At 60.5% G+C, this 57,284-nt stretch carries 53 protein-coding genes (2 of these 53 running past the window's edge); 35 read left to right on the top strand and 18 right to left on the bottom strand.

Features of this window, described 5'->3' with window-relative positions; translation table 11 throughout:
* Together CKA81_RS06320 and CKA81_RS06315 are read right to left on the bottom strand one after the other, a co-directional pair.
* Positions 1-307, bottom strand: the 5' portion of a protein-coding gene (locus CKA81_RS06320; RefSeq protein WP_128354540.1) for a TRAP transporter small permease. Its footprint begins 200 nt before the window's first position; only the first 307 of its 507 coding nucleotides appear in the window; the start codon lies at positions 305-307; the stop codon falls past the left edge of the window.
* A gap of 2 nt (positions 308-309) precedes the next feature.
* Entirely contained in the window at positions 310-1,287 is a 978-nt protein-coding gene (locus tag CKA81_RS06315) for a TRAP transporter substrate-binding protein (protein WP_128354539.1), read from the bottom strand.
* A 291-nt stretch (positions 1,288-1,578) separates the two neighbouring features.
* Between CKA81_RS06315 and CKA81_RS06310 the strand changes: the two genes are divergently transcribed.
* The 3 genes from CKA81_RS06310 to CKA81_RS06300 are packed head-to-tail and all read left to right on the top strand — an operon-like array spanning position 1,579 to position 3,386.
* Positions 1,579-2,349, top strand: coding sequence for a peptidoglycan DD-metalloendopeptidase family protein (locus tag CKA81_RS06310; protein ID WP_128356627.1), 771 nt, complete (start codon positions 1,579-1,581; stop codon positions 2,347-2,349).
* A 9-nt stretch (positions 2,350-2,358) separates the two neighbouring features.
* The gene (locus CKA81_RS06305) at positions 2,359-3,036 is read left to right on the top strand and encodes an AzlC family ABC transporter permease (RefSeq protein WP_128354538.1); all 678 of its coding nucleotides are present in this window, start codon (positions 2,359-2,361) and stop codon (positions 3,034-3,036) included.
* A complete protein-coding gene (locus CKA81_RS06300) occupies positions 3,033-3,386 on the top strand; it encodes an AzlD domain-containing protein (RefSeq protein ID WP_164878357.1) in 354 nt (117 codons plus the stop codon). The genes CKA81_RS06305 and CKA81_RS06300 overlap by 4 nt, the downstream gene beginning before the upstream one ends.
* Here CKA81_RS06300 and CKA81_RS06295 read toward each other — a convergent pair.
* The 6 genes from CKA81_RS06295 to xth all read right to left on the bottom strand — a co-directional run bounded on the left by CKA81_RS06295 (position 3,376) and on the right by xth (position 8,398).
* Positions 3,376-5,652, bottom strand: a complete 2,277-nt coding sequence (locus tag CKA81_RS06295) for a RelA/SpoT family protein (protein ID WP_128354536.1) — start codon at positions 5,650-5,652, stop codon at positions 3,376-3,378. The two genes, CKA81_RS06300 and CKA81_RS06295, sit on opposite strands and share 11 nt — an antisense overlap.
* Positions 5,653-5,666: 14 nt before the next feature.
* Positions 5,667-5,870, bottom strand: a complete 204-nt coding sequence (gene rpoZ / locus CKA81_RS06290; RefSeq protein ID WP_128354535.1) for a DNA-directed RNA polymerase subunit omega — start codon at positions 5,868-5,870, stop codon at positions 5,667-5,669.
* Positions 5,871-5,900: 30 nt separating this feature from the next.
* The gene (gmk, locus tag CKA81_RS06285; RefSeq protein ID WP_128354534.1) at positions 5,901-6,539 is read right to left on the bottom strand and encodes a guanylate kinase; all 639 of its coding nucleotides are present in this window, start codon (positions 6,537-6,539) and stop codon (positions 5,901-5,903) included.
* A gap of 18 nt (positions 6,540-6,557) precedes the next feature.
* Positions 6,558-6,899: a hypothetical protein gene (locus tag CKA81_RS06280; protein WP_228255809.1), complete on the bottom strand. Its 342-nt coding sequence runs from the start codon at positions 6,897-6,899 to the stop codon at positions 6,558-6,560.
* The gene (locus CKA81_RS06275; protein WP_394342548.1) at positions 6,880-7,527 is read right to left on the bottom strand and encodes a class I SAM-dependent methyltransferase; all 648 of its coding nucleotides are present in this window, start codon (positions 7,525-7,527) and stop codon (positions 6,880-6,882) included. Before CKA81_RS06275 ends, CKA81_RS06280 begins: the two co-directional genes overlap by 20 nt.
* Before the next feature lie 79 nt (positions 7,528-7,606).
* Positions 7,607-8,398, bottom strand: coding sequence for an exodeoxyribonuclease III (gene xth, locus CKA81_RS06270; protein ID WP_128354532.1), 792 nt, complete (start codon positions 8,396-8,398; stop codon positions 7,607-7,609).
* Positions 8,399-8,520: 122 nt separating this feature from the next.
* On the opposite strand from xth, the gene CKA81_RS17050 reads away from it, so the two are divergent.
* The 11 genes from CKA81_RS17050 to CKA81_RS06220 all read left to right on the top strand — a co-directional run bounded on the left by CKA81_RS17050 (position 8,521) and on the right by CKA81_RS06220 (position 17,637).
* On the top strand, positions 8,521-8,664 hold the full coding sequence (locus CKA81_RS17050; protein WP_164878356.1) for a hypothetical protein: 144 nt from the start codon (positions 8,521-8,523) through the stop codon (positions 8,662-8,664).
* A gap of 113 nt (positions 8,665-8,777) precedes the next feature.
* Positions 8,778-9,959 carry an acetyl-CoA C-acyltransferase family protein gene (locus CKA81_RS06265; RefSeq protein ID WP_128354531.1) on the top strand — a complete coding sequence of 394 codons (1,182 nt, stop codon included), beginning with the start codon at positions 8,778-8,780 and terminating at the stop codon, positions 9,957-9,959.
* A complete protein-coding gene (locus CKA81_RS06260) occupies positions 9,952-10,722 on the top strand; it encodes a spermine/spermidine synthase domain-containing protein (protein WP_228255808.1) in 771 nt (256 codons plus the stop codon). The genes CKA81_RS06265 and CKA81_RS06260 overlap by 8 nt, the downstream gene beginning before the upstream one ends.
* A gap of 125 nt (positions 10,723-10,847) precedes the next feature.
* Positions 10,848-11,816, top strand: coding sequence for an ABC transporter substrate-binding protein (locus tag CKA81_RS06255; protein ID WP_128354530.1), 969 nt, complete (start codon positions 10,848-10,850; stop codon positions 11,814-11,816).
* A gap of 92 nt (positions 11,817-11,908) precedes the next feature.
* A complete protein-coding gene (locus CKA81_RS06250) occupies positions 11,909-12,799 on the top strand; it encodes an ABC transporter permease (protein WP_128354529.1) in 891 nt (296 codons plus the stop codon).
* 1 nt (position 12,800) lies between these two features.
* Entirely contained in the window at positions 12,801-13,595 is a 795-nt protein-coding gene (locus tag CKA81_RS06245; RefSeq protein ID WP_128354528.1) for an ABC transporter ATP-binding protein, read from the top strand.
* A 63-nt stretch (positions 13,596-13,658) separates the two neighbouring features.
* Positions 13,659-14,420: an endonuclease/exonuclease/phosphatase family protein gene (locus tag CKA81_RS06240; protein ID WP_128354527.1), complete on the top strand. Its 762-nt coding sequence runs from the start codon at positions 13,659-13,661 to the stop codon at positions 14,418-14,420.
* The gene (gene clsB, locus CKA81_RS06235) at positions 14,417-15,628 is read left to right on the top strand and encodes a cardiolipin synthase ClsB (protein WP_128354526.1); all 1,212 of its coding nucleotides are present in this window, start codon (positions 14,417-14,419) and stop codon (positions 15,626-15,628) included. Before CKA81_RS06240 ends, clsB begins: the two co-directional genes overlap by 4 nt.
* On the top strand, positions 15,625-16,626 hold the full coding sequence (locus tag CKA81_RS06230) for a lysylphosphatidylglycerol synthase domain-containing protein (RefSeq protein ID WP_164878355.1): 1,002 nt from the start codon (positions 15,625-15,627) through the stop codon (positions 16,624-16,626). Before clsB ends, CKA81_RS06230 begins: the two co-directional genes overlap by 4 nt.
* A gap of 82 nt (positions 16,627-16,708) precedes the next feature.
* The gene (locus tag CKA81_RS06225; protein ID WP_128354524.1) at positions 16,709-17,044 is read left to right on the top strand and encodes a DUF883 family protein; all 336 of its coding nucleotides are present in this window, start codon (positions 16,709-16,711) and stop codon (positions 17,042-17,044) included.
* A 14-nt stretch (positions 17,045-17,058) separates the two neighbouring features.
* Complete coding sequence (locus tag CKA81_RS06220) at positions 17,059-17,637, top strand: hypothetical protein (RefSeq protein WP_128354523.1); 579 nt, start codon at positions 17,059-17,061, stop codon at positions 17,635-17,637.
* A 78-nt stretch (positions 17,638-17,715) separates the two neighbouring features.
* Here the strand turns inward: CKA81_RS06220 and CKA81_RS06215 are convergent, their stop codons facing one another.
* On the bottom strand, positions 17,716-18,033 hold the full coding sequence (locus CKA81_RS06215; protein WP_128354522.1) for a BON domain-containing protein: 318 nt from the start codon (positions 18,031-18,033) through the stop codon (positions 17,716-17,718).
* A 183-nt stretch (positions 18,034-18,216) separates the two neighbouring features.
* On the opposite strand from CKA81_RS06215, the gene CKA81_RS06210 reads away from it, so the two are divergent.
* The 6 genes from CKA81_RS06210 (at position 18,217) to CKA81_RS06185 (ending at position 27,031) form a co-directional block, all read left to right on the top strand.
* Positions 18,217-19,437, top strand: a complete 1,221-nt coding sequence (locus CKA81_RS06210) for an efflux RND transporter periplasmic adaptor subunit (RefSeq protein WP_128354521.1) — start codon at positions 18,217-18,219, stop codon at positions 19,435-19,437.
* 65 nt (positions 19,438-19,502) lie between these two features.
* Entirely contained in the window at positions 19,503-22,700 is a 3,198-nt protein-coding gene (locus tag CKA81_RS06205) for an efflux RND transporter permease subunit (protein ID WP_128354520.1), read from the top strand.
* Positions 22,697-24,229, top strand: a complete 1,533-nt coding sequence (locus tag CKA81_RS06200) for an efflux transporter outer membrane subunit (protein ID WP_128354519.1) — start codon at positions 22,697-22,699, stop codon at positions 24,227-24,229. Before CKA81_RS06205 ends, CKA81_RS06200 begins: the two co-directional genes overlap by 4 nt.
* A 51-nt stretch (positions 24,230-24,280) precedes the next feature.
* Entirely contained in the window at positions 24,281-25,000 is a 720-nt protein-coding gene (gene pdxJ, locus CKA81_RS06195) for a pyridoxine 5'-phosphate synthase (protein WP_128354518.1), read from the top strand.
* A 3-nt stretch (positions 25,001-25,003) separates the two neighbouring features.
* Positions 25,004-25,579, top strand: coding sequence for a nitroreductase family protein (locus CKA81_RS06190; protein WP_128354517.1), 576 nt, complete (start codon positions 25,004-25,006; stop codon positions 25,577-25,579).
* Between the two features lie 12 nt (positions 25,580-25,591).
* Positions 25,592-27,031 (top strand): dihydrolipoyl dehydrogenase, encoded by a 1,440-nt coding sequence (locus CKA81_RS06185; RefSeq protein WP_128354516.1) that lies wholly within the window; start codon positions 25,592-25,594, stop codon positions 27,029-27,031.
* A gap of 18 nt (positions 27,032-27,049) precedes the next feature.
* On the opposite strand, the gene CKA81_RS06180 is transcribed toward CKA81_RS06185, so the two are convergent.
* From CKA81_RS06180 to CKA81_RS06155, 6 genes are all read right to left on the bottom strand, one after another.
* Positions 27,050-28,918: a tripartite tricarboxylate transporter substrate-binding protein gene (locus CKA81_RS06180; protein ID WP_164878354.1), complete on the bottom strand. Its 1,869-nt coding sequence runs from the start codon at positions 28,916-28,918 to the stop codon at positions 27,050-27,052.
* Positions 28,919-29,419: 501 nt separating this feature from the next.
* Positions 29,420-30,016, bottom strand: coding sequence for an SCO family protein (locus CKA81_RS06175; protein ID WP_128354514.1), 597 nt, complete (start codon positions 30,014-30,016; stop codon positions 29,420-29,422).
* Positions 30,017-30,103: 87 nt separating this feature from the next.
* On the bottom strand, positions 30,104-32,173 hold the full coding sequence (locus tag CKA81_RS06170) for a M3 family metallopeptidase (RefSeq protein WP_128354513.1): 2,070 nt from the start codon (positions 32,171-32,173) through the stop codon (positions 30,104-30,106).
* Between the two features lie 8 nt (positions 32,174-32,181).
* Entirely contained in the window at positions 32,182-33,060 is an 879-nt protein-coding gene (gene folD / locus CKA81_RS06165; protein ID WP_128354512.1) for a bifunctional methylenetetrahydrofolate dehydrogenase/methenyltetrahydrofolate cyclohydrolase FolD, read from the bottom strand.
* Positions 33,057-33,683 carry a response regulator transcription factor gene (locus tag CKA81_RS06160; protein ID WP_128354511.1) on the bottom strand — a complete coding sequence of 209 codons (627 nt, stop codon included), beginning with the start codon at positions 33,681-33,683 and terminating at the stop codon, positions 33,057-33,059. The genes folD and CKA81_RS06160 overlap by 4 nt, the downstream gene beginning before the upstream one ends.
* A complete protein-coding gene (locus tag CKA81_RS06155) occupies positions 33,680-35,437 on the bottom strand; it encodes a PAS domain-containing sensor histidine kinase (RefSeq protein WP_128354510.1) in 1,758 nt (585 codons plus the stop codon). The genes CKA81_RS06160 and CKA81_RS06155 overlap by 4 nt, the downstream gene beginning before the upstream one ends.
* 253 nt (positions 35,438-35,690) lie before the next feature.
* On the opposite strand from CKA81_RS06155, the gene aceE reads away from it, so the two are divergent.
* The 7 genes from aceE to purF all read left to right on the top strand — a co-directional run bounded on the left by aceE (position 35,691) and on the right by purF (position 46,404).
* Positions 35,691-38,402, top strand: coding sequence for a pyruvate dehydrogenase (acetyl-transferring), homodimeric type (gene aceE, locus CKA81_RS06150; RefSeq protein ID WP_128354509.1), 2,712 nt, complete (start codon positions 35,691-35,693; stop codon positions 38,400-38,402).
* Between the two features lie 14 nt (positions 38,403-38,416).
* Positions 38,417-40,141 carry a dihydrolipoyllysine-residue acetyltransferase gene (gene aceF, locus CKA81_RS06145; protein WP_128354508.1) on the top strand — a complete coding sequence of 575 codons (1,725 nt, stop codon included), beginning with the start codon at positions 38,417-38,419 and terminating at the stop codon, positions 40,139-40,141.
* 9 nt (positions 40,142-40,150) lie between these two features.
* Positions 40,151-41,995: a dihydrolipoyl dehydrogenase gene (gene lpdA / locus CKA81_RS06140; RefSeq protein ID WP_128354507.1), complete on the top strand. Its 1,845-nt coding sequence runs from the start codon at positions 40,151-40,153 to the stop codon at positions 41,993-41,995.
* Positions 41,996-42,084: 89 nt separating this feature from the next.
* Entirely contained in the window at positions 42,085-43,497 is a 1,413-nt protein-coding gene (gene folC / locus CKA81_RS06135; protein ID WP_128354506.1) for a bifunctional tetrahydrofolate synthase/dihydrofolate synthase, read from the top strand.
* 49 nt (positions 43,498-43,546) lie between these two features.
* Entirely contained in the window at positions 43,547-44,398 is an 852-nt protein-coding gene (locus CKA81_RS06130; RefSeq protein WP_128354505.1) for an SPOR domain-containing protein, read from the top strand.
* Positions 44,395-44,883, top strand: coding sequence for a CvpA family protein (locus tag CKA81_RS06125; protein WP_128354504.1), 489 nt, complete (start codon positions 44,395-44,397; stop codon positions 44,881-44,883). The genes CKA81_RS06130 and CKA81_RS06125 overlap by 4 nt, the downstream gene beginning before the upstream one ends.
* 21 nt (positions 44,884-44,904) lie before the next feature.
* Positions 44,905-46,404, top strand: coding sequence for an amidophosphoribosyltransferase (purF, locus tag CKA81_RS06120; protein ID WP_128354503.1), 1,500 nt, complete (start codon positions 44,905-44,907; stop codon positions 46,402-46,404).
* A 31-nt stretch (positions 46,405-46,435) separates the two neighbouring features.
* On the opposite strand, the gene CKA81_RS06115 is transcribed toward purF, so the two are convergent.
* Genes CKA81_RS06115 through map form a run of 3 tightly spaced genes read right to left on the bottom strand, consistent with a single transcriptional unit; the run spans position 46,436 to position 50,317 of the window.
* Complete coding sequence (locus CKA81_RS06115) at positions 46,436-46,918, bottom strand: disulfide bond formation protein B (RefSeq protein ID WP_128354502.1); 483 nt, start codon at positions 46,916-46,918, stop codon at positions 46,436-46,438.
* Positions 46,915-49,491 (bottom strand): [protein-PII] uridylyltransferase, encoded by a 2,577-nt coding sequence (locus CKA81_RS06110; protein WP_128354501.1) that lies wholly within the window; start codon positions 49,489-49,491, stop codon positions 46,915-46,917. Before CKA81_RS06110 ends, CKA81_RS06115 begins: the two co-directional genes overlap by 4 nt.
* Before the next feature lie 19 nt (positions 49,492-49,510).
* Positions 49,511-50,317, bottom strand: a complete 807-nt coding sequence (map, locus tag CKA81_RS06105; protein WP_128354500.1) for a type I methionyl aminopeptidase — start codon at positions 50,315-50,317, stop codon at positions 49,511-49,513.
* Between the two features lie 209 nt (positions 50,318-50,526).
* On the opposite strand from map, the gene rpsB reads away from it, so the two are divergent.
* The 8 genes from rpsB to rseP form a co-directional block, all read left to right on the top strand.
* Complete coding sequence (gene rpsB / locus CKA81_RS06100; protein ID WP_128356620.1) at positions 50,527-51,273, top strand: 30S ribosomal protein S2; 747 nt, start codon at positions 50,527-50,529, stop codon at positions 51,271-51,273.
* A 118-nt stretch (positions 51,274-51,391) separates the two neighbouring features.
* Complete coding sequence (tsf, locus tag CKA81_RS06095) at positions 51,392-52,270, top strand: translation elongation factor Ts (RefSeq protein WP_128354499.1); 879 nt, start codon at positions 51,392-51,394, stop codon at positions 52,268-52,270.
* 93 nt (positions 52,271-52,363) lie between these two features.
* On the top strand, positions 52,364-53,080 hold the full coding sequence (pyrH, locus tag CKA81_RS06090; protein WP_128354498.1) for a UMP kinase: 717 nt from the start codon (positions 52,364-52,366) through the stop codon (positions 53,078-53,080).
* 13 nt (positions 53,081-53,093) lie between these two features.
* Positions 53,094-53,654 carry a ribosome recycling factor gene (frr, locus tag CKA81_RS06085; RefSeq protein ID WP_128354497.1) on the top strand — a complete coding sequence of 187 codons (561 nt, stop codon included), beginning with the start codon at positions 53,094-53,096 and terminating at the stop codon, positions 53,652-53,654.
* A gap of 27 nt (positions 53,655-53,681) precedes the next feature.
* Positions 53,682-54,440 carry a polyprenyl diphosphate synthase gene (gene uppS, locus CKA81_RS06080; RefSeq protein ID WP_128354496.1) on the top strand — a complete coding sequence of 253 codons (759 nt, stop codon included), beginning with the start codon at positions 53,682-53,684 and terminating at the stop codon, positions 54,438-54,440.
* Between the two features lie 14 nt (positions 54,441-54,454).
* Positions 54,455-55,315, top strand: coding sequence for a phosphatidate cytidylyltransferase (locus tag CKA81_RS06075; protein ID WP_128354495.1), 861 nt, complete (start codon positions 54,455-54,457; stop codon positions 55,313-55,315).
* Positions 55,316-55,320: 5 nt separating this feature from the next.
* Positions 55,321-56,526, top strand: a complete 1,206-nt coding sequence (gene dxr / locus CKA81_RS06070) for a 1-deoxy-D-xylulose-5-phosphate reductoisomerase (RefSeq protein WP_164878450.1) — start codon at positions 55,321-55,323, stop codon at positions 56,524-56,526.
* Positions 56,527-56,549: 23 nt separating this feature from the next.
* On the top strand, positions 56,550-57,284 hold the 5' portion of the coding sequence (gene rseP / locus CKA81_RS06065) for an RIP metalloprotease RseP (RefSeq protein ID WP_128354493.1). It continues 600 nt past the right edge of the window; the window shows 735 of its 1,335 coding nt (coding positions 1-735); it begins with the start codon at positions 56,550-56,552; its stop codon lies off the right edge, out of view.

Here is a 57,284-nt window from a genome sequence, read left to right as displayed (position 1 = left end):
AGCACAACGTAGCCGTGATCAGGCAGCCCACCAGCAAGGCGAAGATGTCCAGCCGCATGCGGCCCTTGTCGGGCAGGGCGGCAAGCACCAGGCTGACGCGTATGTGTTCGCTGCTCTTGAAGGTGTGCGCCAGCGCCAGGAAGCCGGCCGCAGCCATGGAGTAACCCGCATAGGCGTCCAGACCGCCGATATGCACGCCCAACTGACGCGTGACGATAGACATCGTTACCGCTATCAGCACACCTACAGTGAAAACGGCGGCCAGGCCGCCGGATACCAAATACAGCTTATCAAGAAATCGCCGCATGCTTACTTGGCGGCTCGGTAAGCGTCAATGACTTGCTTACCGTCGGATCCCGAACGCTCTATCCATTCGGTCAGCATGGTGTCGCCCACCTTGTCCAGACCGCTCATGAGCTCGGCGCTGGGCTTGACGATTTCCATACCGTTCTTGGCCAGGTTGTCCAGATACCACTGAGTCTTTTCTTCGGACAGCGCCCAGCCGCGTTTCTCAGCATCCGCGCCGGCCTGCAACACCGCTTTCTTGCTTTTCTCGTCCAGGCTGTCAAAAGCCTTCTTGTTCATGATGACGGCGTTCTTGGGCAGCCAGGCCTGCGTATCGTAGAACTTCTTGATGTACTCGTAGGTCTTGGTGTCCCAACCCGTGGAGCCCGAGGTCATGAAAGCATCGACGACGCCGGTGGCCATGGCTTGTGCCAGTTCGGATTGCTGGATGGTAACGGGCTGTGCGCCGACCAGTTCAGCGATGCGGGCGGTAACCGGGCTATAGGCGCGCCATTTGACGCCCTTGAGGTCGTCGACTGTCTTGATGTCCTTGTTGGCAAAAATACCTTGAGGCGGCCAGGCAACGGTATACAGCAGCGTCATGCCTTGCGCTTCGAGTTTCTTGTTCAGCAGCTCTTTCTGGGCTTGATAAAGCTTCCAGGAGGCCTCGTAGCCGGTTGCCAGGAAGGGCAGGCCATCCAGCGCATAGATCGGGTCTTCATTGGCATAGTTGGTCAACAGGATTTCGCCGATTTGCGCCTGATTACCCTGGACGGCGCGTTTGATCTCGGGCGCCTTGTACAGCGAGGCATTGCTGTGCAGGGTAATGTCGAGCTCGCCACCCGACAGCGTCTTGACGTCCTTGACGAACTGTTCAAGCGTTTGGGTGTGCAGGTTGGAGGCCGGATAGGCGCTGGGAAGATCCCACTTGGTAACGGCGTGTGCGTTCACGGCAAAGGCTGCGGCGCTTATCGCGGCAAGCAAGGCTGGCGTCTTTTTCATCGGAGACATCCCTTTTAATCGATGGGGCCAGGTCTTGCCAGACCCCATCCTTGGTAGGTGGGTGGTGTTGAGCGGCTAGATTGTAGTGTGCGAATGCTGGAGCGCCGCTGGCCTGTCGGCAATTTAGGGGTTATTCCTAGTGTTGGCCGCCGCGGGTTTGCGCCCAGCTGACAATCTGCGCTTTAATCCTTCCCTTAGACATCAAGGATAGTAAGTGTGACGATCTTGCGCGCCATAGTGACTCTGGCAGTTTTCTTACCTTCTCTGGCCATCGCCGCAGCCCAGGGCTACATGGCGCGGGCCTTGCACAAGCCCGTTCCGGGCGGGGTCGCAGTGATCGCACTGGGCAACGCCGCCGTGCCGCCGCAGGCCTATTTCGGGGCCGACAGGGCCATGGTCGTGAAAGATAGCGATGGCCAATGGGTGGCTGTCGTGGGCATAGATCTGAAGACCCCTGCAGGAACCCAACACCTGCGCGTACAAGGCCCAGACGGCCCAGCGAAGCTGGCTTTCCAGGTCGGCACCAAAAATTACGAATCGCAGCACATCAAGCTGAAGAACCAGCGCCATGTAGACCCGGATCCCAAACAACTGCAGCGATTTGAGCGCGAATACAAGGCGCAGATCGCTGCATATAGCCGCTTCCGCGAAGAGGGGCCGACGACCGTTGTGCTGGACAAGCCGGTGGAAGGCCGTTTGTCCAGTCGCTTTGGTCTGCGGCGCTTCTTCAACGGCGAAGAACGCAACCCGCATTCGGGCCTGGACTTCGCCGTGCCGGCCGGCACACCGATCAAGGCGCCCTCCGATGGCATCGTGACCATCGTGGCCGACTATTTCTTCAATGGCAAGACGATATTCATAGATCATGGGCAGGGCCTGGTCACCATGTACTGCCATCTGTCCGAGTTCAATGTGCAAGAGGGCCAGCAAGTCAGTCGTGGCCAGGTGATCGGCAAAGTGGGCGCCACCGGGCGTGCCACCGGGCCGCATTTGCACTGGAACGTCAGCCTGAACAACGCACGCGTCGACCCGGCGATTTTCATCCACGCCTTCGAGCCATAGCGGGCCGCCATGCGTACTCCTGTGGCACGGGGCCTGGCCGACAGCCTGTCGATCGCGGTGGGTTATGTGCCGGTGGCCATCTCTTTTGGGCTGGCCGCCGTCCATGCCGACTTCACGCCGCTGATGGCGGTCATGGCATCAGTCTTCATTTACGCCGGGGCCAGCCAATTCATACTGGTGACGCTGGTCGCGGCGGGCACCTCGCCCATAGGCGTGGTTGGCATATTGTTGCTGATGAATTTACGCCACCTTTTTTACGGTCCCGCACTACTGGCCCGGATGGGCCAGCGCACCCGCCGCATGCCGGCCTTTGTATTGGCAGCCGGATTGACCGACGAAGTGTTCGCCACCTCCATCAGCAAACTGGAACAACAGCCGGAGAATGAGCGCGAACGCTGGTATGTGGGGCTGCAACTGGGCGCTTACAGCTCCTGGGTAGGCGGCACGGCGATAGGGGCCTGGTTCGGGCAGGGCTGGATACAAGAGTCCGAGGTGCTTGCCCAAACCTTGGGCTTTGTTCTTCCCGCCTTGTTCTTCGCCTTGTTGCTCGAGATTCGTCACCTGGTGTCGCGCGGCGTGCTGGCTGCCGCGGCGATAGCCGCGCTGCTTACACTGCTGCTCCTTCCAGCGTACGCCGCCATCATCACGGGGATGTTGGCGGGTGCCTTATGGGCGGTGCGCAAATGAGCACCACCACGCTAGTGTGGATAATTGCGCTCAGCGCGGCCGGGACGTTCCTGATTCGCTACCTGCCCATGCTCTGGCAAGACAGGGCGGCACATAAGGCCCGAGGCCACGGTACCCTGCGCAGGGCGCTGGATGCGGTCGGGCCTGCGGCCATCGTCGCCTTGCTGGTGGCCTCGTTCTGGAGCATGGTCGCACCGGATCCGTCGCCGCACAGCATCGTGCCGCTGCTTGTCGGCTTGCTGGGTGTGGCGGCAGGGAAGCGCGTGCTGGGTTCGATCGCGTGGGCCACCTTGGCCGGCGTGCTGGCTTATGGCGCAGCGGTGTGGGTGCTGATGGCTGTCAGCCCTTGACGCGGACGATTTTCTGTACCTGAGGTACATGCCGCATGGCGCGTATGACCTGCGCCAGATGCTTGCGGCTGTCGACCTGCACCGTAATGTGCAGTACGCCGGTTGCAGCCGCATCGTCTTGCATGGTCAGGTGCATGATGTTGGAGTCGGCTTCTGTGACTTCGGCCGCCAGCCTGCCCAGCACGCCGCGTTCGTTAACGACCGTGACGTCCAGACGGGTGGACAGGTGGCGCGCGGTGTTGGTGTCCCACATGACCGGTATCCAGCGCTCGGGCTCGCGTGCCCGCTGGCGTTGGGCCACGGCGCATTCGTCCATGTGCACCACCAGGCCGTGGCCCAGGCGAATGCCGCCGATGATGGCGTCGCCGGGCAAGGGACCGCAGCAGGGTGCCAGTTGCACCGCCTGTCCTTCGTTGCCGTGTATCAGTATGGGAGCGTTGACGCTGGAAGTGAATTCGTCGACCGCGGCGGCGGTAGTGGCCAACAGGGCGTTTTCCGGGGCAAAGCGGCGCGCGACGACAGCCGCCAGACGTTTGCCCAGTCCGATGTCGGCCAGGATTTCTTCGCGCGAGGCCGCGCCGGAGCTCTTGGCGAGTTTTTCCCATTCGGGGTCGTCTTCGGCGGGATGCGGCAGGTGCAGTTGGTCGAAGGCCTGGTTCAGCAGGCGCTGCCCGAAGGCGACGGACTCTTCGTATTTGACAGTGCGCAGGTAATGGCGAATCTCGGAGCGTGCCCGACCGGTACGCACGTAATTGAGCCATTGCGCGCTGGGCCGCGAAGCCGGAGAGGTAATGATCTCGATAGAGTCGCCGCTTTTCAGCTCGGTGCGCAACGGGGCGAACTCGCCGTTGATTTTGGACGCCACCGCCTGGTTGCCGATGTCGGTGTGGATGGTATAGGCGAAGTCCACCGGCGTTGCACCGCGCGGCAAGGAAATGATTTTGCCTTGGGGCGTAAACACATAGACCGCATCGGGAAAGAGGTCTACCTTGACGTGCTCGAGGAACTCGCCCGAATCGCCCGTTTGGCTTTGGATGTCCAGCAAGGATTGCAGCCACTGGTGGGTGCGCTTCTGCAGGTCGTTCAGCGTGACGTTGTCTTCTTTGTACAGCCAGTGCGAGGCCACGCCTTCTTCGGCGATGTGATCCATGTCGCGCGTGCGGAACTGAAATTCGACCGGCGTCCCGTAAGGCCCGACCAGTGTGGTGTGCAGCGACTGATAGCCGTTCAGCTTGGGAATGGCGATGTAATCTTTGAACTTGCCCGGCACGGGCCGGTATAACTGATGCAAGGTGCCCAGGGCCAAATAGCATTCGGGCAGCGTATGCACAATGACGCGAAAGCCGTAGATGTCCAGGACGTCCGAGAACGATTTCTTTTGCTCGGCCATCTTGGTATAGATGCTGTATAGCGATTTTTCGCGTCCGCTGACCTCAGCTTCGATGCCGGCTGCCGGCAAGGCCACCTGGACGGCATCGGTGATCTTGCTGAGCACTTCACGTCGGTTGCCCCGGGCTGCCATCATCGCTTTATGCAACACTTGATAGCGATTTGGATGGATAGCCTGAAAGCACAGGTCTTGCAGCTCGCGGAACAAGGCGTTCAGGCCCAGGCGATGCGCAATCGGGGTATAGATCTCAAGCGTTTCCCGGGCGATGCGACGGCGTTTTTCGGGGGTTACGGCATCAAGCGTGCGCATATTGTGCAGCCTGTCGGCCAGCTTGATAAGTATGACCCGCACGTCGCGCGCCATGGCAAGCAGCATTTTGCGAAAGCTCTCGGCTTGTTGCTCTGCCTTGGTGGCGAATTCCAGCCGGTCCAACTTGGACAAGCCATCAACGATCTCTGCGACGTCGGGGCCGAATTTTTCGGCGAGCTCTTGCTTGGTGACGCCCTGGTCTTCGATGACATCGTGCAGCAGGGCGGCCATTAGCGAGTCGGCGTCCAGCTTCCAGCCGGCGCAGATCTCGGTAACGGTGATGGGATGCGATATATAAGGCTCGCCGCTTGCCCGGAACTGGCCCAGATGGGCCTGGTCGGAAAAGCGGTAGGCTTCCTTGACCCGTTCTACATCTTTCGGGCTAAGGTAGTGACTGATGATCTTGGTAAGCGGCGCCAACGACGCGATGGTGTTGGGGCCGCTGTTTTCGGGCGTACCTGGGCGCGGCGCGGCAGGCTTTGCGTTTTTGTTGCGACGCAGGCGCGGGCCTTTTTTCAGGACGGCCAGCAGCCCCGATGACGCACCACGCAAGCCAGAGAACGCCATGACCGCCCCTTAGATCAGGTCGGTACTTTGCGCAGCATTTCCAGACCGGTGACACCTGCGGCGATTTCGCGCAGCGCTGTGACGGTGGGCTTGTTTTTGCTTTCCAGCCGCGGCTCGTGGCCCTGGGCCAATTCGCGCGCACGATACGTGGCGGCCAGGGTAAGGTTAAAGCGATTTGGAATCTTGTCGAGGCAGTCTTCTACGGTGATGCGGGCCATTGTTAACCTATATAGCGGGTGAAAGAGGTGTCAGGCGACAGTTTTGCTGATGCCCAATTGCGAAAAAAGTTCGGCGTGCCGCACAGCCTGCACGCCATAGCGCAAGCGCGCGGCCGCAATAATTTGGCCTAGCTGCAACAGAGCGGTGCTAAATTCTTGATTAATAATAACATATTGACATTCTGAGGCATGCGACATTTCGCTCCCTGCGGCCAATAAACGACGCGATATGACCGGTGGCGCATCTTGCCCGCGTTGCGTCAGTCGTGATTCGAGCGCTTCGATGGACGGCGGCAAAATGAAAATGCCTATGGCTTGCGGAAAGTGTTCGCGAACCTGGCGGGCGCCTTGCCAATCGATTTCCAGCAAGACGTCCAGTCCCTTTTCCAGAGCTTCGTCGATGCGATCACGAGGCGTGCCGTAGAAGTTGCCATGGACTTCCGCCCATTCCAGCAGCGCGTTCTGCGTGCGCAGATCCCCAAATTGCTCTGGCGTCACGAAACGGTAGTGCTTGTTGGCCTCTTCGCCGGGGCGTGGGGGACGGGTGGTGCAGGAGATCGACAGAACCATCGATGGGTCTTCGGCCAGCAAGGCATTCACCAGGCTGGATTTACCGGCCCCGCTAGGGGCTACGACCATGAATATATTGCCGGAGGAAGACGACGTCATTGTGAAATAGTAACAAACTTAATTAAGCCGGTCCGCCCGGATGTCGTCCTGACCCAGTTCGCCCAGGACTCGACGGTAAGTGGCAGGATCGGCGCATAAAAAGACCGCGGCGTCGCCCGGATTCATATTGAAGGCCATGTCTTCGATCTGCTGGCGCGCCTCGCCGGGCTGGCTTACGGCGGTGACGTGCAGATCGCCTCCCTGCTCAAACCGTTCGGCTGGCACCAGGTCGGCCACGAGGTTGATGTCGGGTTCGCTGACGGCAATGTAAGCAGTGAACTCCAGATCTTCGATGGTAACGGCCAGGACCAGGCCGGTCGCTAGACTGGCAATGACTTCACTATGGGGTTGCATGCTCATGTAGGGGTGCGGCTAATTTTTCTGTCTTGAATGAATACGTGCCAACGCTGGCCGGCGGCAGATTGGCCCAGACGATGCGCGAGGCTGTCTGCCGTGCTGCAGTGAAGTTCCGCCATTTGGGTCGACGCAAATTGTACGTGAACTGCACAGCAATGCCATGATCGTGCAGCAGGTGCTGCCATTGTTGCAGTATGGCCTGCGCCAGGGGCTCGGGCAGCGAACACAGGGGCAGGCTAGAGACGATGGCGTCCACGCGCTGGCCTTGTGGAACAAACTGACCAAGGTCGGCGGCATTGCCGTGCACGATATTCAGTTGCGGATAGCGCTTGCGCAAACGGGCGACAAAAGCGGGGCAATGCTCGACCACCAGGAGGCGCTGCGGTGCGATGCCGCGCCGAAGCAGCGCCTGCGTAATGGCCCCCGTGCCGGCCCCCAACTCGATGACCAGGCCATCGGCGCCCGGATCGATTTGGCGTGCCATCTGGCGAGCAAGAAACGGCGAGCTGGGGCAGATGGCGCCTATGGCGCCAGGGCGGCTGCAGAGTTCTTGAAGGAAAACGCCTGGTACGATTTTTCTTAGATAGTCTGATACCTGCCTGGTGCGTCCAAGCCTCAGAACCCTGTGCATCATGCTTTACTGTCCCGGTGAAGTTTGCGTTACGTTAACAGCAGAACCAGCACGGTGAATGTCCAATTGTAAGCCCGCTTCAAGACGCCTGGGGCAGTACCAGGGTCGCAACGACGGGCGTGTGATCAGACGGTTGTTCGTTGGCGCGAGGCGTCTTGTCGATCACGCAGGAAACACAATAGTCGCGCAAGGCGTCGGACAGCAGGACATGATCGATGCGCAGGCCCGCGTTGCGCCGGAAGGCCATGCGGCGGTAATCCCACCACGAGAAGGACTTCTCGGGTTGTTCGAATTGCCGGAAGGCGTCGGTCAAGCCGAGATCCAGCACCGCATTGAAGGCAGCCCGCTCGGGTTCCGACACCAGCACATCGCCAACCCACTTCGCTGGGTCGTGCACGTCTTCGTCCTTGGGCGCGACGTTGTAGTCGCCCAGTATCGCCAGCCGTGGATAGCGCTGCAGCTCGCCCTGCAACCAGTCGCGTAGCGCCGCGTACCAGCGCAATTTGTACTCGTATTTGTCGCTACCGACGGCCTGGCCGTTGGGGCAGTACGCACTGATGATGCGTATGTCGCCAATGGGCGAGGCCAGGGTGCTGGCAATGATACGTTGCTGATGGTCGTCGAAGTCAGGAATGTTGCGCTGCACTTCCAGGCATTCCTGACGGGCCACGATGGCGACGCCGTTGTAGGTCTTCTGGCCAGCCCACTGCGCCGTGTAGCCGATCTCGGTGAACGCTTCCAATGGGAATTTGTCGTCGGGAAGCTTGAGCTCTTGCAAGCACAGGGCATCCACGGGGTGCGCCTGGAGCCAGTCCAGCACTTGCGGCAGTCGTACTTTTAGAGAATTGATGTTCCAGGTGGCTAGCTTCACGCTTAGTTCATCCTATGTAAGTTATTGAGCTAATTGGCTTTATTTAGCCTGATAGGGTACCCTAGAAGAGTACAGGGGCGCACGGTGCGCCCCTTGTAATGCATCATCAAGGAGATCCAAGCATGGCAACCAAACCAACGACACGCAAGCAGCCTTTTGTTATCGAGCCGCTGAACTGGGTGGCTCCCGCTGCGAAGCATGACGCTAACGAAGACGGCAGCGACGAGTCCAAGCAGACGACTCCGGCGGAAGAAGGCACCAAGTAACTTCTTCTCGTTCGCATGGCAGGGCAGGGCATCGCCCTGCCTTTTTTTTTGCACTGCAATAAGGCCGCGTTATTATTCAATATTGCCTGTGGCCATTCTACCGGGAGATCATAATGGAAGATGTTGTTGTCGTTGGTGCGTGCCGCACTGCCATCGGAGACTTTGGCGGGGCGCTCAAAGATGTGGCGCCTTGCGACTTGGGTGCAACGGTATTGCGGGCCTTGCTCGAGCGCAGCAAGGTGGCGGCGCCCGATGTCGGCCATGTGGTGTTCGGCCATGTCATCAATACCGAGCCGCGCGATATGTATTTGTCGCGGGTGGCGTCGGTTAACGCCGGGATTGGCCACAACACGCCAGCATTCAACGTAAACCGTTTATGCGGGTCGGGACTGCAGGCGATTATTTCCGCCGCCCAGGCGTTGAAGCTGGGCGACGCCGAAGTGGCCATCGGCGCGGGTGCCGAGAGCATGAGCCGCGCACCCTATATCGCGCCTGCGCATCGCTGGGGTGCCCGCATGGGCGACAGCGCCATGCTGGACATGATGACCGGCGCCTTGTCCGATCCTTTCGACAAGGTGCACATGGGCATCACAGCCGAGAACGTTGCCAGCCAGTACGCCATCACCCGTGAAGAACAAGATGCGCTTGCGCTGTCATCGCATCAGCGTGCAGAGGCGGCCATCACGAAAGGCTATTTCAAGGACCAGATCGTGCCGGTGGTCCAGAAGACCCGCAAGGGCGAGGTCGTGTTCGACACGGACGAGCACGTGCGCCTGGGCGCCACCGCAGAAAACTTCGACAAGCTGCGTCCCGTGTTCCTCAAGGAAAACGGTACGGTCACTGCCGGCAACGCATCGGGTTTGAACGACGGCGCCGGCGCGGTGATGTTGATGACTGCTTCGGCTGCCAAGGCACGTGGGCTGCAGCCCATGGCGCGCCTGGTCTCATACGGGCATGCGGGTGTCGACCCCAAGATCATGGGCATCGGCCCGGTACCGGCGACGCGCATTGCGCTGGAGCGTGCCGGCATCACCGTGGACCAGTTGGATGTCATCGAAGCCAACGAAGCCTTTGCCGCCCAAGCTTGTGCCGTGTCAAAAGAATTGGGCTTTGACCCCGCCAAGACCAATCCCAACGGCAGCGGCATCAGCTTGGGCCATCCCATCGGCGCAACGGGGGCCATCATCACCGTCAAGGCATTGCACGAACTCGTCCGCATACAGGGCCGCTACGCGCTGGTCACAATGTGCATCGGTGGAGGGCAGGGCATTGCCGCCGTATTCGAACGTGTCTGAACGCGGGCCGTCGCTGGACGACGATCCGACCTTGTCCGAGTATGACGGCATTCGTTACCTGCATTTTGGTACGGAATGGGTACAAGGCGCCATGCGGGTGGCCGAACCGTCCGAGCTGGTGCTGGCGTACACGCAACAGATGATGGGCTGGCTGCTGTTTCTGGAGCCACGCCGTAAAGACAAGGTTGCCATCCTGGGGCTGGGCGCGGGTTCGCTGCTGCGTTTTGTGTTGAAGCACACGCGCGCTTCCACGCAAACCGTGGAGTGGAATCCGGCCGTCACTGCCATTTGCCGCATGTACTTCCGCCTGCCCGAGTCGTCGCGCTCCGAGATATGGCATGGGGATGCCGACCGATGGGCGCAGGACAACGAGAATATTGGTCGCTACACGGCCTTGATGGTTGATTTGTACGATGCCCACGCACAAGGCCCGGTCTGCGACTCGCTGGCTTTTTATCAGGGCTGTTATCGCGCCCTGGCCGACACGGGCATCATGACGGTCAATCTTTTTGGAAGCCACGAAAGCTTTGCCCCCAATCTGGACAATATCCGCCAGGCATTTGGCGGACGGATGCTGGAGCTGCCCGAGATCGATGCGGGCAATCGGGTTGTGCTGGCATTCAAGGGGCCGGTGCTTGATGTCTCGGCCGGACGCTTCATGGAGCGCGCCGAAGAGGTGGAATCGCAGTACGGGCTACCAGCCAGGCGTTGGGCCAGGGCCATCCTTTCGGGTAAGCGCCGTCGCGACACGCTGGTGGTGTAGATCGCTGGCCAGCGCCCGGTTTGCAGGGATATCCCTTGCGGCAAACCGGCATTTAACGGGTTAGACTTACGGCCATCCGCGGCGAGGCTTTCCACGCCGCTTTTCCCTATGTGAAGGAGCTTCATATGAAGTTTAGCAAGTCCGCCAAACTGGCGTTCGCAGCCGCAGCTGTTGTTGGCGCATTGGCGCATACCCCGGTTGTCGCCCAGTCGGTGGCAGTAACGTCCATCGTCGAGCACCCTGCATTGGATTCAATCAAGGATGGCGTCAAAGAGGCGCTTACCGCCGCCGGCTACACCGAAGACAAAGGCCTGAAGTGGGCGTTCCAGACGGCGCAGGGCAACACGGCCATAGCCGCCCAGATCGCACGCAAGTTCGTGGGCGACAATCCCGACATCATCGTGGCTATTGCCACGCCTTCGGCGCAGGCAGTTGTGGCGGCCACCAAATCCATACCCGTCGTGTATTCGGCCGTGACCGATCCGGTCGCTGCGCAGTTGGTTGCATCCCTGGACCCCAGCGGCACCAACGTCACCGGCGTGTCCGATGCGCTGGTGCTCGAGAAGCAACTGGAACTGATCAAGAAAGTCGTGCCGCAAGCCAAGCGGGTAGGCATGGTGTACAACCCGGGTGAAGCCAACTCGGTCGTGGTCGTCAAGCAAATGCGCGAGCTGCTCCGCGCGGCCGACATGACACTGGTCGAAGCAACGGCCGCGCGTACCGTGGACGTTGGCGCGGCGGCCCGCAGCCTTGTGGGCAAGGTTGACGTCATCTATACCAATACCGATAACAACGTGGTCTCGGCCTACGAGGCATTGGTCAAGGTTGGCACTGACGCCAAGATCCCTCTTATTGCTTCGGATACCGACAGCGTCAAGCGTGGAGCCATCGCCGCCTTGGGCGTAAACTACCACGACCTGGGCTTGCAGACCGGCAAAATGGTCATCCGCATCCTGAAGGGCGAGAAGCCGGGCGACATTGCTTCCGAAACCAGCGACAAGCTCGAGCTCTTCGTCAACACTGGCGCGGCACAGAAGCAGGGCGTCAAACTTGACGAAGCTTTCGTCAAGTCGGCCACGCAAGTCATCGAGTAAGCGCAAGGCCCCGTTCTTGACGTCTCAACAGAGCAGGTGGGTTGTTTGTCGACAGCCCGCCTGTTTGTTTTTTGGTTTCACCGGCTAAAACCATGTCTATTTACTCGTTGTGGGGTGCGCTCGAAATCGGCCTGATTTTCGGCCTGGTTGCGTTGGGCGTGCTGATTTCTTTTCGCATCTTGCGGTTTCCCGACCTGACCGTCGATGGCAGCTTCCCGTTGGGCGGCGCGGTTGCCGCCACCTTGATCAGTGCGGGCATGGACCCGTTCAGCTCGACGCTGATTGCCACTTTTGCCGGCGCCATTGCCGGCATGATTACCGGCTGGCTGAATGTGAAGCTGAAGATCATGGATCTGCTTGCCAGCATCCTGATGATGATCGCGCTGTATTCCATCAACTTGCGCATCATGGGGCGCCCTAACGTTCCGCTGATTTCCGAGCCGACGGTATTTACCATACTGCAGCCCGAAGGCATCACCGATTACGTGGGCCGGCCACTTATCCTGCTTGCCCTGGTCATCGTCATCAAATTCGCGCTCGATTGGTATTTTTCCACCAAGGCCGGCCTGGCCATGCGTGCGACGGGGTCCAATCCCCGCATGGCGCGCTCGCAAGGGGTTGCCACCGGCGGCCGCATACTGGCCGGCATGGCCATCTCCAATGCGCTGTGCGCCCTGGGCGGCGCGCTGTTTGCGCAGTCGCAAGGCGGTGCCGATATTTCCATGGGTATAGGCACGATCGTTATCGGCCTGGCGGCGGTGATTGTCGGCGAAAGCATCATGCCGTCGAGGCGCATGGCCATCATCACGCTGGCCGTTATCGTGGGCGCCGTGCTCTACCGCTTCTTTATTGCCCTGGCGCTGAACGCCGACTTTGTCGGACTGAAGGCTCAAGATCTGAACCTTGTCACGGCTGTGCTGGTAACTGTGGCACTGGTCATACCGCTGTTGAAACAGCGCTTGCGCGGCAAAGGAGGGCGTTGACATGTTAAGCGCGAAGAATCTCAGTGTGACCTTCAACCCGGGTACCCCGATAGAAACACGGGCGCTGCGGGGCTTGTCGCTGGAAATACCGGCGGGCCAGTTCGTTACCGTCATTGGTTCCAATGGTGCCGGGAAGTCCACCTTGCTTAATGCAGTGTCGGGCGACCAGTCGGTCGACAGCGGCACCATACACATCGACGAGCAGGACGTCACGCGCCAGGCCGTGTGGGATCGCGCCAGCCGTGTGGCGCGGGTGTTCCAGGATCCCATGGCAGGCACCTGCGAAGACCTTACCATCGAAGAGAACCTTGCCTTGGCCTACAGCCGTGGAGAACGGCGCGGCTTCGGCAGGGCCGTAAAGACCACCATGCGTGACGAGTTCCGCGAGCGCCTGGCCATGTTGGGCCTGGGGCTGGAGAACCGGCTTAGTGATCGCATCGGCCTGCTCTCCGGCGGCCAACGACAGGCCGTCAGCCTCTTGATGGCGGCCTTGCGTCCATCCCGCATTTTGCTGCTGGACGAACACACTGCCGCACTGGATCCGCGCACGGCGCAGTTCGTACTGGACCTGACCGAGCGCATCGTGCTGGAAAGCAAGCTTACGACCATGATGGTTACGCACAGCATGCGTCAGGCACTGGATGTGGGCGAACGCACGGTCATGCTGCACCAGGGCAACGTGGTGTTGGATGTCTCGGGCAGCGAGCGTGAAGGACTGGATGTTCCCGACCTGCTGCACATGTTCGAGCGGGTGCGGGGCGAAACGTTGGCGGACGACGGGCTGTTGCTAAGCTAAAAAGCCTCTTGGGCATGGCGCTTGCTGTAACCGCGGAGGTGTGACAATCGCGGCCAGCCAACCATGAACCAAGAGGACGCCATAATTCTAAAAATTCTCACCGTAAATACTCACAAGGGCTTCACGGCATTCAACCGCCGATTCATCTTGCATGAGCTTCGCGATGCGATCAGGGCGACGCACGCGGATATTGTTTTCCTTCAAGAGGTGCTGGGCGCCCATGATCGCCATGCTTCGAAGCTTGCGCGGTGGCCGGCCACCAGCCAGTATGAATTTTTGGCTGATTCCATATGGGGTGACTACGCTTATGGCCGCAACGCCGTGTATCCGTCTGGGCACCATGGCAATGCACTATTGTCCAAGTTTCCCATCAAGCGTTATAACAACCTGGACGTTTCGATAGGCAAGCACGAGAAGCGGGGCATGCTGCATTGCGTACTGCATCATCCGACGCTTAATCGCAATATCCACGCGATCTGCGTTCACCTGGGTCTGCAGGAGAAGCACCGCAGCAGCCAACTGGGCTATTTGTGCCGCCTGATTGACGAAGAAATTCCGCCCGACGCGCCTTTGGTCGTGGCCGGCGACTTCAATGACTGGCGGCAGCGGGGCCAGCGTACGCTGATGCGCTCCAGCGGCCTGAAAGAAGTATTCAACGAGACCCATGGCAGTGTCTCAAGGACTTTTCCCGCACGCTTTCCGCTGCTGAAGCTGGATCGTATTTATGTTAGAAACGTGTCGCACTTTGTGCCGGTTGCACTGGCTTCGAGGCCTTGGCGGCACTTGTCTGATCATGCACCGCTGGCTGTGGAGCTGACGCTATGACCGTAAGGTGGACATCGGGCAATGCGCTGCAACTGCTGGAGAACGGCGAGGAATTCTTTCCCGCCGTCTTCGAGGCCATCAGCCAAGCCGAACGCAGCGTCATTCTGGAAACCTTCATTATTTTCGAGGACGAAGTCGGCAAGGAGTTGCAGCGCGTCGTCATCGAGGCGGCTACGCGCGGCGTGCGAGTTGACATTACGGTGGATGGCTACGGCTCGGCCGACCTGACGGAGGACTACATTACGGCCATGACCGCCGTAGGGGTGGGCTTTCATGTTTTTGATCCGCAGCCGCGGCGTCTGGGGGTGCGCACCAATCTGTTCCGCCGTATGCATCGCAAGGTCGTGGTGGTGGACGGGGCACTGGCTTTTATCGGCGGTATTAATTACAGTGCGGACCACCTCATCAAGTTTGGCCCGACTGCCAAGCAGGACTACGCCATATCGATACGCGGCCCTCTGGTCGACGAGATCGCAAAATTCGAGGCACAGGTCCTGGCGCCGGTGCGACCCAAGTTCTCCTGGCGCCGCCTGGGCCGCCGTCAGGCCCAGCAGGGTGGGGCGCATGGGGATAGTTCGGCCGCCCTGGTTGTGCGTGACAACGACAGGCATCGCAACGACATAGAGCTGCATTATCGGATCGGGATCCGGGCGGCCAAGCACAGTATCACTTTGGCCAACGCCTATTTTTTTCCGGGCTATCGCTTTCTGCGAGACCTTCGCCATGCCGCCAAGCGCGGCGTCAAGGTCAGGTTGATCCTTCAAGGCGAGCCTGACATGCCCATCGCGCGCTTTGTTGCCACCATGCTGTATGACTATTTGCTGTCCGCCGGTGTGGAGATCTACGAATACTGCGAGCGGCCTCTGCATGGCAAGGTGGCGACCATGGACGATACCTGGGCCACGGTGGGCTCGAGCAACCTTGATCCCCTAAGCCTGGCCCTGAACCTCGAAGCCAATGTCATGATCCACGACAGGGCCTTCAGCACGCATTTGCGCGAGCGGCTGGACGTGCTGGTAAAGGATCATTGCAGGCTCATGGAGCGCCAGACCCGTCCGCGCCGCAAGATTCAGCGCGTATTCGTGGGTGTCTTCGTCTTTCACTTTCTGCGCCGCTTTCCGTCCTGGGCGGGATGGCTGCCGGCACGCAAGCCGCAGTTGATGTCCATCCCTGCGCCCGCCGACAAAACCTACGAGGGCAAGTCATGATCGACCATTGGTGGAGTGGGGCCATGGCGTGGGTGAGAGCACACTGGGCCATCATCAGCCGCGTGGCGAGCATCGTGTTTATCGGCTTGGTGATTACGCTGCTGATCTACGCCGCGACCCAGGTGGAGTGGGCGGAGGTCGTCAAGGCCATACGCGCCTTGCCGGCCGGGCCGCTATGGATTGCAGGCCTGATCGTATTGGCAAGTTATCTGCTCTACAGCACTTTTGATCTCTTGGGTAAGTGGTATACCGAACATCCGGTGGCATGGTGGCGCGTCATGATGGTGGGCTTCATCAGCTATGCGTTCACCATGAACATGGGCGCACCCATAGGCGGACTGGGACTGCGGATGCGGCTGTACTCCAAGTTTGGGTTGGCGCAAGGCGTGATCATGCGCGTGATGGCCTTGAGTGTGACTACGAACTGGATGGGCTATACGTTTCTGGCCGGGGTTATCTTCGCCCTGGGCGGCGTGCAGCTTCCCTCTAATTGGGAACTGGGTAACGGTCCGTTCCGCCTTATTGGCGTGGCGCTGATCGCCGCCGGAGTGGCCTACCTGCTGCTGTGCGCGTTTTCGCGTACCCGTTCTTGGGACATACGCGGCCACACGATCGAGCTTCCCACGCTCAAATTAGCCCTGGTGCAGATCAGTATTGCGGCCCTGAACTGGGCCCTGATGGGTGGCGTGATCTACGTGCTGATGCTGCAACAAGTGCCCTATCACCTTGTCCTTGGCACCCTGCTGGTCAGCGCAATCATTGGGGCATTGATGCACGTACCGGGTGGTCTGGGCGTGCTGGAATCAGTATTCATTGCCTTGCTGGCGTCCGAAGCCTTGCCGCGCTCTCAAGTGCTGGGCGCCATCCTGGTGTATCGCGCCATGTATTACATCGTGCCTTTCTTCATCGCCGGTGTCTGGTATTTGGCGGCCGAAGCGCGCCTGCCCGCCAGCGAGGGCGCAGCCCAGGGTCCGTCGACGGATTACTCTCCCAGGTAGCCCGCAGGCACGCGGGTTGCTGAAAGTACTAGGGATGGCACTACCTGCCATCCATGTTTCACTGCGATTGCAAGGAGTCGGTATGAATGCAGAACAAGACCGTGCGGAAATGGACAGACAAAAGGAACGGGTTGCCTTTGACATGAGTGAACTGGTTGCCGGTACTGAAGCGCTGTTACGCGCGACCGCGTCTTATACCGGGGCGGAGATCGAAGTGGCGCGCGAGCGCTTGCGGGCTCAGTTGGATTCCGCGAAAGAGCAGGCACAGCGCTGGAACGGCCTGGCCCGTGAGAAGGTGCAGCACGCCACCTATGCAGTTGACGAGTACGCGCATGAGCACCCCTGGCGCATGTTGGCGGTAGCGGGGGCAGTCGGCGTCGTCGTCGGTCACTGCCTCTTGGGGAATAAACGTCGCTGACCGAGGAGAACGCCATGTCCCTGATCGTTGCAGCACGCTTCACCACTTTCGATGCCGCTCAGACAGCGGCGCAGGCGCTGATGGACATCGGCGTCGGCGCTGATGCGCTGCACACGTTTTTCGTCAACCCGGCGGGCGGGCATGATCGCTATCCACTGGGCGGGGACCGGGCAGCCGATCCAAACTCGAAGGGTGCTCCGTTGGGCGCGGTCGCCGTGGCCGCCGTTGCGGGCCTGGTTGGGGCGATTGTGGGCGGCATTATCGGCTACAGCGTCGCGGACAGCTTGCTGCCTGTCATAGGCGGCGCTGGCGTCGGCGCCTATATCGGTTCGCTGGCGGGCGGCGTTTCTGGGCTGGGACGCGAGCGTCCGCGACGCAGCGCGAGGGAAGCCCAGCACGCCAAGGCCAACGAGGGTCGTCAATCGGGGGTGATGCTGGCAGTACACACCTCGCCCGAGCAAGAGAAGGATATTGCACGTATCTTGCGCAACGCCGGCGGCGAAGAGGTCGAGCGGGCGCAAGGGCGCTGGCGTAATGGCAAATGGGAAGACTTCGATCCCTTGGTCAGCCCGACCCTGGAAAAGAACTTTTAGGCTTGCGACGGCACTGCAAGCCACACAACGGCCCGGTGACCAACCGGGCCGTTGTGTGTATTGGCGAGCGCGCGGCGGCTAGCGCTGCGCCAACTGCAGATCGAAATTGACCTTCTTGACTCCAGCCACCTGCCGCGCGGCCTGGATGGCGTTTTGCGCTGCCAGCTTGTTGTCCACCGTCCCGCGTAAGGTAACGACACCTTCGTAGGTGGTGACCTGGATATTGTTGGCATGAACCCCGGGCACACCCACCACTGCAGCCTGCACGTTGGTATTGATACTGGCATCTTCGGTGTATTGCGCTGTGTCCCGCGGCGTTGGGTCACCGGCACAAGCGCCAAGCGCCAGCACGGCAGCACCCATGACGACGGCACGCGATAGTTTGTTTCTGATCATGAAGCACTCCTGTGTGATCTGAAGAAGCCCCGCTATAACGGGTCGGGAAAGTGCGAAGCAATTGATATGCCGCCGCGAAATCTATGGCTTGCAACAATTTCCCTTTATACTCACGCTTTACTAAAAATCAGAATGGATGCGGCGTGGCCCCATGAGGGCGTTGTGCTGCACGGGAGCTTATTGATGTCGATCCTTCGTCTGCCGGCCCGGCAGCAAGTCCGAGTTCTACTTCTATCTTCGCTAGTCATGCTTGCCGCCTGCGGCGAAAAGCCGCAACAGGCTGGCGGCGAAATGAAGGTTCCCGTCAGCGTAGTGACTGTCGAACCCACGCCTACTGAAGTATTTGTGGAACTCCCCGGCCGGGTCGAGGCCATCAAGGAAGCCGAGATCCGTGCGCGCGTGAATGGCATCGTCCAGGAGATCAATTTTGAACAGGGCAGCGACGTCAAGAGCGGCCAACTACTGTTCACCATCGATCCGGCACCTTATATCGCTCAACGCGACCAGGCTGCGGCGCAACTGAAAAATGCCGAAGCCGACATACGCAGCGCCCGCTTGTTTGCAGATCGGTATGCCAAGCTGATCAAGGCCAATGCCGTCAGTCGCCAAGAGTATGACAACGCCGTCGCTCAGGCGGGCCAGGCCGAGGCGGCAGTGGCAGCGGCCAAGGCAGCGTTGCAATCGGCCAACATCAATCTCGGATACACCAGGGTAGAGTCTCCCATAGACGGACGCATTGGAAGGTCCATGGTCACCGAGGGCGCATTGGTCAGCGCCGCTTCGGCGACGCAGATGGCGACCGTCCAGCAGTTGGACCGCGTGTATGTCGATATCCCCAGGTCAGTCAATCAGTTGGCGCAGTTGCGCCGTGCGATGGCCGAGGGTGTACTGACGCGCTCGGCAGAAGGCGACGCCTTGGCGTACGTGCTGCTGGAAGACGGTGCCGAGTACGAGCATCCCGGGAAACTGCTGTTCTCGGGTGTCAGCGTTGACCCCGGCACCGGCCAGGTCTCCTTGCGTGCCGAGTTCGAGAATCCGGATCAAATCCTGCTCCCGGGCATGTATGTCCGCGTGCGCTTGCAGCAGGGCATGGACGAAAAAGCTTTGCTGGTGCCGCAGCAGGCCATCCAGCGCACTTCCGATGGACTCAATAGCGTCTATGTCGTCCGGGAGGGCAAAGTGCAACCCGTGGCGGTGTCAGTCGGCCCGCAGATCAAAGGCAGCTTCCTGGTCTACAAGGGCTTGAATCCTGGCGACGTCGTTGTTGTCGAGGGCTTCCAGAAGATCAGGCCGGGGGCGGCGGTGCAGCCCATCCCCTGGAAGCAGGCAGGAGCCAAGCCCGGCAGCCAGCCCGGCGGACCGGCTGGCGCTCAACCCGAACCGGAAGCTACACCGAAGGGCTGATCATGCCGCGACGGCGCGGATGCCTTGGGCGATCCGCGGACTCCATGCACATAAAGTGAGCACACATGCCGCAGTTTTTTATTGAACGTCCTATTTTTGCCTGGGTGGTTGCTCTGGCAATTACGCTGGCGGGCTTGCTGGCCATCCCGAACATGCCCGTGTCGCAGTACCCGGATGTTGCCCCGCCTGCCATCACCATCAATGCCACCTATCCTGGCGCGTCGGCCGAGGACGTGGCCAGCTCGGTGGCCAGTGTCATCGAGAATGAGCTTAACGGCGCCAAGGGGCTCTTGTATTACGAGTCAGTCAGTGACTCTTATGGTCAGGCGGAGATCACCGTTACCTTCGCGGCGGGTACCGACCCGGACATGGCGCAGGTGGATGTCCAGAATCGCGTGTCCAACATTACCGCCAAGCTGCCTGCCGCCGTGGCGCAGCAAGGTCTGAAGGTGTCGCAGACGAATACCGGTTTCCTGATGGTGGTAACCGTTTCATCCAAGGATGGCGCGCTTAGCGAGACCGCCCTGGCGGACTACATTACCCGCAATATTCAGAATCCCGTGTCGCGAGTTCCCGGCGTCGGCAAGTTCCAGTTATTTGCCTCGGGCCGCGCGATGCGCGTGTGGGTGGATCCGGACAAACTTACGGGCTTGAATCTGAGCATGGCGCAAATCAATGACGCCATCAGCCGCCAGAACGTCCTGATCTCTGCGGGCATCCTGGGCTCGCCGCCCAATCCCGACGGGCAACGCGTGGCGGCGCCCATCGTCGTCAATGGGCAGTTGTCCACGGTGGAAGAGTTCGAGAACATTGTGCTGCGCTCAAACCAGGACGGGTCATCGGTCCGCCTGGGTGATGTGGCCAGAATCGAAGTCGGCGCAGACAACTACCAATTTGGCGCCCGCCTGAATGGCACGCCGACCGCAGCCTTTGCCATTTCCCTGTCGCCTGAAGCCAATGCGCTGTCGACCGCCAAGGGTGTAAAGGCCAAGATGGACGAGCTGGCGGCTTACTTCCCAGACAACATCTCTTACGCCGTACCCTACGACACCTCGCCTTATGTCGAGGTGTCCATCGAGCAAGTTGTGCATACGTTGCTCGAAGCCATGGTGCTGGTGTTCGTGGTCATGTTCGTTTTCTTGCAGAACGTGCGCTACACGCTGATACCGGCGCTTGTCGTGCCGGTGGCTATCCTGGGTGCTTTTGCGGTCATGGCGGCATTCGGGTTCTCGATCAACGTCCTGACCATGTTTGCCATGGTGCTTGCCATCGGGATATTGGTCGACGATGCCATTGTGGTCATCGAGAACGTCGAACGCATCATGGTCGAAGAGGGCTTGTCCCCTAAAGAGGCAACCAGGAAGGCCATGCCGCAGATCAGCGGGGCCATTGTTGGCATCACGCTGGTGTTGACCACGGTATTCCTTCCGCTAGCCTTCATGTCCGGCTCGGTGGGCGTCATCTACCGGCAGTTTTCGATTGCCATGTCGGTGTCCATTGCGTTCTCGGCTTTTCTGGCCCTGACTTTCACCCCGGCCTTGTGCGCAACCATCCTCAAGCCCATCCCCAAGGGGCACCACGCCACCAAGCGCGGGTTTTTCGGCTGGTTCAATCGTTCCTTTGATCGCACGACACGCGGTTACGAAGGGTGGGTGGCCCGCAGCTTGAAGCGGGGCGGCCGCATGATGCTGGTGTATCTGGTATTGGTGCTTGCCATGGGCTGGATGTACACGCGCTTGCCCACCGCCTTTCTTCCAGAGGAAGACCAAGGCTACGTGATTGCCAATATCGAGCTGCCGGGCGGGGCGACCGCAAACCGCACGATAGAAATCATCGAGCAGGTCGAAGCTTATTTCAAGCAACAACCCCAGGTCGAGAACATCATTACCGTACAGGGCTTCAGCTTTAACGGCAACGGCCTCAATTCGGCTATTGCCTTTGTGCCGCTCAAGGACTTTTCGCTGCGCAAGGGTCCCGAAGACTCGGCCCAGGCGATCTCCGGCAAGGCCATGCAGAATCTGCTGTTTGGCTTGCCCGACGCCATGGTCTTCTCCATAGTGCCGCCTGCCATTTCCTCTTTGGGCAATGCCTCCGGCTTTGACCTGAGGCTGGAAGACCGTGGTGGCCTCGGACATGACGCGCTGATGGCCGCATCGCAGCAGTTGCTGCAACTGGCATCGCAAAGCCCTGTGCTATCGCAGACGCGGGTTACCGGATTGGGGCCTGGTTCGCAATTGCAGGTGGAAATAGACCGCGACAAGGCCGCGGCGCTCGGCGTCGATTTCGCCGAGGCGGCTCAATTGGTTTCCACCGCGCTGGGCTCGGCTTACGTGGGCAAGTTCACCAACCAGGGCTGGGTACAGAATGTATGGGTTCAGGCCGACCAAACCCACCGCATGAATCCGGACGATATTCTCAAGCTGAACGCCTTGAATGGTCAGGGCGAGATGGTGCCCCTGTCTTCGTTCGTGAACCTGTCATGGACGGAAGGACCGGTGCAGGTCGTGCGCTACAACAGCTACGAATCGATTCGTATCGGCGGTGGAGCAGGGGCCGGGTATTCGACTGGCGATGCCATGGCCGAGATGGAGAGGCTGGTCGGAGAGCTGCCTCCGGGCTTTGGTTACGAGTGGACCGGTCTTTCTTATCAGGAGATCGAGGCCGGCGGCCAGACGGGCGTACTGATGGGCCTGGCGGTTTTGGTGATCTTCATGGTGCTGGCCGCCTTGTATGAAAGCTGGGCCATACCACTGTCGGTGATGTTGGCGGTGCCTTTGGGCATGCTGGGGGCGGTGGCCATGATCACGCTCAAAGGCATGTCCAGCGACGTCTATTTCGTCGTGGGTATGGTGACGGTTATTGGCCTGTCGGCCAAGAACGCCATTCTTATTGTCGAGTTCGCGAAGGACGCCTATGCGCGCGGCGGCACGATTCAGGCTGCTACCATCGAGGCAGCACGCTTGCGCTTCCGTCCGATTTTGATGACGTCGTTCGCCTTCATTTTGGGCGTGTTGCCGCTTGCATTGGCCAGTGGCGCAGGTGCCGCCAGCCAGAACGCAGTGGGTCTGGGCGTGCTGGGTGGCATGTTGGCGGCCACGCCGCTTGCGGTGCTGTTCGTGCCCACCTTCTTTGTGGTGGTGCTAAGTCTGTTCAAGACCCGGCCCCGGCTGCTCGGCGCAGAGGCCACGACGGCCCATGACACCGAACCCAACGCGGCGGCCACAGCGCAGCACAGAGCTGACAACAATGGGGGCTCAGCATGAGTTCAAGCTTGTTTCGCCGGTCGGCATTGCCGGTCCTGATATCACTGGCGCTGGCAGGGTGCTCGTTGGCGCCCAAGTATGAGCGGCCCGATGCGCCGGTGCCTGCACAATACCCGGACCAGAACGCCGTACAGAATACGGGTGCCAATAGCGCCAGCGCGGTTGCGCCTGATGTCGCCGCCAGTTCGGACCTGGGCTGGAGCGAATTCTTCCGGGATCCGCAACTGCAAGCCCTGATCCGCATTGCCTTGGCCAATAATCGCGATATGCGCATTGCTGTACAAAGGGTCGAAGAGGCGCGCGCGATGTACGGGGTGGCCGATAGCGATCGCTATCCCACGATAGGCGCAGGCGTCAACGCCCAGATGACTCGCAATCCCGAGAACATGCGCATGTCGCCGGACGCGCCCAGTGTCAGCCGCTTTTATCAGGCCGGGCTGGGCATGACGGCCTTCGAGCTGGACTTTTTCGGGCGTGTGAGAAACCTTAGCGAGGCTGCTTTCCAGCAGTATCTGGCAACGGCTCAGGCACGGCGTACCGTACATATCAATTTGGTGTCCCTGGTGGCCGAGGCTTATTTCCGCCTGCGTACTGCCCAGCAGCTGGACGGCCTGATGGAAAGCACGCTGCTCTCTCGCCAGAATACCTACGACCTGGTCAAGGCACGCTTTGATGTGGGCGTGGCTTCGTCGCTGGATCTGGCTCAAGCCAAGAGCCAACTGGACACCGTGCGCGCCGACCGCGCCGCCATTATCCGGGTTCAGGCCCAGGCCAAGAACGCCATGCAGTTGCTGCTGGGCGCGGAAGCCCCAGCCGATCTACCCCAGCCCGCGGTCTTCGGGCGTGATCAGATACTGGCCGCCATACCGGTAGGCCTGCCATCCGACCTGCTAGAGCGGCGTCCCGACATCATAGGCGCCGAGAACGCCTTGCTGGCGTCCAATGCCAACATCGGGGCGGCGCGGGCGGCGTTCTTTCCGAATATTTCCATTACCGGCTTGTTGGGTTTTGCCAGTCCGCAATTGGGCGGCCTGTTCGGCTCTGGCCAGCGTTACTGGCAATTCTCGCCTCAGTTGCAGGTACCGATTTTCACGGGTGGTGGCATACGCAGCAATCTTGATGTCGCCGAAGCGCGCAAGAACATTGCCGTGGCGGAATACGAGAAGACCGTCCAGACTGCCTTCCGCGAGGTGGCCGACGCCCTGGCCGGAGAAGCCACTTATTCCGGCGAACTCGATGCCTTGCGCGACCTGGAAGCTTCAGCCGCCGAAACCCTGCGCCTGGCTCAGTTGCGCTACGAGACCGGCATCGACAGTTTCCTGCAGGTGCAGAATGCCGAGGTCAACCTGTACACCGCGCAACGCGCCTTCCTGCAAACCGGCATGGAATCGCTGATGAATCGGGTAGAACTCTATAAGGCGCTGGGTGGCGGATGGCTGGAAGATTCCGCTACCGGGCTGCCGGTTGCCGACAGCAATGCGGCCGCGGGGCAGGTGCCCGGAAGCGCTGCGGGGACAGTAACGGAATAAAAGGTAATAATAGGAGGTGGCATTCACCAGCAGCGTAAGGGGCGGCAATAAATGATTGAATTGGGCGTTAATATTGATCACGTCGCCACGTTGCGCCAGCAGCGCTTCACCAGCTACCCCGATCCCGTCGAAGCCGCAAGGCGTGCTGAAGATGCCGGGGCCGACGTCATTACCTTGCACCTGCGCGAAGACCGGCGTCACATCCAGGACGCCGACGTACCGGCCATAAAGGCCGTACTGCGCACCCGCATGAATCTCGAATGCGCGGTCACCCCCGAGATGCTGGCCATAGCCTGTCGCGTACGCCCAGAGGACGTCTGCCTGGTACCCGAGAAGCGCAGCGAACTCACCACCGAAGGCGGGCTGGACGTACTGTCCAATTTTTCGTCTGTCCAGCAGGCCGTCGCCCAACTGCACGATGCGGGCATCCGCGTGTCGCTCTTCATCGACCCCGATGCTGCCCAGATAGACGCCGCCGCACGCGCCGGGGCAACCGTTATCGAGCTGCACACCGGGGCATATTCCGATGCCGCCGACTCAACTGCTATCAACCAGGAACTGATCCGCTTGCGTACGGGGGTGGCAGCGGGCGTGTCGCAAGGGCTGCGCGTGAATGCCGGTCACGGCCTGCACTACGATAATGTGCAGGCCATCGTGGCAATGCCAGGCATTGCCGAACTCAATATTGGGCACGCCATTGTGGCGCGGGCCGTGTTCGATGGCTGGGAGAAAGCCGTACGCGACATGAAGGCCCTGCTCAGAAAAGGATGAATAATGTCAGATACCCCTATTGATTTCCTGTTGTCACGCCGATCCGTAAAGTTTGTTCAAGCTCCGGGCCCATCCGACGACGAATTGGGGCGTATCCTCCAGTCAGCCATGTCGGCGCCGGACCACGGGCGCTTGCAGCCCTGGCGCTTTGCCTTGATACGCGGACAGGCCATTGGCCGCCTTACCGATCTGTCGATCGCCGCAGTAAAAGAAGCGGGCATGCCCTTCCCACCCGAGAAAGAAGCCAGTACGCGACGCTGGCTCGACAAGGTACCGCTGTTGATCGCCCTGGCGTGCAGGCTGGACCACGCCAACACCAAAATTCCGGAGCACGAGCGCATGCTGGCTACCGGCGCTGCCGTGACCAACATCTTGAACGCTGCTCATATGCTTGGGTATGCGGCTTACTGGAGCACGGGCCTGGGCACTTATCTGGACGACGTTGCCGACGCCTTGGGCTTCGATGCGCTGGATTACCGTTTCATGGGTTTTGTGTCGATCGGAACGCCTATCGCCACCCCCGCACCCATGCCACGGCCCGACTATCAGCAGTTCGTTACCGAGTGGAACGGCATCTGAAGGAGTCTCGCCATGAAGCAACTGAAGACGGATGTTGCCATTATCGGCGCCGGTACGGCGGGCCTGTCGGCCTACCGAGCGGTCAAGACGGCGGGCAAGGCTGCGGTGCTTATCGAGGGCGGCCCTTACGGAACAACCTGCGCCCGGGTGGGCTGCATGCCGTCCAAGCTATTGATCGCAGCAGCCGAAGCGGCGCATGGGGCGCACCACGCCGCTGAGTTCGGTGTGCATATTGACGGCCAGGTCCGTATCGATGGCCGCGAAGTCATGGATAGGGTCAAGCGTGAGCGCGATCGCTTTGTTGGCTTCGTGCTGGACAGCGTGGACAACATCCCCGAGCAGGAAAAACTGCGCGGCAATGCGCGTTTTGTCTCCGACACCGTACTGCGCGTCGACGATCACACCGAGGTTCATGCCTCCAGGGTGATTATTGCAACGGGATCTTCGCCCGTGGTGCCGAAAGAATATCAGTCGCTGGGCGACCGTGTCGTCATTAACGACGATGTGTTCGAATGGGACGATCTCCCCCGCCGCGTTATAGTGGTTGGTGCCGGCGTGATCGGGCTTGAACTCGGCCAGGCTCTGGCCCGGCTGGGGGTGCAGGTTGCGATCATCAATCGTAGCGGCAGCGTCGGTGGCATCAGCGATCCAGAAGTGCGAGACAGCGCCTTTGCCGCTTTCGACACCGAACTCGATCTGCGATTGAATGCACAAATACTTGAAGCGCGCCGCGAGGGCGAGGAAGTCATCGTGCGCGTACAGGTCGAGGGCCAACCCGAAACCGTCGAGCGTTACGACTATTTGTTGGTAGCAGCAGGGCGTAGGCCCAACGTGCAGGCGCTAGACCTGCACAATACGGCTGCGCAATGCGACGACAAGGGCATGCCCGAATTCGACCCCTCCACCTTGCAACTGGGCGCTTTACCCATATTCATTGCCGGGGACGTCAACGGCACGCTGCCTCTGCTGCACGAGGCTGCCGACGACGGCCACATCGCCGGCGAGAACGCCGTCGCTTACCCGGACGTCCAGCCCGGCAAGCGCCGCGCGCCCATGGCGGTTGTCTTCTCCGACCCGCAACTGGCCCAGGCGGGCTTGCGGTTCCGGGAGCTGCCCAAAATGGGGGTGGCATTCGGCGAGGTCAACTTCGCCAATCAGGGCCGCTCGCGCGTGATCCTGAAAAATCGCGGCAAGCTGCGGGTGTACGCCGACTTGGCCAACGGCCGTTTGCTGGGCGCCGAAATGGCCGGGCCGGCAATGGAGCATATCGCCCATTTGCTGGCATGGTCCATCCAGCAAAAGCTCACCATCAATCAGATGCTGCAGATGCCTTACTACCATCCCGTCATCGAAGAAGGACTCCGTACGGCGTTAAGAGACGCGGCTAAGCAATGTGTGGCGGCGAAGATGGCGCAAGTGCAGGAGTCGGAGCAGTTGGTGAATAATGCTTGATGCTGCGGTTGCGAGCGATTAATCACACCTCAGCTCGTTGCCCACTTGCACCAGCCGGCACTCGGGCCAGTCGGACAGCGTTTCGGAATAGGTCTTTAGCGTTGCATCGATGCTTTCTTTGCGCATGGAGGGAGACCGCCATCCCTGATCCGTCAAAACGAACACGTGGGCTTTTAGGCCCGGTGTCGCATTGTTGACTGAGGCAAGCTGTTTGTCGAGAAGGTTTTCGAAGAATTCGTTGCCGCCGCCCATGCGGAGAAAGCCCATTGATTGCGGGGGCATAGACACCTTCAAGTACAGACGAAACTCGCATGTGTAGGCGAGTCTACCGGTCATGGGGTTGCAGGATTCCTTTTCCACTTTGGTCGCGTCCAGGCGAATCGGCATGAGCTGATCGAACGGAGGTGCTCCGATCTCAACGGCGGTGGGCGACAGCATGCGACCGCCCCCGGCCGCCATGTCACGCATGATGGCCAAGCGTATTTCCTCTTCATCCGGCTCGGAATAGGTCTCTGGCACAATCACTGGCAAACGTCCGGGTGAGGCCATCAGCTGGTTTTCCCGTGATGAATAGTTCAGTGCCGGATCAGCTGGCGCTGCTGGTGCCTTGCGCGTGCCTGCTAGTGCAGCGGCTTCCACGCCCTCTATGCCTTCTTCAGTCAATGTAGGAACGTTGGGAAATTCCGGCAGTCGGGTCGCATGGGCAACCGCTATCGGAACCACCTTGCCGGACTGGATCAGGGCTTTACTGGTGTCGAGATTGGCCATCATGGCCGATACCTGCCCGCCTGCGACATCGAACAGGGCGGTCGCCGAACTGCGAAAGGGGATGTGCACGATATTCAGGCCGGCACGCTGGCTTAGCGTTTCCATGGCCAGATGGTGGGCGCTGCCTTCCCCGCTCGATGCGTAGGTGATTGAGCCGGGATTAGCCTTCGCTTCGGCGACAAACTCCTTAAAGGTTCTGGCTTTGGTGCCTTTACCTACCACCAGCATCATGGGAACGCGGTCCATGGACGCAGCCGGCGATGCGGCCGAGCTTTGCGTAGCCTTCGTCATCACGGAGCTTGGTGTTGACGGCTTAGCCTGGACCACCTGGTTTGTGGTTGAAAGCGTGGCTGTTTGGGATGCCGCAGGACTTGCGTTAGCTTGGCTGGGTGACCCTAACTGAGCAATACGTTCGGAATAGGCGTTAAACAGGCATGAAGCGTCGGCGCCGCAGCGGTTTCGTTGGGCGAGCCAATGGCGTTGCTCTTGTTGGGCCTTGGCTTTTTGAGGTCCCTGGCCGGACAATTGGCGCGAATAAAGCTCGGAAAGCTGGACGTCCAGCATAGCCAATGCCGCGTTACTGCATAAAGTGGTTTCGGTCGGTGTGCTTGCGCGGGTGCAATCAAAAGAAGGGTGTGCAAGGGTGGCGGAATCGGGGCGCACGATGGCTGATGCTGAAGGTGACGGCAGCGCGTCGGCTGGTAATGACGCTGGTGACGCGGCGGCTGCCGATGGCTCGGTCTGCATGGTCAGCGCATTGCTTGCCACGATGTGCCGGTGTATGGCTGCAAGCGTTGCCAGGCCCTGCTTCTCGATTGACGCCGTAACGGCCAATCCATTGGCTCTTTGAAACGCGTTCAACGCACTTATGGTCCGGTGTCCCGCTGCACCGTCTGCCGGGCCCGCATCGTAGCCCAACTCATTCAGCATGTGCTGGGCTTGCTGTGTTTCAGCCCGTGAAACCCCCGGTTTGGGCACGTGCTGCCGTGAATGCGTAGCTGGCGGCGAATACGTAGGAGGGGGTACATACACCGGCGGCGGAACAGCTTGTTGCTGCTGCGACGGCGGCATCAAAATACGCAATATGTCGTTGATGTTCTGAGCTGTCGCGTTAGGCATCCATAACAGGAATCCCATCAGCAAGACGCATGACGCCCATACACCCCAGCACAAGCGCCGGCGCCTGCAATTGGCTTGGGTTCCGCTTTCCGACACCATGCAAAGGTCAGCCATCTTGCCTCTCTTGCCCCCTTGGGATAAGCAGGTGTACCAAGCCTCATGCCCGACGCGCGACGGAAGACGTGAGAAACCGTGTTAATTTCCAAGAAGTGTAATGAAGTCGGACCGCAAGGCCTACCAGCCGCTCAGCCTAGGCGCCGCATGTAGGATTGCATGAGTCACCCATGCGCAGCACCCAAAACACACTCACGCCAGATCACCCCGAATGCAAAAATGCGCGCCGCAGGGGCGCGCATTTTTGCGGCCCCGCAGACCTCTTTCAACCCTGATGGGGTGCCATAAGCATGCCAAGCACCCAACCCGTCCCAACAACGTTACGAGCCGACCTTCCGCCACGTGTAAGAAACGATCAATCAAGTTAACTGAGACTGAGAGCCTAGCTCACCCCTCAGCCAACAACTCCCTAACTCCAGCCAGCAACACATCCACAGCATCCGTATCTGCCGCCAAATACCGAGCCCGCCCAGCATCGTCAAACACATACACCCCGCGGCTATGCGAGACCTCATAGTTGGCCGTATCGTCGCCCTTGGGCTTCTCGATCTGATAGGCTACCCGATAGCGGCGGGCGACGTCGGCGACTTGTTTCTCCGTGCCTGTCAGGCCGATGGCGTGGCTGTCGAAGGCGTCCACGTATGATTGCAGGACGTCCGGCGTATCGCGGTGGGGGTCCACGCTGACGAACAGGATGCGTACCTTGGCGGCGTCGTCACCCAGCTCTTCCATGACTTGCGCCAATTGCGCCATGGTGGTCGGGCACACGTCAGGGCAACTGGCATAGCCGAAAAACATCAGTACGATCTTGTCGTCGAAGTTTTCTTCAGTCACCGTCTTGTTGCCTGCGCCTTGCAAGGAAAACTTCAGGTCCGGCAAGAAGCCGCGCACCTTGTGCAGCGTAGAGTCGCCTTGCGCGGCGACAGCGACAGACAACAGGCAAGCGCTGGCCAGGCAGGCCAGCAGACGAATCAGGTTTTTCATGGCGAATCAGGCGTCCTGGAAAAGCAAGCATGTAGTGGGGTCAGGTCTTGCAATCGTGCACGATTGCAAGACCTGACCCCATCCCGATTATAGGTCTGATTCAGCCAGGCCGCTGTGGCGCAGCAGGGCGTCGATGGCGGGTGCGCGACCGCGGAATGCCTCGAAGGAAGCCGCTGCGGGGCGCGAGCCGCCGACTGCCAGGATCTCTTTCATGAAGCGCTGGCCGGTGGCTGCGTGCAAGGTGTTGGGGGGCACCTCGCCAGATAGGGCAGCGTGCTCTTCGAAAGCGGCGTAGGCGTCGGCCGACAAGACTTCGGCCCACTTGTAGCTGTAGTAGCCGGCGCCGTAGCCTCCGGCAAACAAGTGCGAGAAGTTGTGGGGAAAGCGGTGCCACGCTGGAGGAAACAACACCGCGACTTCGCGGCGGACCTCTTCCAATGCATCGAGCACATCCTGGATCGACAAGCCTTGTGCCTGATGATGGATGGCCATGTCGAATAAAGAGAATTCGACCTGCCGCAGCATTTGCATGCCGCTCTGGAAATTCTTTGCGGCAAGCAGCTTGTCGAAAAGCTCGCGCGGCAGGGGATCGCCGGTCTCGACATGGGATGTCAACGCTTGCACAACCGACCATTCCCAGCAGAAGTTCTCCATGAACTGTGAGGGCAGTTCTATGGCGTCCCACTCGACACTGGCAAACGGCGAAGCGCCGGGCTCGTCCACCTGGGACAGCAAGGCATGCAAGGCGTGGCCACTTTCGTGGAATAGGGTGATGACGTCGTCGTGAGTCAGCAGGGCTGGCTTGCCATTCTGGGGCTCGGAGAAGTTGCAGGTCAGGTAGACGACCGGTGTCTGCAGGCCGGCGGCGCTGCGTCGGCGATTGCGCTCGCTATCCACCCAGGCACCGCTTTGTTTGCCCTGGCGTGCATACAGGTCCAGGTAAAGAACACCCAGCACTGCGCCGTCTGCGACGACTTCCAGCGCCTGGGCGTGAGCGTGCCAGACGGGCAATTTCGCAGGCCGCAGGGCTACGCCAAACAAGGTCTCAATGACATGGAACAGGCCTTGCAAGACGCGCGGTTCTGTGAAGTACTGCTTGATCTCTTCTTCGGAATACGCGTAGCGCGATTCGCGCAGGCGCTCGGAGGCAAACGCCATGTCCCAGGGTTGCAGCTCGTCCAGCCCGAGTGTGCTGTGGGCAAAATCCTGTAGTTGGGCCAGATCGCGTCGCGCGTAAGGCTTGGCCTTGCCTGCCAGTTCACGCAGGAAGTCCACCACCTGTTCCGCGCTTTCGGCCATGCGGGTTTGCAGTCGCAATTGTGCAAAGCTGCCATAGCCAAGCAAGGAGGCCTCCTGGGAACGCAGCTTCAACAACTGTTCGATCAGTTGCGAGTTGTCCAGCTCCGGATCGCCTTGTTCGGATGCGATGGTTGAATAAGCACGATACATCTCGCGCCGTAGTTCGCGATCCCTGGCGGACTGCATCACGGGAAGATAGCAGGGCATCTTCAGGCTTAGTTTCCAGCCTTCCAGACCATCCTCGCGAGCGGCGGCTGCCGTTGCCTGCAAGACATCGTCCGGGAGCCCCGCCAGCCGGGTAGCGTCCGTAATATGCAGCGACCAGCGGTCCACACTGTCGAGCACGTTTTCCGAGAATTTTTGCGATGCCTGGGCTTGCTGGTCGGAGACCTCGGCGTAGCGACGGCGGTCTTCGCCTTCCAGTTCGACGCCGCTGAGGCGAAAGTCGCGCAGGGCCAGTTCGATGACGCGTTGGCGCACGGGCGTAAGCTGCGCGAAATCGGACGAGGCCTGCAAGCGCTTGTACTGGGCGTACAGGCCGGTGTGCAGGCCTACCCAGGTGGAAAACTCGGTAATAAGAGGCAGGCAGACGTTATAGGCGGCGCGCAGCTCGGGCGTGTTGACCACGGCATTCAGGTGGCCAGCCACAGACCAGGCGCGCCACAACGGCTCGGACGCATCTTCCAGCGGCTCGATGATGGCGTCCCAGGTGGCCGGGAGGGCCGGGTCGGCACCACGTTCTATGGCGATCCGCGCTTGCGAGATCAATTGCGTAATGGCCGGCTCGATATGAGCGGGCTGCACGGCGGCGTAATCAATAAGGGAGGCTACAGGGACCAACAGGGGATTTTGATTCATTGCTTTATTCAGAGCCCAACTGGGGCGGGGTGGTGATGGGCCGCGCGGCGTTCGGCGGCTTCCAGCGTATTGACCAGCAGCATGGCGATGGTCATGGGACCGACACCGCCAGGTACGGGTGTGATGGCGCCCGCCACCTGGCTGGCAGATGCGAAGTCGACATCGCCCACCAGCTTGCCGTCGTCATTGCGGTTGATGCCGACATCGATAACGACGGCGCCGGGCTTGATCATGTCGCCGGTAACCATGCCAGGCTTGCCCGTCGCCACAACCAGCACATCGGCTCGGCGCGTTTGCGCACCCAGGTCGCGGGTTTTGGAATTGCATAAGGTTACGGTGGCGCCGGCAGCCAGCATCAGCATGGCCATGGGCTTGCCCACTATATTGCTGGCGCCCACGATCACCGCTTCGGCGCCCCAAAGCGATACGTTTTCAGATTCAAGCATCTTCATGATGCCGTATGGTGTGCAGGGGCGAAACAGCGGCCGCCCCGTCATCAGCAAGCCAGCATTGCTGATGTGGAAGCCATCGACGTCCTTTGCGGCGGCAATGGTTTCGATGACACGCGCTGAGTCCATATCGCGCGGTAGCGGAAGCTGCACCAGTATTCCGTCTATTTCGTCGTCGTCGTTTAACTGATGCACGACATCAAGCAGCTCTTGCTCGGAAATATCGGCATCCAGTCGTACGACGCGCGAGTGCAAGCCGGCCTTCTCGCAGGCGGCTGCCTTGTTGCGTACGTAGACTTGCGAGGCGGGGTCTTCCCCCACCAGCACCACGGCCAGGCCAGGCACGATGCCCGTCGTCTTTAGTTCTTGTACCCGCTTGGCGACGTCTGCCTTGACGGCGTCGGACAAGGCCTTGCCATCGATAATACTTGCGGTCATGCCGTGCCCTCGGCCTTGGTCAGCGCGATTTTCATGAGGTCGGCAACTGTCGTGACTTCCAGCTTTTCCATGATATTGGCGCGATGCGCCTCTACCGTCTTGATGCTGATGTTCAGGTCGCCGGCGATTTGCTTGTTCAGGCGTCCGGCCACGATGCGCTCGAGCACTTGCTGTTCGCGTGCGGTCAAGCGGCTGAGCACCGCCTGATGGTTCTTTTGCGCCTGCACCTGGGTGACTCTTTCGGCCGCCTGCTCGAGCATGCGTGCGACGATGGCGCGCAGATCGGTTTCGTTGAAGGGCTTCTCGAGAAAATCGATGGCGCCTTTTTTCATGGTCGACACCGCCATGGGGACATCGCCGTGGCCGGTAATGAAGACGATGGGCAAGGGCGCCTGCCGTGCCAGAAGTTCTTCCTGGAGTTCCAGACCGCTCATGCCCGGCATGCGCACGTCAGCGATCAGTACGCCGACCTGGTCGGGTTCATAGGCGTTCAGGAACTCTTCCGCGCCGCTGAAGCTGCGTACCCGATAGCCGTTGGCTTCCAACAGCCATCGCAGTGAATCACGGACGGCTTCGTCGTCATCCACAATGAATATGGTGTTGGGCGTCTGAGGTGTGGTCATGCATGCAACTCCTGGGTGTCTTCTGACGTGCTCGAGGCTTGTGGCTGAGCACATGGCAGGGTGAAACGGAAAATGGTGCCGCCGTCGGGGTTAGGACCGGCCCATAGCCGTCCGTGGTGAGATTCAATAATAGTACGGCAGATATTAAGCCCCATGCCCAGGCCTTCGGACTTGGTGCTGTAAAACGGCTCGAACAAGCGTTCGGGGTCGCGCAAGCCGTGGCCGCGGTCGATGACTGCGATTTCTATCAGAGGCCCCTGGTCTGTGACCACGACATGCAATACGCGGTAGTCGCTTTTCTCCATGGCTTCGACGCCGTTCTTGAGCAGATTGAGCAACACCTGTTCGATCAGTATGGGATCGGCAAGCACATCGGGCAGCGGATCGGGCACCTGCAACTGAATGTCGACCTGACGCTTGCGCGCGTCGATGTCGGCAAAGCCCACGGCATTGTCGACGATGCGCGTCACAGGCACGCGCTGGCGCCTGGGTTCGCTGCGTTTGACGAACTCGCGGATGCGGCTGATGATCTTGCCTGCGCGCTCCGCTTGCTTCGCCGCTTTTTCCAGCGCCTCGAGCAGGCGTGTGGGCTCGGCGTTACCCGACTTGAGCATGGCGACCGCGCCCATGCTGTAGTTCGATATGGCCGTCAGTGGCTGGTTCAGCTCGTGGGCCAGCGACGAGGCCATTTCGCCCATGGTGGTCAGGCGGCTGGTGAGCTGGATTTTTTCTTGCTGCAGGCGCGAGGCTTCTTCGTGCGTGCGACGTTCTGTGATGTCGCGAGCCACTTGCAACCTGACGCGGCGGCCATCTGTCCAGGCCAGCATGCGGTGATGGACTTCAAACCAGCGCTGCGCCGAGTCGGAAAAAATCTCTACCGTTTCGTCGGTGAAGCGGCCCAGACGCCCGCCCAGCAGCTCGGCGTGTCCGTTCGATTGGGCGCCAAAGAATCGGCGGTACGTACGATTGGCAAACAAGAGCTCCAGACCATCGGAGGTGTCGGCCACGACAGAGATGGCATCGTCCAGACCTTCCAGTACCGTCATGAAGCGTTCGTGCGCGGCGGTAAGGGCCTCGCGGATCCGCTTTGGTTCGGTGATGTCGGTCATGGACGTCATCCAGCCGATCTGTTCGCCATTGGGATCGCGCAAGGGTGACACATACATGCGTGCCGTAAATCGCGACCCATCGCGGCGCTGCGCTTCCACTTCCAGCCCGCTGCTGGGCGTGCGGCCCGACAACAGGATGTCAAGTGTCTCCTGGTGCTGCGCATGCCGACCCGGCAGCCAGTAGGGGAAGGGGGTGGTGCGCCCGATAAGATCGGCTTCGTTCCAGCCTATCATCCGGCAAAATGCCGGGTTTACGTAGGCGATGCGCCCATGCATGTCAAAGACCCGCATGCCGGTGGACATGGAGTTTTCCATGGCGCGGCGGAATCCCGTCTCGGCAATAAGCGCGGCTTCCGCACGCGTGCGAAAGCGCGTATAGCGCCACAGGGCCAGCAAGCTAAGCACAATCACGCAAGATAGGGCGATGACCACCATGATCAGGCGCTGTTGCCGTGTCTCCTGGTCGATGGTTACGAACATGACACTGTCATTGTGCAATTGCTGCAGCCACATGAAGACGCCCATGACACACAGGTACAGGATCAGGACGATAACCGGCGTCAACCAATAGAAACCGCGACGGGGATGATTAGCCTGGTCGTAGAACGTGGTCGGGATCAGGGATTTTTTAGAATGGCTCGCCATGGTTCTATCATTAGTGCATCACTATGCATCCGGCATTTTAGACCGTAACAGCCGCAGTGACATTTCACATTATAAAAAGTCATATCATAAAATGAAATTTCGCTTGAACATATTCCGGGTCTTTCCTAGAATGGGCCTAACTACTCGGCAGGCCGGCCACAGCTGGCCCGCGCTTAAATAAACTGGGATCGGGTATAAACCCGTCATAGGCTCCGTTACAACGGCTGCCGGCCCATCACACAGGAGACAGTTGATGTCCTCTCTTGATCAAGTCAGCCTGGCGGCAAACGCCAACGATGAAGATGCGCTTGAAACGCAAGAATGGCTCGAGGCGCTTGAAGCCGTACTCGATCGCGAAGGACCTGAACGTGCACATTTCCTGCTGGAGCGACTGATTGATCTGGCGCGCCGTTCGGGTGCGCACATTCCTTTCTCTCCCAATACTGCTTACGTCAACACGATACCACCCGGGTTGGAGCCGCCGCATCCGGGCAATATTGTCCTGGAAGAACGCATACGCTCGTATGTCCGCTGGAATGCAATGGCCATGGTGGTCAAGGCCAACAGTCATAATCCGCCCGACGGCGGCGACCTGGGCGGCCACATCGCCTCGTTTGCGTCGCTGGCAACCATGATAGGTTGCGGCCAGAATCATTTTTGGCACGCTGAAACAGAAGATCACGGTGGCGACCTGGTTTACTTCCAGGGCCATACCTCGCCGGGCATGTACGGGCGCGCCTATCTGGAAGGCCGCCTGACAGAAGAGCAGCTGGATCATTTCCGCCAGGAAGTCGACGGCAAGGGCCTGCCCTCGTATCCCCACCCCAAGCTCATGCCTGACTTCTGGCAGTTTCCGACGGTGTCCATGGGCCTGGGCCCACTGATGGCGATCTACCAGGCCCGCTTCCTGAAGTACTTGCATGCCCGCGGGCTGGCCGATACCAGCAAGCGCAAGGTCTGGGTGTTTTGCGGCGACGGCGAGATGGACGAGCCCGAATCGCTGGGCGCCATCAGCCTCGCCTCGCGCGAGAAACTGGACAACCTGATCTTTGTCGTCAACTGCAACCTGCAGCGTCTGGACGGACCGGTGCGCGGCAATGGCAAGATCATCCAGGAACTCGAAGGCGATTTCCGCGGCAGCGGCTGGAATGTCATCAAACTGATCTGGGGCGGCTATTGGGATCCACTGTTGGCCCGCGACAAGGAAGGCATCTTGCGCCGGGTGATGGAAGAATCCGTCGACGGCGAGTACCAGGCTTACAAGGCGCATGACGGCGCATTTGTGCGCGAGCATTTCTTCGGCAAGCATCCCAAGTTGCTCGAGATGGTCAGCCGCATGAGCGACGACGATGTCTGGCGCTTGAATCGCGGCGGCCACGATCCTTACAAGGTCTACGCGGCATTCAAGGCAGCATCCGACCACAAGGGTCAGCCCACAGTCATTTTGGCCAAGACCATCAAGGGTTACGGCATGGGCCATGTCGGCCAGGCCAAGAATCCGACGCACCAGCAAAAGAAGCTGGATATCGACGCGCTGCGCGAATTCCGCGACCGCTTCAATATCCCTGTGCCGGACGACAAGATCGAATCGCTGCCGTATTTCAAGCCGGCAGACGACTCGCCCGAAATGAAATACCTGCACGAACGGCGCCAGGCATTGGGCGGCTATCTGCCCCGTCGCCGCGTCAAGGCAGACGAGCATTTCAAGGCGCCGGCCCTGGAATCCTTCAAGGCCGTGCTGGAACCCACGTCCGAAGGGCGCGAAATATCCACCACTCAGGCTTTCGTCCGCATCCTTAATCAGGTCTTGCGCGACAAAGAGCTCAGTCCGCGCGTGGTGCCGATACTGGCCGACGAGTCGCGTACTTTCGGTATGGAAGGCTTGTTCCGCCAGATTGGCATTTACGCTCCCGAAGGGCAAAAGTACACACCGGTCGATAAAGACCAGGTGATGTATTACCGCGAGATCGAAAGCGGGCAACTATTGCAGGAAGGCATCAACGAGGCGGGCGCGTTCAGCTCGTGGATGGCTGCGGCAACGTCGTACTCGACGAACAACCGCATCATGATCCCCTTCTATATTTATTATTCAATGTTTGGCTTCCAGCGCATTGGCGATCTTGCCTGGGCGGCTGGCGACATGCAGGCTCGCGGCTTCCTGCTGGGCGGCACGGCCGGCCGTACCACCCTTAATGGCGAAGGTCTGCAGCACGAAGACGGCCATAGCCACATGATGTCGGCGCTAATTCCCAACTGCATCTCGTACGACCCCACGTTCGGGCACGAGCTGGCCGTCATCATCCAGGATGGTCTGCGGCGCATGGTCGAAAACCAAGAGAACGTTTTTTACTACATCACGGTAATGAACGAGAACTATGCCCAGCCCGGCCTGAAGGAGGGCGACGAAGAAGGCATTATTCGTGGCATGTACAAGTTCCGCTCGGTCGGAAAAGACACCAAGAAGCGGGTACAGCTTATGGGGTCTGGCACCATTTTGCGCGAGGTGCTGGCCGCGCAAGAGCTGCTGCAGAACGACTGGGGCGTGGGCTCGGATGTCTGGAGCGTGACCAGCTTTACCGAACTGCGCCGCGACGGCCTCGATTGCGAGCGCTACAACCTGCTGCATCCGGAAGACAAGCAGCCGCAATTGCCCTATGTAACCCAACAGCTGCAAGACACCACAGGACCTATCGTTGTGTCAACGGACTACATCAAGGCATTCGGCGACCAGATACGTCCGTTTATCCCCAAGGGGCGCGACTTCCGCGTGCTGGGCACAGATGGCTTTGGCCGTTCCGACTTCCGCTACAAGCTTCGCGAGCACTTTGAAGTCGATCGCCACTTCGTTGTGCTGACCGCCTTGCGTGCGCTGGCTGACGAAGGCCAGGTGCCGGTTGCCAAGCTGACTGAAGCCATCAAAAAGTATGGCATCAATCCTGATAAAGCCAATCCGCATCACGCCTGAAGGGGGGACAGCACATGAGCAATACCATAGACATCAAGGTCCCCGACATTGGCGACTTCAGCGAGGTGGAAGTCATCGAGGTGCTGGTCGCTGAAGGCGATGCCATCCAGGCCGAGCAAAGCCTGATCACTGTCGAGTCCGACAAGGCCTCCATGGAGATTCCGGCGCCACAAGGCGGGCGGATTGCTTCGCTGAAGGTCAAGGTCGGTGACAAGATCAAGGAAGGTTCGGTGATCCTGACGGTCGAGCCCGAGCAGGCAGCCGTTGCCGAGAAGGCGCCGGACAGCCAGGGTGATAAATCCCCAGCGCCCGCCAAAGAGGCCCCAACGCAAGACCAGGCCGCGGCACCAGCGGCCCCACAACCGGCAGACGCAGCCGACACCGAGCCCGCCAGTTCAGGCGGCACGGTGACTGTGTCTGTTCCAGACATCGGTGATGCCACCGATGTGGAAGTCATCGAGGTTTTGGTGGCTGTGGGCGACACCGTCGCTGCGGAGCAAAGCCTGATCACTGTCGAGTCCGACAAGGCTTCCATGGAAGTTCCGTCGTCGCAGGCAGGCGTGGTAACAGCCATCAACGTCAAGGTGGGCGACAAGGTCAACCAGGGCAGCAACATTCTGGAACTTAAGACCGCTGCAGCAGCCGCCCCGGCCAAGGCGGCGGCGCCCGCGCCCGCCACTCCGGCAGGCGACAAGGGCAATGGCAAGGAAAAAGAGGCTGAGCAGCCAGTTGAACAGCCTTCCACAGATGCCAAGCTTGCGTCCGTACCTCCCGAGCGCCATTCTCCCACCGAATCTTTTTCTGAAGCTGATGTGCCTGCGCGCAACCTGCCGCATGCATCGCCCTCGGTCCGCAAGTTCGCACGCGAGCTGGGTGTCAACCTGGCCTCGGTACAAGGTTCGGGCCGAAAGAACCGCATCACGAAAGATGATGTGCGCCAGTACGTCAAGCAGGCCTTGGCAGGCGGCACCACCAAAGCGGGCGCCGCGGCTGCCGGCCAAGGCGGACTAAGTGTGCTGGACTGGCCCAAGGTCGATTTCGCCAAGTTTGGCCAGATCGAAACCAAGCCGCTGTCCCGCATCAAGAAAATTTCGGGCGCCAACCTGCATCGCAATTGGGTCATGATTCCGCACGTCACAAACAATGACGAAGCCGACATCACGGACCTGGAGGCATTGCGCCAAACTCTGAACCAGGAGAACGAGAAGGCCGGGATCAAGGTCACCATGCTGGCTTTCCTGATCAAGGCTGTGGTGGCTGCGCTCAAGAAATTCCCCGAGTTCAATGCTTCGCTCGATGGCGACAACCTGGTTCTCAAGCAGTACTACCACATCGGCTTTGCCGCAGACACGCCCAATGGCCTGGTGGTTCCGGTCATACGCGACGCCGACAAGAAGGGCATACTTGAGATCGCATCGGAAACCGCCGTCCTGGCCAAGGCAGCCCGCGACGGCAAGTTGTCGCCGGCGCAGATGCAAGGCGGCTGCTTTTCCATCTCATCCTTGGGTGGCATAGGCGGCACCTCGTTCACGCCCATCATCAACGCGCCCGAAGTCGCCATACTGGGCGTTTCGCGCGCCTCCCACGAGCCCGTCTGGGACGGCAAGAAGTTCAAGCCGCGCTTGATGCTGCCCTTGTCCTTGTCGTACGACCACCGCGTCATCGATGGCGCGTCCGCAGCCCGCTTCAATGCCTACCTAAGCGGCCTGCTGGCCGACTTCCGGCGCATTGCGCTATAGGACCCGCCCATGAGCACAAACGAACTGAACATACCGGATATTGGCGATGTTTCCGAGGTCGAAGTCATCGAGGTTCTGGTGGCGGCAGGCGACACCATCAAGCCGGAGCAAAGCCTGATCACTGTGGAATCCGATAAGGCTTCCATGGAGATACCGGCTGCCAGAGGCGGTGTCGTCAGTGCTGTCCTGGTCAAGGTAGGCGACAAGGTCACTGAAGGCACCCCCATGGTCCGGCTCGAAGCGGCTGCAGAAGGCGACGGTGCTGCTTCGGACGAGTCTGCCGGCAAGCAGCCCGAGCCCAAGGCGGAGCAGAAGCCAGAACCCAAGACAGAGCAGAAGCTCGAGCAGAAAGCCGCTGCCCACAGCACCGACACCGCCGAAAAATCGGCCGCGCCTGCTGCCGCTGCGGCGTCTGCTGCCGGGTCATACGCGGGGACGGCCGACGCCGAATGCGACGTGCTGGTGCTGGGCGCTGGCCCTGGCGGCTATTCCGCTGCATTCCGCGCCGCCGATTTGGGCTTGTCGGTGGTGCTGGTCGAACGCTACGCCACGCTGGGCGGCGTTTGCCTGAACGTCGGTTGCATACCTTCCAAGGCCTTGCTGCACACCGCGGCAGTGCTGGAAGAGGCACAGTCGCTGGCGGCGCATGGCATCAAGTTCAACAAGCCCGAGATCGATCTGGACGCGCTGCGCGCCCACAAGGACGAGGTCGTGGGCAAGCTTACGGGCGGCCTGGCCGGCATGGCCAAGGCACGCAAGGTCAAGGTCGTGACCGGCAAAGGCCAATTTGCCGATCCCTATCACTTGACGGTCACGGCGGACGACGGATCGGCTCAAACCGTGAAGTTCAAGTCGGCCATCATCGCGGCGGGCAGCCAGTCGGTCAAGCTGCCATTCTTCCCTGAAGACAGCCGCATTGTGGATTCAACCGGCGCGCTGTTGCTTGCCAATATCCCCAAGAAAATGTTGATCGTCGGTGGCGGCATCATCGGCCTGGAGATGGGCACGGTGTACTCCGCACTGGGCTCGCGCCTGGACGTGGTCGAGATGCAAAGCGGCCTGATGCAAGGCGCGGATCGCGACATGGTCAAGGTTTGGGAGAAAATGAACGCCCGGCGGTTTGACCAGATCATGCTGGACACCAAGACCGTCGGCGCCGAAGCAAAGGACGACGGCATCTGGGTGCGTTTCGAAGGCGCCAAGGCGCCCAAGGAAGCGCAGCGCTACGATCTGGTCCTGCAAGCGGTCGGGCGCACGCCCAACGGCAAGACCCTGGCCGCGGACAAGGCCGGCGTGCAGGTTACGGATCGCGGCTATATCGAAGTGGACAAGCAGATGCGCACCAACGTGGCGCACATCTACGCCATCGGCGACATCGTTGGCCAACCCATGCTGGCGCACAAGGCTGTGCACGAGGGTCATGTTGCCGCCGAGGTCATAGCCGGACAAAAAAGCTTCTTTGACGCCCGGGTCATTCCTTCGGTGGCCTACACAGACCCGGAAGTCGCATGGGTCGGCCTGACCGAGGACGAAGCCCGCAAGGAAGGCATCGCCATCCAAAAAGGCCTGTTCCCCTGGGCAGCGTCCGGACGCGCCATTGCCAATGGTCGCGACGAGGGCTTCACCAAGCTTTTGTTCGATGCCGAAACCAAGCGGATTCTGGGCGGAGGCATAGTGGGTACCCATGCCGGCGACCTGATCAGCGAGGTGGCCCTTGCCATTGAGATGGGCGCAGATGCCGTCGATATCGGTAAAACCATACATCCCCACCCGACATTGGGCGAGTCCATAGGCATGGCTGCGGAAGTGGCCGAAGGCACTTGCACCGATCTTCCTCCGCCACGACGGAAATAACGCCGCAAGGCGTATGGCTACACGCGGTCGGCCCAGCGGCAGGTGCTAACATCAGCACCTGCCGCTACGTTTTTTGACGCTATTTATTCATGACTTCTCTTTCGCCTGGCGCATCCGCCACTTTGCCGCAGTGGCTGGACTACCTCGAAACCCTGCACCGTACGTCCATTGACCTGGGCCTGGAACGGATACGCACTGTGGCGGACAAACTTGGCATGACCATGCCATTTGTCAAGATCACCGTGGGCGGCACCAACGGCAAGGGTTCCACCTGCGCCATGCTGGAGGCGATCTTGCTGGCGGCAGGCTACAAGGTGGGCCTGTATACCTCGCCACACCTGGTGGACTTCAACGAGCGCATACGCCTGAACGGCGATTTCGCCACGGACGAGCAGATCGTGGCCCAGTTGCACAAGATAGAGCAGTTGCGTGGCGACACCACCTTGACGTACTTCGAGTACACCACCCTGGCCGCGCTGCTGCTGTTCGAAGCCCAAAGCATGGATGTCGCAGTGCTTGAAGTCGGCTTGGGCGGGCGGCTGGATGCTGTCAATCTGGTGGATACCGACTGCGCCATTATTACCAGCGTGGACATCGACCACACCGAATACCTGGGCGATACGCGCGAGAAGATCGGCCTGGAGAAGGCGCATATCTTCCGCTCCGGCAAGCCTGCCGTATGCGCAGACCCGGTGCCGCCTGACACGCTCGTCGAGTACGCCAGCCAGATCGGGGCCGACCTGTGGCGCTTCGGCAAAGATTTCAATTACTCCGGCGACCGCCTTCAGTGGGCCTATGGCGGCCGGGCGCAGCGGCGCAGCGGCCTGGCTTACCCGTCATTGCGGGGCGCCAATCAGTTGCTGAATGCCACTGCCGCACTCGCCGCCCTTGAGGCCCTGCGCAATACGCTTATTGTGCCGCAGCAGGCCGTGCGCATAGGCTTGTCGCAAGTCGCCTTGCCCGCTCGTCTGCAAATATTGCCAGGCACACCCACCATTATTCTGGACGTGGCCCACAACCCCCATGCGGCCGCTGCCCTGGGCCAGAACCTGGACAGCATGGGTTATTTCCCGCATACCCACGCGGTGGTGGGCATGCTGCACGATAAAGACATCGCGGGGGTGGTGGCCCGGCTGGCAACGCGCGTGGACCGCTGGTATTGCGCCGGCCTTCCCGGCCATCGCGGTACACCTGCCAACGAACTGGCCGGCATTGTTCGCCAGGCTGTCGCCGCGACCACGGGGCGGAGCACCCTGGAAGAAACCAGCACGGAAGCGCGGCGCGTGCCAGAACCCGCCGCGCCGTCAGGCAAGCCCGGTGTGCGTGCGGCTGCCGTCGCCCCGGTAAACGCCGAAGCGGTCAGCGTTACCACTCATGACGATCCGTTGCTGGCGTTTGTTGCCGCGCAAAATCAGGCCACCGAGAATGATAGAATTCTCGTGTTTGGATCGTTTGCGACCGTCGGTCCGATTCTGGATCATCTCGGACGCAAGGCCACATAGTTCCAACAAGCCTCATGGCCGGCTTGTTTTCAAGATAGGTTTTTGCTCCATGGGATTGTTCTCTCGTAAAGAACCCGAAGCGGGATCCGGACGCCGCTCGGCGTCTCGTAGTTCGCTTTCCAGTGAAGCCCAGGCCACCGAATTGCGCGGGCGTGCCCGGCGTCGGCTGATCGGTGCACTGGCATTGGTGTTGGCTGCCGTCATCGTGGTGCCCATGCTGTTCGATTCGCCCGATCCTGCGCAGCAGGCCAGCGCGCCTGTCGTGGTGCCGGCTATTGTGCCGCCCGAACCCAGCCAGAATCTCGCCATGGCACCGGCTACTCCTCCAGCCTCCACGACGGGTGATGACACCTCGAACGGTACGCCGGACGCCGCGACCGAGGCGCCGCCAACTGATGCAGCAAACGGCCAGGCAACGGCCGCAGCCCCGGCCCCGGCAGCTGGCGAAACCCCGACCGCCGATGCGCCAACCGAAACGCCTGCGCCGCAAGTCGAAGAGTCCAAGCCCGAGCCCACGCCGCCTGCCAAGCCGGCCGACAAGCCCGAAACCAAAACCGAAGCCAAAGCTGAAGCGCCGGCCAAGACCCGCACTGACGACGGGTCGGTGGCCATCGCGCTGCTCGAAGGACGCTTGCCGCCGCAGACCGCAACTGCCACCGAAAACAAGGGCAGTTATATATTGCAGATCGCCGCTTACGGCACCGCCTCTGATGCCGAGAGCCGCCGCGATCGACTGGTAGGCGCCGGCGTCACCAACGCCTATGTCCAGGAAGCCGTCTCGGGCGGCAAGCCCACGTATCGCTTGCGCGTTGGGCCTTTCCCGACACGCGATGCGGCGCAAGCTGCGCAAGCTCGTTTACGTGCCCTGGGTTACGACAACGGTTTCATCTCCACTAAGTGACCAGCTTCGACTATCTTGTGCTGGCCATACTTTGTGTGTCGGCATTGCTGGGCCTGCTGCGCGGGCTCATCAAGGAAGTCTTATCCCTTATTGCTTACGTCGTGGCCTTTCTGGCTGCGATCTGGTGGGGGCCGATCGTGTCGGTATGGCTGGCTGCCTGGATAGACAACGGGCTGTTGCGTACGGCCGCAGCCTATGGGGCCGTCTTCATCGTTGTGCTGCTATTGGTGGGATTAGTCAATGTCACGCTGGGCAGCCTGGTCAAACGAACTGGCCTGACGCCTGCCGATCACGGACTGGGCGCGGTGTTCGGCTTGCTGCGCGGAGCGCTCTTCGTTGTTGTGCTGGTTTCCCTGGCTGGCTATACCGAGTTGCCTCGCGAGCCCTGGTGGCAGGAAGCCCGCTTGTCCGGCCCCGTAGTGCAGGGCATACAACACATCAAACTGCTGTTGCCGCCGTCCCTGGCGGCATGGTTACCTTATTGATCGATACACAGGAACATCACCATGTGCGGAATAGTGGGGGTGGCCGGCTCGGGCCCCGTCAACCAACTGATTTATGACAGCTTGCTGTTGCTGCAGCACCGCGGCCAGGACGCGGCCGGGATCGCCACGTCGCACGATCAATTTTTCAATATGTACAAGGCTCATGGCCTGGTGCGTGATGTCTTTCGTACGCGCAACATGCGGTCCTTGCCCGGCAACAGCGGGCTGGGGCAAGTGCGCTATCCGACGGCGGGATCCAGCGACAGCGTGGACGAGGCGCAACCGTTCTACGTCAATGCGCCGTTTGGCATCACCTTCGTCCATAACGGCAACCTGACAAACTGGCGCGAGTTGCGCGAGGCCTTGTTCCGTGTGGACCGCCGCCACATCAACACCAATTCCGATTCCGAAGTCCTGCTCAATGTGTTTGCACACGAGCTGCACATCGCGGCCAATGGCGGCTCGCTGGATGAGGACGCCATTTTCAACGCGGTGTCGGCGGTGCATGGACGCGCCAGGGGCGCCTACGCGGTCATTGCGCAAATTGCCAGCTATGGGCTGGTGGCCTTTAGGGATCCCTATGGCATCCGGCCGCTGTGCCTGGGTCGCATGGAAACCGAAAAGGGCGACGAATGGATGGTGGCGTCCGAATCGGTAGCCCTGACCGGCTGCGGCTACACGCTGGTGCGCGATGTCGAGCCGGGCGAAGCCTTGTTCATCGACCTGGACGGCAAGCTTAGCAGTCGTCAATGCGCTGAGAATCCGTCCCTGACGCCTTGTGCTTTCGAGTATGTGTACTTTGCGCGTCCCGACTCGCTGATGGATGGGGTGTCGATCTACGACGCGCGCCTGAACATGGGCGAATATCTGGGTGACAACGTGGCCAAGACGCTGCGCTTGGGAGATATCGACGTCGTCATGCCCATACCCGATTCTTCACGCCCATCGGCGATGCAACTGGCGGCCAGGCTGGATCTCAGCTACCGCGAAGGCTTCATCAAGAACCGCTACATCGGGCGGACTTTCATCATGCCCGGTCAGGCTGTGCGCAAGAAATCGGTGCGCCAGAAGCTGAGTGCGATCGGGATGGAGTTTCGTGGCAAGAACGTGCTGTTGGTCGATGATTCCATCGTCCGGGGTACAACCAGCCGCGAAATTGTCGATATGGCACGGGCCGCAGGTGCCAACAAGGTCTATTTTGCTTCAGCCGCGCCTGCTGTCCGCTATCCCAATGTGTATGGCATCGATATGCCCAGCCAATCGGAACTGATTGCCAACGGCCGCGACACGGCGCAGATTGCAAGCGAAATCGGCGCAGACGGCCTGGTTTATCAAGAGCTCAACGATCTGGAGCAAGCCATACGCGATTTGAATCCCGCCATGAAGCAGTTCGAGTCGTCCTGCTTCAACGGCCGGTACGTTACCGGGGATATCGATGCGGCTTATCTTGAGCGACTGAGCCAGACACGGGGTGTTCGCCCACCGGCGGGCGAGATGGCGACCCGCGAAAACGACGAGTAGGCGTTTAGATAGCGCTGGGCCAAGGCCGACCTTAGCCCAGCCGCCGCAATGCCGGCACTAGCCCCAGCACGCCGATCACCACAAACAAGCCCAGTGACCACAAGGCATATTCGACGCCCAGCAGGTTGACCCTTGCGTCCATGCAGGTCGCGTATATGCCGAAGAGCCAGGGCACATTGGCGTCCAGCCCGCTGCCCACCATGAAGCGGTCGGCAAAGGTCATGTCGCAGGAAAACATCTTGGCGGCCACCGTGTACTGATACCAGGCCGCCATGGCGCCGCCGACGCTAAGCAGTGTGACCAGCAGACCGGCTGCGCGGCGCGCCAGGGCGGTGACGCGCCCGGCCAGCAGTCCGCCCCAACATAGCAGTGCGATCAGTATGAACACCAGGCGTTGCAGCACGCACCATGCGCAAGGCTGGAGCCCAAATACGTGCTGGGACACCAGTGCGATCGCGACCGCGGTGATGCAAAGCAGGGCGATGAAATGGAGCAATCGGGTTGAGCTTGTCATGGAGAACCTTCGAGTTCGAGCGTCGCTAGCAGCTTACGCTCGAATTGTAGCTGGGCGCGAGGGTGTCCGAGTGCGGAGCCTTCGATAATGAACACGTCTTCCACGCGATCACCCAAGGTCAGTATCTTGGCCATATTAAGGCTGATGCCGTGCGCTGCAAAGACCTGTGCGAGGTTGTAGAGCAAGCCAGGGCGATCGGCTGCCGTCACAGAGAGGCGCCATGAGGTGCTGCGTTCGTCGGGCTGCAATTCGACATGCGGCATAATCGGAAAAAAACGCGATCGACGCGAACCCGAGCGCCGCGGCAAGGTTCCTGGCGCTGGAGCGTCGGCGCTTAGCAGTGCGCGACACAGCTCATGTTCGACCAGCGTCGCATTCGAGCGGTAGTCCTTGTCCTGCCCGGGCAGCAAGACAATAAAGCTGTCCAGCGCCCAGCCATGATGCGTCGTGTGCACGCGGGCGTCTTGTACGCTTAAGGCTCGGCTGTCGAAGTAGCGGCAAATGCTTACAAACAAATCTTTACGATCGGGTGTGTAGACCATGACCTGCAGGGCCTCGTTCTGTCCGACGACACGCGCCTTCACCACCGGCTCGGGCGTGTCGACCCGATAGTACAGATGCCGTGTGTGCCACGCGATCTCGCTGGCCTCGTGACGCAGGAAGTAGGCCACGTCCAGTTGATTCCAGAAGTTGTCGCGGCTTTCGTCGCGCAAGCCGATCAAGCGGATTTCGTTGGCGGCGGCTTCCTTGCGCTGCGCGAGCACCGTGCCCGCGTCCGGCTGGGCGCCGCCCAGCGCCTCTATGGTTTGGCGGAACAGGTCTTCCAGCAGCTTGCCTTTCCAGGAGTTCCATACTTTGGGGCTGGTCCCGCGTATGTCGGCGACCGTCAGCAAATACAGCGCGGTCAGGCGGCGCTCGGTGCCTACGCGCTCGGCAAAGTCGTGGACCACGCCGGGATCGCTCAGGTCGCGCTTCTGGGCCACAAGAGACATGGTCAGATGCTCGCGCACCAGGAACTCCACCAAAGCCTTGTCGTCGCCGTCTATGCCATGTTCGTTGCAGAAGCGGCGTGCGTCCACGGCGCCCAGTTCGGAATGATCGCCGCCCCGGCCTTTGGCGATGTCATGGAACAGCGCGGCCACGTAGAGCAGCCAGTGACGGTCGAAATCGGCGATCAACTGGCTGGCCAGCGGGTACTCTTGCGCGTGTTCGGGCATGGTGAACCGGCGCAGGTTGCGCACCACCATCAGAATGTGCTGGTCGACCGTATAGGCATGAAACAGGTCATGCTGCATCTGTCCGACTATGCGCCGAAATACCGGAAGATAGCGGGGCAGAATGTTCAGCATGGTCATGTGCCGCAACGCATGGACCACGCCGCGAGGCTGCTGCAAAATCTGCAGGAACTGACGCCGATTGACCGGGTTGCGCCGAAATTGCGCGTCGATGCTGCGACGCGCATGCCACATCGCGCGCTGCATGGGCGCCGCCATGCCGGTGATCTCAGGCCTTTCCTGCATCACCAGAAAGGCCCGGAAGATCAGTGCCGGGTTGCGCTCGAAGCCGTCTTCACGCCGTATGCCCAGGCGGCCCCGTATCATGAAGAAGTCGTCATCGATGATGCTTGCCTGCTCGTTGGGCAACGGAAACAGTTTCTCTTCGAGGCTTTGCATCAAAATGATGTTCAGCTGACTGACCACGCGTGCGGCCCAGTAATAGCGCTGCATCAGGATTTCGCTGGGGCGCCGGGTGCGTGTGGCCTCGAATCCGTACACCGCGGCCAGGGCCGGCTGCAGATCGAACAGCACGCGATCTTCACGTCTGCCCGCCAGCAGGTGCAGCTCGATGCGCAGGCGCTTGAAGGCTTGCTCGGCCCGGCGCAATGCCCGGAACTCTGCCGCTGTCAGCAGGTCGCTGCGGGCAATTTCGCGCCAGCTATGGCCCAGTCCGGCAGCCTGTGCCATCCACATCACCACCTGCAAGTCGCGCAGGCCGCCCGGGGCCTCCTTGCAATTGGGCTCCAGCGAGTACGGGGTGTCGTGATGGCGTGCATGGCGCTGCTGCATCTCGGCCCGCTTGGCCTGGAAAAAAGCCTGAGGATCGAGCTGCTCCAGCATGGTGGTGCGCAAGGTCTGAAACAGGTTGCGGCTGCCCACCAGCCAGCGTGCTTCCATCAAGGCGGTTTCAACGGTGATGTCGTTGGCGGCTTCGCGTTGGCAGTCTTCCAGCGTCCGTACGCTATGGCCGGGCTCTATGCCCAAGTCCCACATGGCGGCGACCAGCGCCTCTATCGCATTGGTATCGTCCTGTGTGGGCGGCTGGCGCAGCAGGATCAGTACGTCGACGTCGGAATGCGGATAGAGTTCGCCGCGACCATAGCCGCCCACGGCAACCAGGACGGCCCCCACGGGCAGGGGGTGCAGGCGAACCAGTTCGCGCAGGGCCTGGTCGGCGTTGCGTCGCAAGGCGGCCAGGAGGGTGTCGGGGCGACGTTGCTCGCGAAACGCCTGTATGGCTTCGGCGCGGCGGACAGCAAGCTGATCGCGCACCAGGCTAAGGGATTGCGCGTTCATAAGCTGTCCCGTCAGGGCATCAGGCTGCCGCGACGAAGGGCGGCGGCGCCGGCATGTCGGGGGACACGGTCAGGATCTCGTAGCCCGTGTCGGTGACCAGGACACTGTGCTCCCATTGTGCCGACAAGCTGTGATCGCGCGTTACGACCGTCCAGCCGTCTGCCAGGGTGCGGATATCTTTGCGCCCGGCGTTGATCATGGGTTCGATCGTGAAGATCATGCCCGGCTGCAGTTTCACGCCGGTACCCGGCTTGCCGTAATGCAGCACCTGCGGGTCTTGATGGAATTTGCGTCCCACGCCATGGCCGCAGTACTCGCGCACAACGGAGAAGCCCTGCTTTTCGGCGTGCTGCTGGATGGCATGCCCGATGTCGCCCAGCGAACCGCCCGGGCGCACTTGCTCGATGCCCAGCCACATGCATTCGTACGTGGTTTCGGTAAGACGCCTGGCAAGTATCGATGGCTCACCGATGTAGTACATGCGGCTGGTGTCGCCAAACCAGCCATCCTTGATGACCGTAACGTCGATATTCATGATGTCGCCGTTTTTCAGGACTTTCTCGCCGGGAATGCCATGGCAGATCACATGATTGACCGACGTGCAGATGGACGCGGGAAAAGGCGTATACCCAGGAGGCGCATAACCGACGGTGGCGGACTCGACCTTGAGCTCATCGGTGATGAATTCAAGGCAAAGCCGGTCGAGCTCGCCTGTGGTGATTCCCGCTTTTACGTGAGGCGCCAGGAAGTCCAGGGTGGAGGCTGCAGCTTGGCAAGCGGCGCGCATTTTGTCGAGATCGGCGGGGTCGGTAACGAGACTACTCATGGTAACTTGAATTTGGTCGGCTAAAAATAGTAGAATTATAGGCTTTCTTAAAATTCCTTTAGGAAAGCGAAAAAAATCGCGTGCCCGGTAACAGAAGGGTGTTTTGATGCGACTAGCCACTAGTGTACTTGTTTGGCCCACGGGCCAGCATGCAGGGGTTAGCAGCCAGAATACAAACCGGCCACAAGACCAAACCCTTGGAGAATATGATGTCGTTAATGCGCGAAATGCTAGAAGCCGGTGTGCACTTTGGCCACCAGACCCGTTACTGGAACCCCAAGATGGCGCCGTTCATCTTTGGTCAGCGTAACAAGATCCACATCGTCAACCTCGAACAGACGGTCGTTAAATTCCAGGAAGCAGCCAAGTTCGTGCGCCAGATCGCCGCACGTGGCGGCAGCGTGTTGTTTGTCGGCACCAAGCGCGCTGCCCGCGAACTCGTGGCCGCCGAAGCTGCACGTTGCGGCATGCCTTACGTAGACAGCCGTTGGCTGGGTGGCATGATGACCAACTTCAAAACGGTCAAGACTTCGGTCAAGCGCCTGAAAGAAATGGAAGCGCAGATCGCCGACGGCGCCACCGAGCGCATGAGCAAAAAAGAAGCGCTCATGTTTGATCGCGAACTCGAAAAGCTCAACAAGGCTATCGGTGGCATCAAAGACATGAACACCTTGCCTGACGCCCTGTTCGTCATCGACGTTGGCTACCACAAGATTGCCATCGCCGAAGCTCGTACGCTGGGTATTCCAGTCGTCGCGGTTGTCGACACCAACCACTCGCCCGACGGCGTGGAACACATCATTCCCGGTAACGACGACTCGGCCAAGGCCATTGCCTTGTATGCCCGTGGCATGGCCGACGCCGTGCTGGAAGGCCGCGAACAGAACCTGAACGGTCTGGTTGAAGAAATCACCGAAGGCGAAGAGTTCGTCGAGGTCGAAGAAGAGCGCGAATAAGCCTATGCGCCCGGCATAGTCCGGGCCGGGGCCGCCATGGTCATCCCATGGTGGCCCGTCATTGCGTTCGCACTGCCCCGGTAAGACCGGGGCGCGTTTTAATGAACTGGAGAAAATAGTGGCCCAAATTACCGCATCCATGGTTAAAGAACTGCGCGAGAAAACCGACGCCCCCATGATGGAGTGCAAGAAGGCGCTCACCGAGGCGGACGGCGATCTGGCTCGCGCTGAAGAGATTCTCCGCGTCAAGCTGGGCAGCAAGGCCAGCAAGGCAGCCAGCCGCGTCACCGCCGAAGGCCTGATCGGGCTGCACATCGCCGCCGACAGCAAGCATGGCGCCGTAATCGAAATCAACTGCGAAACCGACTTTGTCGCCAAGAACGACGATTTCATCGACTTCGTGGCCAAGCTGGCCGAACTGGTTGCCGACAAGAACCCCGCCGACGTGGCAGCGCTGAACGCCTTGGCTTTCGGTGAAGGCACGGTTGAAACCACCCGCGCTGCGCTGGTCGGAAAGATCGGCGAGAACGTCGCTGTGCGCCGCTTCGAACGCTTCGAGACCGAGAACAAGCTGGCCAGCTACGTGCATGGCGGCAAGATCGGTGTGTTGGTCGACTTCTCCGGCCCCGATGAAGCCGGCAAGGATCTGGCCATGCATATTGCTGCCACCAAGCCCAAGGCGCTGGACGCCAGCGGTGTTGCCGCAGCCGATATCGCTGCAGAGCGTTCGGTCGCCGAACAAAAGGCTGCCGAATCCGGAAAGCCCGCCGAGATCGTCAGCAAGATGGTCGAAGGTTCTGTCCAGAAGTTCCTCAAGGAAGTCACCCTGCTGTCCCAGCCGTTCGTCAAGAACGACAAGCAAACCGTCGAGCAGATGCTCAAAGAGAAAAGCGCCACCATCTCGCGCTTCGCACTCTATGTCGTAGGCGAAGGCCTCGAGAAGAAGTCGGAAGACTTTGCCGCAGAAGTCGCCGCGGCTGCCGCTGGCAACGCCTGATCACTGTTCCAGCAACAAAATCGAGCCTGCGTGATCACGCAGGCTCGACTCTGGCATACACTTCCGTTGGATTGATTACCTGGGATACTACCTATGACCACCCGATCGTATAAGCGTGTTCTCCTCAAACTGTCCGGCGAAGCGCTGATGGGAGAGGACGCCTTTGGGATCAATCGATCAACCATCTTGCGCATGACCGAAGAAATCGCCGAGGTCGCCGCCCTGGGCGTCGAACTGGCCATCGTGATCGGTGGCGGCAATATTTTTCGGGGCGTGGCGCCCGGCGCCCAGGGCATGGACCGTGCCACCGCCGACTACATGGGCATGATGGCTACCGTCATGAACGCTCTGGCGCTGCAAGACGCGCTCAAGCACCGCGGCATCGACACTCGCGTGCAGTCCGCCCTGAACATCGACCAGGTGGTCGAGCCCTACATCCGCCCCAAGGCCTTGCGCTACCTCGAAGAGGGCAAGGTAGTGGTATTTGCCGCCGGCACAGGCAACCCTTTCTTTACAACCGATACGGCCGCCGCGTTGCGCGGTGCTGAAATCGGTGCTGAAATCGTCTTGAAGGCAACCAAGGTCGATGGCATCTACAGCGCCGACCCCAATAAAGATCCCGGTGCCACCCGTTATTCGCGCATCAGTTTCGACGAAGCCATCGTGCGCCGGCTGGAAGTCATGGACGCCACGGCATTTGCGCTGTGCCGCGATCAGAAACTGCCCATCAAGGTTTTTTCCATCAACAAGCCCGGTGCGCTCAAGCGTGCCGTGAGCGGTGAAGACGAAGGCACACTGGTACACGTTTGATAAAGGAATCATCATGAGTCTTTCAGAGGTCAGGAAGTCGGCCGAAACCCGCATGGGCAAGTCCATCGAAACGCTCAAGGTCAACTTGTCCAAGATCCGGACCGGTCGTGCGCATGCAGGCATACTGGACCATGTCATGGTCGAATACTATGGCTCGCCCGTGCCGGTCAGCCAGGTCGCCAATGTCAATCTCATGGACGCACGCACCATCAATGTGCAGGTCTGGGAGAAAAACATGGCGGGCCCGGTCGAAAAAGCCATCCGCGAGTCCGACCTGGGCCTGAACCCCATCTCCATGGGCGACAGCATCCGTGTTCCCATGCCGGCTCTTACCGAAGAACGTCGCCGCGATCTGACCAAGGTCGTGCGCACCGAAGGCGAAGACGCAAAGATCGCCGTGCGCAATCTGCGCCGCGACTCCAACGATACGCTCAAGAAGCTGGTCAAGGACAAGGAAATCTCCGAGGACGACGAGCGTCGCATGCAGGAAGAGGTGCAAAAGCTCACCGACAAGCATGTGGCCGAAATCGACAAACTTGTCACGCAGAAAGAAGCGGAGATCATGACGGTATAGTCATGCTTCGCCACGGACCTTCACAACATGCCTGTCAGCTCCACCCTGGCGGTGCCTACGAGCACTGATACGCCACGCCATATCGCCGTCATCATGGACGGGAACGGACGTTGGGCAACTCGGCGCTTCTTGCCCAGAACTGCCGGCCATGTGCGCGGGGTGCAGGCGGTTCGCCGGGCGGTCGAGGCCTGCGGCAGGCGTGGGGTGGAATACCTCACGCTGTTTGCCTTCAGTTCCGAGAACTGGCGTCGTCCGCCTGACGAAGTGTCGTTGTTGATGCGTCTGTTTATCCAGACCCTCGAAAAAGAGGTCACCAAGCTGGAAGAGCAGGGCGTGCGCCTGCGCATTGTGGGCGATCTGTCACCGTTCGAACCCAAGTTGCGCGAGCTTATCCGCAAGGCTGAACAGCGCACCGAACACAATACGGCGCTGCATCTGACTATCGCTGCCAATTATGGTGGTCGCTGGGATATCCTGCAGGCCATGCGTCGACTGCTGCGCGAGCGGCCCGACCTGGCCACGGATCCGGAAAGCATCGACGAAACCTTGCTGGCCGATTATCTGTCGATGGCTTATGCCCCCGAGCCCGACCTGTTCATCCGCACTGGCGGTGAGCAGCGCATCTCGAATTTCCTGGTCTGGCAACTGGCCTATACTGAACTGTATTTTTCGCAAGACTACTGGCCGGACTTTGGCGCCAAAGAACTCGACGCCGCCTTCGAATGGTACAGAACACGCGAGCGCCGCTTCGGGCGCACCAGCGCCCAGGTGGCTGGAAAGAACTAGACATCGGAGGGCCTATGCTGAAGCAGCGCGTCATTACGGCGATCATCATGCTTGCCGTGCTTCTCGGTACGCTGCTCGCCCCGACCGCGTGGCCACTGGTTGCGTTGCTGTCGCTGATCGCGGCATGCACCCTCTGGGAGTGGCTGCGCCTGACGCTGCCCAATTGCGTCTCGAAAGCCGCCGGCATCATTGCCGCCGTGGTGGGGCTGGGACTGCTGTGGCTGGGCAATGCCTGGCTTGCCGCCACGCCGGTAGCCTGGAGCAGCCTGATGCAGGCGCATCTGAATCTATGGCTCTTGCCGCTGGTTACCCTGGTCTGGATCGTTGTCGGCACGGCCATGGTGGTCCGCGGTCAGGCGCAGCAGCGCAGCGGCCAGGTATGGTTGAGCGTGTTCGGCGTATTGGCCGTGGTAGCGGTGTGGGGCGCCAGCGTCCAGATGTATATGCTGCGCGGCGCATGGTTCCTGGTGTCGCTGCTGGCACTCATCTGGTTTGCCGATATCGCCGCTTACTTCACCGGCAAGGCCTTGGGCCGCCGCAAGCTGGCTCCGCGCGTCAGCCCCGGGAAAACCTGGGAAGGCGCCGCTGGCGGCGTTGCCGCAGCCACCATCTGGGTTTTGCTAACCACGTTGTGGCCCGGAAGTTTCGGCGCGGTACTTGCAGAGCGCTGGCCGGTATGGCTGGTCGTGTTGATCGCTATATTCCTTGCCTCCTTGTCCATCGTGGGTGATTTGTTCGAGTCCTTGCTGAAGCGGCGTGCCGGCGTGAAAGATTCCAGCCAGTTGCTTCCCGGCCATGGTGGCGTGTATGACCGCATCGATGCCTTGCTACCCGTCGCACCCCTGGCCTTGCTGCTGACCGGGACCACACTATGAGCAAGATGTTGCAGCAACGCATATGTGTCCTGGGTTCTACCGGCTCCATCGGCGTCAATACCCTGGATGTCATTGCCCGACACCCCGAAACCCTCTCCATTTATGCGCTCAGCGCGCATAGCCGTATCGAGCAGTTGGCGGCACAGGCCAGCGCCACGGGGGCCCGCGTTGTCATCGTGCCCGATGAGGCCGCGCGCAAGCGCTTTCTGCACGCCTGGCCGGCCGGCCAGCATCCTGTACCGGAAATCCGAATAGGGCAGCAAGCCCTGTGCGATACGGTTGCCGAGGCCGAAGTGACCACCGTCATGGCGGCCATCGTCGGCGCAGCCGGGCTGCCGTCGGCACTCGCCGCCGCTGCCGCCGGCAAGCGGGTATTGCTGGCCAACAAAGAAGCCCTGGTTGCAGCAGGCAGCTTGTTCATGCGTACGGTGCGCGACTGCGGCGCCGAGTTGCTGCCCATAGACAGCGAACACAACGCCATATTTCAATGCATGCCGCAGTCGGGCAGGGCTACCGCGCCCACGCAACCCGCGCGCGGTGTACGCCGGCTGCTGTTGACGGCCTCGGGCGGACCTTTCCGCACCACCGCTCTCGATCAACTGGCCAGCGTGACCCCCGACCAGGCTTGCGCCCACCCCAACTGGACCATGGGCCGCAAGATCTCCGTGGACTCGGCCACCATGCTTAACAAGGGCCTGGAGGTCATTGAAGCGCATTGGCTGTTTGCCATGCCCGTGGATCGCATCCAGGTCGTTATCCATCCGCAAAGCATGGTGCACTCGATGGTGGAGTACGAAGACGGGTCCATATTGGCTCAGTTGGGCCAGCCCGACATGCGCACACCGATTGCCTATGGCTTGGGCTTTCCCGAGCGCATTGACAGCGGTGTGGGCCTGTTGGCCTTGACTGCTTTGGGTCGCCTGGACTTCGAAGAGCCCAACTTCGACCGCTTTCCCTGCCTGCGACTGTCATTCGATGCGCTGGCCACTGGGCAGGCCGCTTGTGTAGCCTTGAACGCCGCCAACGAAATTGCCGTCGACTGCTTCTTGAACAGCCGCATTCGCTATACTGAAATCGCCGGGGTTATCGAAGCTTGCCTGGATCGCATCACCGGCATGCCCAGTACCGGCCTCGATTCACTGGACGATGTACTGGCACTCGATGCCCGTTCACGCCGCATAGCTGCCGAACTCTGCCTCCAGAAGGCCTGACCCCGCCGTTACCCAGGATATCCATGCTGTTTACCTTATTAGCCTTCGCGGTCGCGCTTGGCGTCCTGATTACTTTCCACGAGCTGGGCCATTACTGGGTGGCGCGGCGCTGCGGCGTGCGCGTATTGCGCTTTTCAGTGGGCTTCGGTCGCGTGCTGGCGCGCCGCACGGACCGCCATGGTACCGAGTGGGCGGTGTCGGCCATCCCGCTGGGCGGCTATGTGAAGATGATGGATGAGCCGGGCCCGGGCGCCACGGCGCAAGAGGCCGCGCAAGCGTTCAACAGCAAAAGCCTCGCGCAGCGCAGCGCCATTGTGGTGGCAGGGCCGGTAGCGAACCTATTGCTGGCGGCGGTTCTCTATACGTTCCTGAATCTGGCGGGCACCAACGAGCCCGCGCCTGTGCTGGCTGCCCCGCAAGCCGATACCGCCGCCGCCATGGCAGGCGTTCAGGCGGGGGATCGCATCACGGCCGTCAATGGTCGGGCGGTGCAATCCTGGGGTGAGGCGCGTTGGCAACTGACCGACGCCGTGACCGGTGGTGGTCGCGTTGAGCTGCAAGTGCAAACCTCCGAAGGCGCGCAACGCGAGCGGCTGTTGCATCTGACGGCCGGAGCCATAGAGCCCGATGGCGTTGATCCCATGACGGAAGTTGGCCTGGCATTGGCGACACCGCGGCCGAAGGTCAATGCCGTTAATGAAGGAAGTGCGGGTCAGCAGGCGGGCCTGCGCGAGGGCGACGTCATCGTCAGCATCGGG

The sequence above is a fragment of the Pollutimonas thiosulfatoxidans genome (assembly GCF_004022565.1).
GTDB classification, from domain to species: Bacteria; Pseudomonadota; Gammaproteobacteria; order Burkholderiales; family Burkholderiaceae_B; genus Pusillimonas_D; species Pusillimonas_D thiosulfatoxidans.
This window is presented reverse-complemented; position numbering and strand designations above follow the sequence as displayed.

Coding starts and splice junctions, on each gene's coding strand:
- folC (WP_128354506.1), top strand. CDS start 42,085: ATGACTTCTCTTTCGCCTGGCGCATCCGCCACTTTGCCGCAGTGGCTG.
- CKA81_RS06300 (WP_164878357.1), top strand. CDS start 3,033: ATGAGCACCACCACGCTAGTGTGGATAATTGCGCTCAGCGCGGCCGGG.
- CKA81_RS06220 (WP_128354523.1), top strand. CDS start 17,059: ATGTCCCTGATCGTTGCAGCACGCTTCACCACTTTCGATGCCGCTCAG.
- CKA81_RS06215 (WP_128354522.1), bottom strand. CDS start 18,033: ATGATCAGAAACAAACTATCGCGTGCCGTCGTCATGGGTGCTGCCGTG.
- dxr (WP_164878450.1), top strand. CDS start 55,321: ATGTTGCAGCAACGCATATGTGTCCTGGGTTCTACCGGCTCCATCGGC.
- gmk (WP_128354534.1), bottom strand. CDS start 6,539: ATGACGTCGTCTTCCTCCGGCAATATATTCATGGTCGTAGCCCCTAGC.
- CKA81_RS06200 (WP_128354519.1), top strand. CDS start 22,697: ATGAGTTCAAGCTTGTTTCGCCGGTCGGCATTGCCGGTCCTGATATCA.
- CKA81_RS17050 (WP_164878356.1), top strand. CDS start 8,521: ATGGCAACCAAACCAACGACACGCAAGCAGCCTTTTGTTATCGAGCCG.
- CKA81_RS06280 (WP_228255809.1), bottom strand. CDS start 6,899: ATGAGCATGCAACCCCATAGTGAAGTCATTGCCAGTCTAGCGACCGGC.
- frr (WP_128354497.1), top strand. CDS start 53,094: ATGAGTCTTTCAGAGGTCAGGAAGTCGGCCGAAACCCGCATGGGCAAG.
- aceE (WP_128354509.1), top strand. CDS start 35,691: ATGTCCTCTCTTGATCAAGTCAGCCTGGCGGCAAACGCCAACGATGAA.
- CKA81_RS06275 (WP_394342548.1), bottom strand. CDS start 7,527: ATGCACAGGGTTCTGAGGCTTGGACGCACCAGGCAGGTATCAGACTAT.
- CKA81_RS06230 (WP_164878355.1), top strand. CDS start 15,625: ATGATCGACCATTGGTGGAGTGGGGCCATGGCGTGGGTGAGAGCACAC.
- purF (WP_128354503.1), top strand. CDS start 44,905: ATGTGCGGAATAGTGGGGGTGGCCGGCTCGGGCCCCGTCAACCAACTG.
- CKA81_RS06240 (WP_128354527.1), top strand. CDS start 13,659: ATGAACCAAGAGGACGCCATAATTCTAAAAATTCTCACCGTAAATACT.
- CKA81_RS06310 (WP_128356627.1), top strand. CDS start 1,579: ATGGCGCGGGCCTTGCACAAGCCCGTTCCGGGCGGGGTCGCAGTGATC.
- pyrH (WP_128354498.1), top strand. CDS start 52,364: ATGACCACCCGATCGTATAAGCGTGTTCTCCTCAAACTGTCCGGCGAA.
- CKA81_RS06170 (WP_128354513.1), bottom strand. CDS start 32,173: ATGAATCAAAATCCCCTGTTGGTCCCTGTAGCCTCCCTTATTGATTAC.
- rpoZ (WP_128354535.1), bottom strand. CDS start 5,870: ATGGCCCGCATCACCGTAGAAGACTGCCTCGACAAGATTCCAAATCGC.
- CKA81_RS06255 (WP_128354530.1), top strand. CDS start 10,848: ATGAAGTTTAGCAAGTCCGCCAAACTGGCGTTCGCAGCCGCAGCTGTT.
- CKA81_RS06250 (WP_128354529.1), top strand. CDS start 11,909: ATGTCTATTTACTCGTTGTGGGGTGCGCTCGAAATCGGCCTGATTTTC.
- CKA81_RS06130 (WP_128354505.1), top strand. CDS start 43,547: ATGGGATTGTTCTCTCGTAAAGAACCCGAAGCGGGATCCGGACGCCGC.
- CKA81_RS06185 (WP_128354516.1), top strand. CDS start 25,592: ATGAAGCAACTGAAGACGGATGTTGCCATTATCGGCGCCGGTACGGCG.
- CKA81_RS06265 (WP_128354531.1), top strand. CDS start 8,778: ATGGAAGATGTTGTTGTCGTTGGTGCGTGCCGCACTGCCATCGGAGAC.
- map (WP_128354500.1), bottom strand. CDS start 50,317: ATGAGTAGTCTCGTTACCGACCCCGCCGATCTCGACAAAATGCGCGCC.
- CKA81_RS06190 (WP_128354517.1), top strand. CDS start 25,004: ATGTCAGATACCCCTATTGATTTCCTGTTGTCACGCCGATCCGTAAAG.
- CKA81_RS06245 (WP_128354528.1), top strand. CDS start 12,801: ATGTTAAGCGCGAAGAATCTCAGTGTGACCTTCAACCCGGGTACCCCG.
- folD (WP_128354512.1), bottom strand. CDS start 33,060: ATGACCGCAAGTATTATCGATGGCAAGGCCTTGTCCGACGCCGTCAAG.
- clsB (WP_128354526.1), top strand. CDS start 14,417: ATGACCGTAAGGTGGACATCGGGCAATGCGCTGCAACTGCTGGAGAAC.
- uppS (WP_128354496.1), top strand. CDS start 53,682: ATGCCTGTCAGCTCCACCCTGGCGGTGCCTACGAGCACTGATACGCCA.
- lpdA (WP_128354507.1), top strand. CDS start 40,151: ATGAGCACAAACGAACTGAACATACCGGATATTGGCGATGTTTCCGAG.
- CKA81_RS06205 (WP_128354520.1), top strand. CDS start 19,503: ATGCCGCAGTTTTTTATTGAACGTCCTATTTTTGCCTGGGTGGTTGCT.
- CKA81_RS06225 (WP_128354524.1), top strand. CDS start 16,709: ATGAATGCAGAACAAGACCGTGCGGAAATGGACAGACAAAAGGAACGG.
- CKA81_RS06115 (WP_128354502.1), bottom strand. CDS start 46,918: ATGACAAGCTCAACCCGATTGCTCCATTTCATCGCCCTGCTTTGCATC.
- CKA81_RS06180 (WP_164878354.1), bottom strand. CDS start 28,918: ATGCCTAACGCGACAGCTCAGAACATCAACGACATATTGCGTATTTTG.
- rpsB (WP_128356620.1), top strand. CDS start 50,527: ATGTCGTTAATGCGCGAAATGCTAGAAGCCGGTGTGCACTTTGGCCAC.
- CKA81_RS06315 (WP_128354539.1), bottom strand. CDS start 1,287: ATGAAAAAGACGCCAGCCTTGCTTGCCGCGATAAGCGCCGCAGCCTTT.
- CKA81_RS06155 (WP_128354510.1), bottom strand. CDS start 35,437: ATGGCGAGCCATTCTAAAAAATCCCTGATCCCGACCACGTTCTACGAC.
- CKA81_RS06075 (WP_128354495.1), top strand. CDS start 54,455: ATGCTGAAGCAGCGCGTCATTACGGCGATCATCATGCTTGCCGTGCTT.
- CKA81_RS06110 (WP_128354501.1), bottom strand. CDS start 49,491: ATGAACGCGCAATCCCTTAGCCTGGTGCGCGATCAGCTTGCTGTCCGC.
- pdxJ (WP_128354518.1), top strand. CDS start 24,281: ATGATTGAATTGGGCGTTAATATTGATCACGTCGCCACGTTGCGCCAG.
- CKA81_RS06295 (WP_128354536.1), bottom strand. CDS start 5,652: ATGGCGTTCTCTGGCTTGCGTGGTGCGTCATCGGGGCTGCTGGCCGTC.
- CKA81_RS06210 (WP_128354521.1), top strand. CDS start 18,217: ATGTCGATCCTTCGTCTGCCGGCCCGGCAGCAAGTCCGAGTTCTACTT.
- aceF (WP_128354508.1), top strand. CDS start 38,417: ATGAGCAATACCATAGACATCAAGGTCCCCGACATTGGCGACTTCAGC.
- CKA81_RS06305 (WP_128354538.1), top strand. CDS start 2,359: ATGCGTACTCCTGTGGCACGGGGCCTGGCCGACAGCCTGTCGATCGCG.
- CKA81_RS06160 (WP_128354511.1), bottom strand. CDS start 33,683: ATGACCACACCTCAGACGCCCAACACCATATTCATTGTGGATGACGAC.
- CKA81_RS06175 (WP_128354514.1), bottom strand. CDS start 30,016: ATGAAAAACCTGATTCGTCTGCTGGCCTGCCTGGCCAGCGCTTGCCTG.